The sequence below is a fragment of the Celeribacter sp. genome, from assembly GCF_048261515.1.
Classification (GTDB): domain Bacteria; phylum Pseudomonadota; class Alphaproteobacteria; order Rhodobacterales; family Rhodobacteraceae; genus Celeribacter.
The window spans coordinates 57,062-113,134 of the sequence record NZ_JBLXFZ010000007.1 but is presented as its reverse complement, the minus strand read 5'-3'; the positions used below and the strand labels follow the sequence as shown (position 1 = coordinate 113,134).

Genomic DNA, 56,073 nt, shown 5'->3' with positions numbered 1-56,073 from the left:
CCGAACGCACGGAAGAGGTGTCGAGCCAAGGCACGAGCGCCATCGCGAAGATCGCGCCAAACATCGCCAGCACGCCGAAGAACTTCGCATCAACGATACCGCCAGTGATGATGGACGCGAGCTGAACAGCCCAGACATCCGCGGTGAATGCGCGCAGGATCGCGTAGAACGGCAAGTAATACCATTCAGGCACAATGTGTGCGGGCGTCGCCAGCGGGTTCGCTTCGATGTAGTTATCGGGGTGGCCGAGATAGTTGGGCATGAAGCCCACCACAGCGAAGAAGAAGACAAGGACGACGCCGAGGGCGAAGAGATCCTTGATCACGAAATACGGCCAGAACGGCAGCGTGTCTTTCTCGGCTTCCGCTTTGGAGGTGCGGCGCACTTCAACACCAGTCGGGTTGTTGTTGCCCGTGGTATGGAAAGCCCAGATGTGAACAACCACAAGTGCGGCAATCACGAAGGGCAGCAGATAGTGCAGTGAGAAGAAGCGGTTCAGCGTGGCGTTGTCCACGGCGGGTCCGCCAAGAAGCCACGTCTGGATCGGTTCACCGATGAACGGGATCGCACCGAAGAGGCCCGTAATCACGGTCGCGCCCCAGAAGGACATCTGACCCCAAGGCAGCACGTAGCCAAGGAAGCCCGTTGCCATCATCAGCAGGTAGATCAGCATACCCACGATCCACGTCACTTCGCGCGGCGCCTTGTAGGAGCCGTAGTAGAGACCACGGAAGATATGCAGATAAACCGCAATGAAGAAGAGCGACGCACCATTGGCGTGCAGGTAGCGCAGCATGTGGCCACCGTTCACGTCACGCATGATGTGCTCGATGGACGCAAAGGCCAGATCAACGTTCGGCGTGTAGTGCATCACCAGAACGATGCCCGTCACAATTTGCAACACAAGGCAGAAAGCCAGAACAATGCCCCAGATCCACATCCAGTTCAGGTTCTTGGGTGTGGGGATCATCAGGGTGTCGTAAACAAGACCCACAACAGGCAGACGAGAGTGAAGCCACTTCCCGGCGCCGGATTTAGGCTCGTAGTGATCGTGCGGAATACCAGACATCAGTTCCTCCCTCAGCCCAAAACAATTTCATCGCCGTCAAAGGCGGCGACGGGAACCGGAAGGTTCTCGGGGGCCGGACCTTTGCGGATACGGCCTGCGGTATCGTAGTGCGAACCGTGGCAGGGGCAGAACCAGCCGCCGAAGTCACCAGCACCATCGCCCAGAGGCACACAGCCGAGGTGGGTACAAACGCCCATCATCACCAGCCATTCACCACTTTCGTCCATCGCGCGGTTCTCGTCCGAAGCCTCAACGGCATCGCCAAGATTTTCGTTACGCGCGATCTGGTCGGGCAGCGCGGAGAGGTCTACGGCGCGGGCCGCGTCGATCTCTTCTTGCGTCCGACGGCGGATGAACACCGGCTTGCCGAGCCATTTCACCGTGAGCTGCGTGCCGGTTTCGACACCGGACACATCAACGCGGATCGAGGACAGTGCCTGAACATCCGCAGAAGGGTTCATTTGATTGACCAGCGGCCAGACGGCGGCCCCTGCTGCGACCGCACCAGCGCCACCGGTGGCGTAGTAGAGGAAGTCGCGGCGAGTGCCTTCGTGTTCGTCTACGTGGGACACGAGCTTTTCTCCATTGTCTTCTGCCGAAATTCGGCCAATGCGTGACAGGCCGCAGTTTCCCGCAGCCCTTCGTCGGCGCTTTTAGCGAGGTGATTGCCTCACGTCCAGCATACAATAGGACGCAGGAGTGGGCGCGTTGTCGCAAGAGACAGGTTTTTAGGCATTTGGAGGGCAACTGCGGTCGAATTTGCTCCCGCCGCTCGCGGATGCCGTGAATTTCAGCGCAGCGACGTTTGACATGATTATGCGCACTTTGCGTCGGGAAAGATCACTGGCACATCCCCAGCGGACCATTGCGGATACTTGGTCATGATCGCCGCGAAACGATCTGATCCTGTGAAATCATCAAGCCAGCGCCGCACACCACCCCAGTCCTGCGCATCAAACCAAGCGCGGTCGGTGTTGGCAAACTGGCGCACAAAAGTCACCGTCGCCATATCTGCAAGAGTCGGACGATCACCGAAAAGCCAAGCGGACTCGCGCAGTTGATCATCCACGCTCCACAGAATACTGGCTGCCGCGCCGCGCTCATCGACGGGATTAGCTCCCTCATAGCGCGTATGATATTTGTAGCGGTCCAGCGCGGTTTTGAACGGACCTTCAATGGCCGCGATCCATTCCTCTCCCCTGTCGGGCATATCGCGCCACCCTTCAGGATCATGCCGCGCCAAAGCCCAGTCCATGATATCTCGGCTCTCGTCTACGACCTGATCCCCGTCCACCAAAACGGGAACGGTCCCTTTCGGCGAGGCCTCCAACATCTCCTGCGGCTTGTCGCGCAACAGGATTTCGCGAAGTTCGGCTTCAATCCCTGCACTCGCCAGAGCAAGGCGGGCGCGCATGGCGTAAGGGCACCGGCGGAAGGAATAGAGGACGGGTCGGGTCATAGGATCACGCGGTCAGTTGTGCGCCGTCGATGCCGAGGATGGCCGCCGTGACGATCTCCCCCTCGACCTGCGGCGCATCAAAACGCACTTCGGTGAATTGCTCAGTGCGCCCCATATGCGGGTTTTCCATCAGGATGTGATGCGTGCGCCCGACTTGCTCCGCCAGATGCGCCGCAACCCGCTTTTCACCCGCTTCGCGCAGACGGGCCGCGCGTTCCTTGATGATCTTGCCGTTCACCTGCGAAGGGATTCGCGCCGCGGGCGTCCCCTCGCGCTTCGAGTATGGGAAGACATGCAGCCACGTGAGGCCGCATTCCTCGACAAGGCGTAGCGAGTTCTCGAAATGCGCCTCTGTCTCGGTCGGAAAGCCCGCGATGATATCGGCGCCGAAGGTCATTTCGGGGCGCAGCTTTCGCGCTTCTTCGCAAAAACGGATCGCATCGTCGCGCAGATGCCGCCGCGCCATGCGCTTGAGAATCAGGTCGTCGCCATGCTGAAGCGACAGGTGCAAATGCGGCATCAGGCGCGGCTCGGTGGCAATCGCCTGCATTAGCATCTCGTCAGCCTCGATAGAATCAATCGAACTGATCCGCAGGCGCGGCAAATCAGGCACCAGTTTGAGAATGCGCATCACCAGATCGCCCAAACGCGGGGTTGCAGGCAGATCGGCACCCCACGAGGTCAGATCAACACCCGTGAGGACGACCTCGTTAAAGCCCTTGTCCACGAGACGCTTGATCTGCTCCACGACCACCCCCGCAGGCACGGAGCGCGAATTGCCTCGGCCATAGGGAATGATGCAGAAGGTGCAGCGGTGGTCGCAGCCATTCTGGACCTGCACATAGGCGCGGCTCCGTGTGCCAAATCCGTCGATCAGGTGGCCCGCCGTTTCCGTGACGCTCATAATGTCGTCGACTTGGACGCGCTCGGTCTGACCGATGAAATCGGGGCCCATGGCGTTCCATGTCTCGATCTGCATCTTCTCGGTGTTTCCGATGACAAGATCGACCTCACCCATGGCGGTAAAGGTATCGGGTTCCGTCTGCGCGGCGCAGCCTGTCACGATGATCTTTGCATCGGGGTTGTCGCGGCGCAGCTTGCGAATTTCCTGACGCGCCTTGCGCACCGCTTCCGCAGTCACAGCGCAAGTGTTGACCACGACCGCATTCTCGACGCCCGCTTTCGCCGCGAGGTCTTTCATCGCCTCGGTTTCATAGGCGTTGAGGCGACAGCCGAGCGTCGCGAATATCGGTGGGTTCGCCGACATCACCCTTGCCCCAGAAATCGGGCGTCGAACTCGCCCTTGAACACAAGCGCGGTCGGACCCGTCATCCAGACACCATCGTCACGCCAATCCAGCGTGAGCCAGCCGCCATCTACTTCCATCCGCACACAGCGGCCCGTCAAGCCGCGCTCGACCGCGGCCACAGCCGTGGCGCAGGCGCCTGACCCACAGGCCAGCGTGATTCCCGTGCCACGCTCCCAGACGCGCATACGAATCTCGTCGCGTCTACGCACCTGCGCAAACTCGACATTGGTGCGTTCGGGAAAGAGCGGGTCATGCTCGACACGCACACCGCGTCCCGCCACATCAACCGCTTCGGCATCCTCAACGAAGAAGACAGCATGAGGATTGCCCATACCGACCGCCACGGGATCGCCTTCAATCGGCAGATGGCTCACATCTACGTCCTGCGCGAGCGGAACGTCGCGCCAGTCCCGTTGGGGATGGCCCATGTTGACTGACACTTCGTCACCCGCGCGAACAGCTTCCAAAACACCGCGCTCGGTGCGAATGGTCACGCGATCCGCGCCGCTCTCGTCGAGCATCAACCGCGCGACACAGCGCGTGGCATTCCCACAGGCGCCCGCGCGCGATCCGTCGCTGTTCCAGAAATCGAGCGTGATATCGGCTCCGCTCTCCCCGTCGCGAATCTCCGCGAGCTGGTCAAAACCGACCCCGCGGTTACGGTCGCCAACGGTTTTGGCCAGTTCAGGCGTGACACGCGCCGCTTGCCCCCGTGAATCAAGGATCACGAAGTCATTGCCCAGCCCGTGCATTTTAACAAAGGGCAGGCCCGAAGGAGAAAAGCTCTGTTGCATGGCCGCGCATATAAACCTTGTTTGATGCTTTTCCAAGAAATTCTCTGATTAGTGCTTGACGCCCCCGACCTGCGATTGTAGTTCCCCGCTCACGATAAAAGTGGGCCGTTAGCTCAGTTGGTAGAGCAACTGACTTTTAATCAGTGGGTCGCAGGTTCGAATCCTGCACGGCTCACCACTTTCATCCCAAGACCAAGACAGACGGAAATCACCCTCGGGTGGCTTCCCTGTCTTGTCTTGAATTCAGGCTGACGCCATTCGGCTCGTCTCTTGCCCCGAAAACCCGCAAGGCGTATTCACGTCGCAAAGCAATTCCATGCGAGGACCAAGCGGTGGCAAACTTCCTTTACAAAAACGATCTTCCCGATGACCTGGATCTTGGTCCAGTTGTGGCGATCGATTGCGAAACAATGGGCCTCAACCCGCATCGCGACCGCCTGTGCCTGATCCAAATGTCGGGCGGCGATGGAAACGCGCATCTTGTGCAGGTGTCCAAAGGGCAAACCGAAGCCCCCAACCTGTGCCGCATGTTGGAAGATCCCAATGTTCTCAAGCTCTTCCACTTCGGGCGCTTCGACATTGCCGCAATGTATCACACCTTCGGCGCGCTCGCGCAGCCTGTCTATTGCACCAAGATCGCCTCGAAACTCGTGCGGACCTTCACCGATCGCCACGGGCTCAAGAACCTTCTCGACCAACTGCTGAAAACCGACATTTCCAAGTATCAGCAGATGAGCGACTGGGGGGCCGAAGAATTGACCGACGCCCAGCTAGACTACGCCGCCTCCGACGTCCTCTACCTGCACAAACTGCGCGAAAAGCTGGATACCATGCTGGAGCGCGAAGGGCGCGTCGAGATGGCGCAGGCCTGTTTCGACTTCCTGCCGATGCGCGCGAAACTCGATCTCGCAGGCTGGCCGGACACTGACATCTTTGCACATTGATCGAGGGGCCGAGCCTATGAGCCAGTCCGACCAGTTTCTCACCACCGCCCGCCGCGTCATCAACCGCGAAGCCGAGGCCCTGTCGCTCCTGTCTCAACACATCGGCGATGCTTTTGCCCAAGCGGCGCAGATGGTTCTCGACGCCAAGGGGCGCGTGATCGTCACGGGAATGGGGAAATCGGGACATATCGCGCGCAAGATTGCCGCGACCCTCGCATCCACAGGAACGCCCGCGCATTTTGTCCACCCTGCAGAAGCCTCCCATGGCGATCTCGGCATGATCGGACGCGATGATGTGGTGCTCGTTCTGTCAAACTCTGGCGAAACACCCGAACTGGCCGATCTGGTCGCTTTTACACGTCGATTCAAAATCCCAATGATCGGCGTGGCATCGAATCCCGAAAGCTCGCTCATCCGCGCTTGTGACGTGGGATTGATCCTGCCTGCGGTCGAAGAAGCCTGCGATCAGGGGGTTGTGCCGACCACATCAACCACGATGACGCTGGCACTCGGAGACGCATTGGCCATCGCGCTGATGGAACATCGCGCCTTCACTGCCGATAATTTCCGAATGCTGCATCCGGGCGGCAAGCTCGGCGCGCGCCTGACGAAAGTGCGTGATCTGATGAACGACGACATGCCACTGGTGTCCGAAGATCTACCGATGAAAGACACCATCAACGTTATCTCTGAAAAGGGATTCGGTGTCGTTGGCGTGACGGATAATGAAGCGCGTCTGGTCGGGATCATCACTGACGGTGACTTGCGCCGGAACATCGGTGACGTTCTTCGCAAAACCGCCCGCGAGGTCATGACCCGCGACCCGCTGACTATCTCACCTGATGCGCTTGCGGAAAAGGCCGTTGCGCGGATGGACGAACGCGCCATTACCTGTCTTTTTGTGCGGGATCCCGCCGAAAACGGGCGCCCCTGCGGAATTCTGAAAATTCAGGACTGTTTGCGCGCGGGCGTGGTGTAAAACACCGATATGGCGCGATCAGACACCACTCACTCGCGGTTCGTCGCCGCGGCAAAACTCGTCCTGCCCCTGCTCAGCCTCGGGCTTCTGGCGACGCTGTTTCTTTTTGCGCGCGGACAACCCTACGAAATGTCTATCCCCTTTGCGCGGGTCGACCTTGAAACCCTCGCGCGGGAAAAACGCCTTGATGGTCCTGCGTTTTCGACAGTGACCACGGATGGCGCCGAGATCTATCTCTCCGCCGATAAAGTCCGCCCCGATCTCTCCGATCCCGACGTTGTAAACTCCACCGCGATTTCAGGCAGCGTAAACCTGCCCGACGGTAGCGCATTGACCTTGGAAGCGACGCGCGCCGTGATTGACGGACCCTCGCGGATTGCCGAGCTTGCAGGAGACGTCCTGATGACCTCTAGCGCAGGCTACATTGTGAGCACCGACAGTATCGCCGCCATGCTGGACGTTTCGCGGATCGAGAGTTCAGGACAGGTGTCGGCCACTGGACCATTGGGCTCGCTTGATGCGGGACATATGGTCGTCTCAAAGGATCCCGAAACCGACACTTACCTTCTTGTTTTCAAAGACGGGGTTAAACTGGTATATCAACCAAAAGATTGAAAGCGTATTCTGTGTCCAAATTTCTGACCGCACCCTTACTCGCGTTCGCATTGATCGCAACCTCCCTTCCCGCAGTAGCGCAGGGGACGTCGATTGCGTTTGGCGGTTTGAGCCTTGATGGCAGCCTTCCCGTAGAGATCGGTGCCGACTCACTGCAAGTCGATCAGGCCACAGGAAAGGCCGTGTTTGAGGGCAATGTCGATATCGTTCAGGGACCCATGCGCCTCGTCGCCAACCGCGTCGAAGTGATCTATGCCGAAGACGGCGGCGAGATTGCGCAACTTCTGGCATCGGGTGACGTGACTTTGGCCAATGGTGACGAAGCGGTGGAAGCGCAAAATGCCGAATACGACCTCACCACGTCACAAGTGATTCTCACGGGAAATGTGCTTTTGACGCAAGCGGGCGGTATCATTTCGGGCGAACGCATGGTCGTTGACCTCGCCACGGGCACGGGCCGCGTTGATGGTCGGGTCCGCACGGTCCTTCAGCCTGGTAGCGAATGATGACCGAAGCAAGCGGGCTGCGCGTCCGGAACCTGCGCAAGGGATATCGCAAACGCACCGTGATTCGGGACGTGTCTTTGGATCTTGAGAAGGGTGAGGTTGTCGCGCTTCTCGGACCGAACGGCTCGGGTAAAACCACCTGTTTCTACTCAATTGCGGGGCTGGTGATGCCCGAAGCAGGCGAAGTGACGGTGGACGGACAGGATGTCACGCTTCTGCCCATGTATCGCCGTGCGAAAATGGGGATCGGTTACTTGCCGCAAGAGGCTTCCGTTTTCCGCGGCCTTTGCGTCGAGGACAACATCCTCGCCATCCTCGAGATCGCCGAATCCGACCCGCTTGTGCGCCGGGAGCGGCTGGAGGAGCTTCTCTCCGAGTTCTCTATCTCACACCTGCGCCGTGCTCCCGCCCTGTCGCTTTCGGGCGGCGAAAGGCGTCGCGTGGAGATCGCACGTTGCCTCGCGTCCGATCCGTCCTATGTGTTGCTTGACGAGCCTTTCGCGGGCGTCGACCCAATTGCCGTGGGCGAGATCAGGAGTCTTGTTCTTGACCTGAAGTCACGCGAAATCGGTGTCCTGATTACCGACCATAACGTGCAGGAAACATTGGGAATTATTGACCGCGCATACATTCTTCATGACGGTCAGGTTCTCAAATCGGGAACAACCGAGGAAATCGTAGCCGACCAAATGGTGCGTGACGTTTACCTCGGAGAAAATTTCCGCGTCTGATTGATCTAGGTCAGTTGACAAGTCGGGAGATTCTGGCACCAAATACATGTGATGCCTGAAGATCGTTCCTCGATCCGCGCTCGTGTCGGCCATACCTCGGTCGTCATCATGACAGCGCCAGATTGGCCCCACACAGCATTGTTTGGGATCGGCGGTCAGCGTTCGCATCAATCACCGCTAACCCACAAAGTCCGAGCAACCCGCGCGGGCGTAACCTCGCGCGTGTAAGCTCCCCTAAAGAAAAGGAGGTATCTATGAGATACCAAATCAGCGGCAAACAAATCGACATCGGCGACGCCCTTCAAACACATGTGAAGGCGGAACTGGGCGAGGTAATCTCCAAATACGCGGAGCGGCCAACTGACGCCAATGTTGTCTTCTCGAAAAGCGGAGCGGAATTTGTTTGTGAGGCGGTGGTCCACCTTTCTACAGGTCTCACCACACAGGCCCAAGCGCACGCGCACGAAATCTACGCCGCTTTCGACAAATGCGCCGAGAAAATGGAAAAACAACTGCGCCGCTACAAGCGACGCCTGAAAGATCATCACAAGCAACGCGCGGAGCCGGTTGAACTTCACGGCGCTTCCGCGTATATCCTCGCCGCGTCAGAGCACGATGAAGATCAGGAGCCCGAAGACCTGCAACCGATGATCATTGCCGAGATGGAGACAAAGATCCCCACGCTCTCGGTCGGTGAAGCGGTTATGCATATGGAACTGACAGGCGCTCCAGTCTTGGTGTTCAAGAATGAGGGCAAAGCCGGTATTAACGTGGTCTACCAGCGACCCGATGGAAACATCGGCTGGATTGACCCGAACAACGCAACTTGAGGATCCTACCCGCTCTGGCTGCGGGTCAGGGCGGGTAATCACTCCATGGAACTATCCAAGATACTGCATCCGCAGGCGGTTAAGGTCGTCGGCAAAATGACCTCGAAGAAGCGCCTGTTCCAAGATCTCGGCGAACTGGCGTCGGGCGTTTTCGGCTTGTCTCTCGACGATGCCGTAGATGCGCTGCAAGAGCGCGAGAGCCTTGGGCCGACAGGTGTCGGGCATGGCGTCGCGCTTCCGCATGCGCGAATCGACGGGCTGGACAGTGTGGTTGGTGTCTTCGTGCGCCTTGAAACCCCGATGGCATTCGACGCGGTCGACAGACAGCCGGTTGATCTCGTATTTGCACTGTTTGCGCCCGCAGATTCAGGCGTCGAGCATCTCAAGGCGCTGGCTCTGGTATCACGTACCATGCGCGACAGCGATATCTGCGCAAAACTGCGCGCCAACAGCGATCCTGCGACGCTGCACGCGATCCTTACGTCGGACGCCGCATCGAAAGCGGCCTGAACCACAGGTCAGGCGTAGGGCTTCAAACCGAAAATCATGTAATCCCGCTGGTAGGCCGCTTTGACGGCCTTCTCGACGTCGTTGTCGTAAATGTCGTTGAGCGCAAAGGGTTGGTCGGCGGAGAGAGATTCTGGCGCAGGGGCTTTCTTCACTCGGGCGGCTTCGGCAAGCCATGCGAGGTCGCGCACGAGCGTTTCCTCACGCAGCACCATGTCGGGCAGCGAGAATTCCGCGAAACCCTTGATCACCTCCGATTGCGAGGCCCAAGCCCCGTCAACGCGAATGGATGTCTGGCCGTTGAGGTTGCCCTTGATAAATCCTGCGAACCCTATGAACGCTGCTCTGTGCTGCGCCTTGCTATAGTTATCGGCGGTCACCTCTCCCGCAGGGATCGGCAGGCTGTAGGTGGTGCGCAGCGTTTCGCGAATTTCATTGTAGCACTCGGGACCAGTCGACAGGATATGGCGACAAAATGCGCGATGCAGCCGCACAACGGGATGCGAAATGACAGTGAAACTTCTGTGCTGCTTCGCATTGCGCTTCCAATTGCGTAGGCTTTTTTGAGTGAAGCCCGAGCGCAGATCCTCCACGCCAACGCCATCAAGCGCCGCCATCCACGCCTTGACCACCTTTGTCGGGCCCGACCGCACGGGTTGATAGAGCAGAGGAGCATCCGCCGCGGCGACATATGTCGGCACCGCAGGCCCGCGACGCGGCTCGAAATTCGGCGTGTTGGAGAGATTGAAGTGGTCCACCGAGGCAAGGTCGGCAACCATCTCGTCGTAATTGACAACCTTGTCCTTCAGGCTTGATGGATTCTGCACCTTGGTCTTGGTGTTTGTCTTGTTTCGCTCTTCGGTCACACCCAGATAGCGTGCCAGCCCGTTGACCACCTCGATGTCCTGAATGTCCTCATAATTGATGTAAAACGCCGTTTGTCCCGAGGTCTGGAGCCGCCGTTGCAGGTGGATCTGAAACGCCTTTACCTCGTCGAGCATTTCGGTGAACTCGGCCTTGTCAAACCGCACTTGCGCCGACCGCGCATCCTTGAGATCGCCCAAACGCCACTGTCCCGTTGCGCCAGCAATCTTTCGCGAAACGTAGCTTTCGAGCGGGTTGCGGGTGAGGATGATCTTAGCGCACGTCCTGTCCTTGAGAACGCGATCGAGAATGCGCGGGTCGTGATCGTGGAAAAACCTGAACCCCGCGAGACCGTCCGTCTCCGCGATCAGTTTGTCCAACAGGCCATTCGGATCACGCTCCCGATCGGCAATTGATACGCCGAGCAACTCGTTCTTTCGCGCTTTGCCGATGAATGCAGGGTTGAAGACCTCGCCCCAACATTTCAATCCAGGATAGGAATTGACGTTTTCCTCAAGGAAGTTCGACCCCGTGCGCATTTCAGCGAGAATAACGAAATAGTCGAAACTGTCGGACATACGCGGATCACTTCACTAGGTAGGGCCGCTTACTTTCGCGCGGCGCGGTTTCACTGTCGGTTCCCGTCGGGAAGTCACCAACAAGGTAAGGCGACATACCTTTGTTTTTAAGGTCTTGGAGGAACTTGGAAAACCCCGTCAAGTCGCGCATCTTTGGTGTTTCAGTCAATCTGCGCACATTGCGCGGCCCGATCTCGTCGATAATGGTCTGTAAAAACTCCATTCGGTTCTCGATGAAATCCGCCATGGTCCAGATACGGATCCGCGCCTTCACATGGCGTGATCGCAAGATTTCAAGGTGTTCGGCCTCGATTTTCTGCAATCGTGCCGCCTCTCGGCGCACCGTGACGAAATCGAGATTGGAGCGGAAAAGCGTCACCATCCACGCGCCCGAAATGACTGAAATCTGCGCATTCGGGTCGGTCGCAATGAGCCAACTGATGTCTTGGGTATCACGCGGCCCGTGCGAAAAGCACTGCCGCTCACCTCGCGTATTCCAGATCAGGGCGGTCAAGAAACCGAGCGCATCATAGTCACGAAGCGTGGGCGAATTCGATAGCGCCCCTGCATAGACTTTCTGACCCCCGACAAACTGCGCACCCTCAGGGGCATAGAGATGCCCATGCACCCGCGCGCCCACGGTTCTAGTGAGCCACTGGTCAAAATCTTCGAACAGATCGTCGAACCCTTCAAACACCGAATAGGGAGCACATGTCTTGCCACGTTCCTGCCCTTCGGCGGGCATACGGCTTTGCATATAGAGGCCCTCGCGACCATTGACGCGGCGGTCGACGGCTTTTGAGAACACACGGTCGATTTTGCCCGGATTAGGCTCTGCGCCCTTCATCGGGTTTTGACCATCGCCAAGGAACATATCGTAAAGCCGATCCGCCCGCGGCCAGATTTTGCGCGCAACGAAGCAATCCGAACGACGCAAGAGCTGGAGGTGGTCGTCGTAGAAAATATGCGGTTTGCCCTGATAGTCGAATTTCGACAGCGTCAGCGATCTGCTCTCAACGTCCGTCGAATAGAGCCGCACCAAGGTTTGATAATAGCTCTCGTCGGGAATCCAGACCTTCTTGAAATATGCGTCATAGGCTGCACGGCGCTTGTCCCTGAGGATCGCCGTAAGGGTTTGGCGCGACAGGCACCACCACTGCGATCCGAGATGTGGAACAAGGCCCTCGGGGATCTTCCGCTTGTATCCGATGGCGCGCTGAAAACTGACGTAGTTGTCGAACATGCGGCGCTGCGTCTTCCACGAGAAAGGGAAGCGCAGGGTGAACCGTTCCTGATCGAGACCACCGACGGTCCACGGCACATCCTCAATCGTGACGCTCTCGATGAAATTGGTGGTCGGACGCGCCGCGAGATAGGCTTTCAGATCTGACACGGGCCGAAGTGGCAGGCACGAACCCGATGCAAGGTAGACGTGCTGCACATTGGCGAAGCGGTCGAGCATCACTTCAGAAGCATCTTGTGACGCAGCGACAAGTGACCACGTGCCCCACTCGCAGGCATGACGCTTGCTGAACAGAACATTGTCGAGATCGGCGAGGCTTTCGACGAAGGGTTGGTAGTCGTTGCTCTTCACCCGTTTATCGACATGGATCACGACGGGGCAGCCGTTCTCGGCCCAATGCCGAGCAACCTGCTCCGCGCGATCAAGCGCTGTGTGAACCAACATGACAAACCCGACGGTCATGCCCAGTTCCCCTTCGACATCAGACCAAGGATCTCCAACTGTCGCCAGTTGATGTATCGCTCCGACCAGTTACACCACAGGTCAGGGTTCTCTTGGATGTTCTTGTGGTAGGCGGCGTATTCACGGCTGCTGGCGTAGTGCTGCCGTCGGGTAAGTTCTTCTTCCGCTTTCGGAACCAGCGTATTGAGAAATTTCGCATGCAGAAGGGCGCCAGACGCCATCTCACCACCGTCTGTGTCGTAAACCAGATTGAGCCCGCGCGGCAAAAGCATGTGCGTTGACTGCACGTAAGCATAGCGCTTGCTCCATTTGACCAAGGGAATCTTGTTCAAGGACGGCGAATGGTAAGGGTCGTCGGTGAAGAAGATTCGCGCCCGCGGCCCGCCCTGTATCCAGAGATTGTAATACTCGGGGTTCACCGAGTGCTTGTAGTTGCCACTATCAAACCACTCCGCGATCCCGATCGGGTTTTGCCCCTCCACATAAGGAACCGCGCGAATGTCGCCCTTGGGATACATGTCGATCAACATCGCAGAGAAGCTTTTGATCCCGGAATTGTCGAGCCAGTCAGTAAGAGCGGGAATTGGGCGGGTGTCGCAAAAGGGGTAAACGAAGAATTCGTCGGGATCGACGGTGAGCGTCCAATGACCATCGCAATACTTGCGTGAGATCCAGTTCATCCAGTCGACGCCAAAATTCGCAGCCTTGTAGCTCGCCGTTGTGTGCCAGAGCGACACATCCTCCTGTTCGGCCAAATATTCGCGTGAGCCATCGTCGCTGTCATTGTCGATGATCAGGAAGTGGCTAATGCCCAGATCCCTGTAATATTTGAAGAAATAGGGCAGCCGCACACGTTCGTTGCGCAGGGTGCTGACCAAGAGAACATCATCGCGTGCGATCTTTGACGTCGCATTTTTCACGCAGGTCAGGGATCGGCTTTTTCGGAATGACCGAGCCAACCGATACTGCCGTCGCACCCTAAACCGATAGTTTTCCCAAAGCCCCAAATCAGCCTCTAATGCTACTGGTGCGCGCGGCCCGCTCAGGCCGTCACACACGGTTTTGCCCAAAGGCGGGCGCTCACAAATTACCCGTTCGCACCGTAGTAGCTACTTTATGCACGCTACGTAAACAACGTCATTCAAAAATAGAAACAATACAACAAAAACCGCTACTTCCATGCGCCCGCAGTCATGAGACCATCGACCACCAACCCCTCCCATCCGCGATAGCGTTGTGAGGCATCGGTTTTGAAACAAGGATCGGCGACAATCCCCTCGTAATAGTCATCGTAATCCTTTGGTCGAGTGAAATGTTCGCCGCGCAGTTTTTCCTCGTTCGATTTTTGGACGACCTCGTCGAGAAACTTGGAATGGGCCAACACGCCCGTTGGGAGGTTCAAACGCGGCTCAAACCCTTCGTTGAGTTTCGTTGGAAGTGCGATGTGGGTCGAGCTGGCGTAGGCATACCGCCAATGCCATTTGATCAGCGGGGTCTTGTGCAAATGGGGCGACAATTCAGGCCGATCCTCAAAGAACACACGCTTGCGCACTCCGCCACGGATGGAGGTCAGGCGGAACTTGGCGACACGTGTGCGCGTGTAATTTCCCACATCATACCACGGCAGCGCATCGGTGAAGGGCTGTCCAGGTGAATAGGAAGTTTCGCTCAACCGACCTTCGGGATAGAGATCCAACATCGTGGCGGCGAAAAAAGGCACATCGCGCGCATCAAGCCACGCCGTCAGCTCTCGGAGCCCTCGCGTCTCCATATGCGGTATGATCAGTGCCTCATCGGCATCCAGCGTCAGGCACCACTTCCCATGCCCATGTTTCAACAATAGCCAGTTCATCCAGTCCATACCGAACCGCGACCGCCGATAGCTATGCGCGGAGGTCCAAAGCGAGACATCCGGCTGGTCCGCGAGGAATTCTGCCGTGCCGTCATCGCTGGCGTTATCGACAACATGGAAACGACCAACGCCAAGCGCGCGGTGGTGATCAAGGAAATAGGGGAGCCTGCGCGCCTCGTTACGCACTGTCGAGAACGCGTAGATCGGCGCATCAGGCGTCACCTGCGCCGTTGCTTCCTTGACGGGTCGAAGCTCACGCCGCTTTCGAAACGCCCGCACAAGCAACCGCCGCCGTCGAGCGCGCAAGTGCATGAGTTGAAGGATCGTCGGATTCTGTCTGACCACCGCACACCATGCCGAGTTAGGGTCTATTCCACCCTATTTCTCATAATGTCCGCTTTGATGCCAGCGCCATGCGTCCGCGATCATGTCTTTGAGGTTCGACCGCGTCGGGGTCCAACCCAGTTCAACAACCGCGCGCTCGGAGCCTGACACAAGCTTGGTGCAGTCTCCTGCCCGCCGTTCACCTTCGATAATCGGCACGTCCATATTTGTCACCGCACGCGAATGGTCGACAACCTCGCGCACAGAGAATCCTTGCCCCGTGCCTAGGTTGAACACACGGCTTCCCTTGCCATCCATCAACCATTTCAGGCCCAGAACATGCGCACCGACAAGGTCACAGACATGAACATAGTCGCGAATGCAGGTTCCGTCGGGCGTGTCGTAATCCGTGCCGAAGATCGTCAGCGCATCGCGTTTTCCAGAGATAGCATCGAGCATGAGCGGGATCAGGTGGGTTTCGGGTTGGTGGAACTCGCCAACCTCCGCTTCAGGATCACAGCCCGCCACGTTGAAGTAACGAAAGATCACGTGGTTCAGGCCAAAGGCCTGTTCGAAGTTGGCAAGGATCTCCTCAACCGCCTTCTTGGACGCGCCATAGGAGTTGATCGGCAGTTGCACGCTGTTTTCGTCAAGCACAACGTTGTCCTGATCTCCATAGGTTGCGCATGTGGAGGAAAAGACGAAGTTCATACACTTCGCCGCCACAGCCGCCTCAACCAGCGTGAGCGACCCGACCACATTGTTACGCCAGTATTTCGCAGGGTCCGTCATGCTCTCGCCGACCTGACTGAACGCAGCAAAATGCATGACCGCTATAGGCGCATACTTCGCGAAAACATCGTCGAGCCACGCCCGATCCGTGAGGTCGCCGCGCTCGAACGGGCCGAACTTGACGGCGTCCTCCCAACCAGTCGACAGATTGTCGAGCGTGACAGGCGCATAGCCCGCCGCGCGTAGTGCTTTGCACGCATGCGACCCAATGTATCCGGCGCCGCCAGTTACAAAAACAGTATCAGACATAGAAGACCTTACCTGTCGAAAACTTACTGTGCGGCAGAGCGCACAGCAGCAAGCTCGTCGAGATAGTCCTGCAATTCTTCGCGCAACTCAGGACGCGACAGACCGAAGGAAATCGTTGCCTGCAAGAAGCCCGCTTTAGAGCCGCAGTCGAAACGCTGACCTGCGAAACGATAGCCATAGACATTCCGTCCTTCGGAAATTTCGTCGGCGATAGCGTCAGTCAACTGGATCTCACCGCCGGCGCCTTCTTTCTTCTTGTTGAGGTTCTTCATCACCTCTGGAGCAAGAATGTAGCGACCGATCACAGCGAGATTGGAAGGCTCGGTACCTGCTGGCGGTTTTTCGACCATGCCAGTCACTTTGACCGACTCGTTCGTTTCCCCTTCGTAGTCCAATACGCCGTAAGAAGAGGCCTTTTCAGGCGGCACTTCCATCGCGGCGACCATCGAACCGCCACCAAGTTCCTCATAGGCCTCGACCATCTGTTGCAGGCAGGGCTTCTCGGCGGCAATCACATCATCGGGAAGGATCACGGCAAATGGCTCTTTCGGACCGAGCAAACGGCGCGCACACCAAACGGCGTGACCAAGGCCGAGCGCCTTGTGCTGGCGAATGTAGGCAATCGCGCCGCTGTCCATATAGGTGCGTTTGAGCGTTGCCATCAGGTCGTCTTTGCCCTTCTTGCGAAGCTCCTGCTCCAGAACTGGCGAGTGATCGAAGTAATCCTCAAGCGCACCTTTGCCCCGCGAGGTCACAAAGATAAACTCCTTGATCCCGGCCGCGCGCGCCTCGTCAATCGCGTATTGAATGAGCGGCTGGTCGACGAGAGTCATAATCTCCTTCGGCACTGATTTTGTCGCGGGGAGAAAACGCGTTCCCAGGCCGGCAACGGGGAAAATGGCCTTCGTAACTTTGCGGCTCATGATGTCTCCTTACATCTCGCTTAAAATTCCACCAAATACCTTTGGCGTCAAAACACCCTACACGCGGCTGCTCATACACTCATGACACCACGCATTGTTTCGCGCATTTTCCTGTGAATCTCGACCCAATAATTCAGTTTTGCGTAATTTTAGCACGAATTGCCCAGAAACGCAGCAGCTGGGCCGCGCGCAGTTCACGCAATACCAGCTTCGCTCAACATGGTCTCGATCCGCTCAACATCGGTGGGATTGTTCAATTCCCAGAATTGACGCCCATTCGCGCTAACCTCAACACAGCGGATCGGGTGCCCGTTTTCTAGGAAACGCAACTGCTCCAGCCCCTCCAGCTTCTCCAGCGGCCCCTCGGCCCACGTCGAGTATGCCGCAAGCGCCGCGCGGGTGTAGGCGTAGACACCAACGTGGTGGAACACAGGCGTACTGTCACCGTCGGCATAGGTGTCCGATGTGAAGGGGATCACTTCTTTCGAGAAGTAGAGCGCGCGGTTGTCGGCCCCAAATACGGCCGTTGTCCCGCCAACGCGGCCCGCCTTGCGATCAGTCAGAAATCCGTTGAGCGCGCGTCCGTCACACCGCAACACGGGCGTTGCCATCCCCGCCGACGGGTCAGCCACCAAAGCCGCAACCAGTTCTTCGACAAACCAGTGCGGGGTGAGCGGAGCGTCGCCTTGCAGATTGACCACGATATCGTATCCACCGCCCAGCACCTCATGCGCTTTTGCGCATCGCTCCGTGCCATTGCGACAGTCGGTAGAGGTCATCACCACCTCGGCACCGAATGCCTCGGCGGCGTTGCGGATGCGCGCGTCATCCGTCGCCACAACAACCCGATCAACCCCTTTCACAGAAGACGCAGCCTCCCAGCTTCGCTGGATGAGCGACTTCTTTTCCCCCGTTGCGCCCGTCAGTTCGACAAGCGGCTTACCTGGATAGCGAGTGGAGGCGTAGCGGGCAGGAATGACGACGAGACAGGACATTACGCTTCCTTCAGATCAACGCCATGCGCATAGGCGATAAAAAACGGATTGGCATAGTCGTCCTTGCCGTAGGTCAGCGGAGTATGGTCGTCGAAGCGGACAACGTCGCCGCCCGCCCCCAAGAGCACAGCATGGCCCGCCGCCGTATCCCATTCCATCGTTCGACCCACACGTGGATAGATGTCGGCTTCGCCAGTTGCCACAAGGCAGAATTTCAACGACGAGCCCGCCGACTTGGTATCGGCCGCCTTGTACTTGGCGAGATAATCCTCTGTCGACTGATCACGGTGGGACTTGGACGCGACAATCAACAGTGCGTCATTGTCGGGCGTTCTGACGGAAATCGGCTTCTGTTCACCTGCGCGCCCCTTGTCGAAGGGTGCGACCTCTTCAACGGAGCGCCCATCCGCGCCCGTGATGAAAAGACGACCCTTGGCTGGAGCGTAGACCACACCGCGCTGCGGAACGCCTTTTTCGACATAGGCAATATTCACCGTGAAATCGCCGCGCCGCTTGATGAATTCCTTCGTTCCGTCGAGAGGGTCGACAATGAGGAAAGTCTCGGCTTTGATTTCGTGCGATTTGGCCTGCTCCTCGGTTATCAGGGTTACATCGGGAAAGGCCTCACGCAAACCAGCGGAAATGATCTCATCTGCCGCTTCATCAGCGATTGTAACAGGGCTGTCATCCGCTTTGGACTTTACTTCGAAATCATCCGCTTCGTAGATTTCCATAATCTTGTCGCCAGCTTCCAATGCCAGCTTACGCATCAGCGGGACCAGTTTTTCGTAATCCAAGGGTCTCTCCGTTCGGGCACGCGCGCGCCCTTTCATTGATTGTATACCTGACACCCTTTATGATCCACGTATAGGAAATCGGCAAGCAAGCCGTTGGCCACCAAAACAGGTCGATTGGCCGCGATGGTCAACGCCATAGGAGGCGCGCGTGTTTCATTACTCCAAGCGACAAAACGGCTTCTCCGCAGCCCTCAACATATTGCGTCTGATTTTCCACAACACCGTGCGGCACGTTCGGAAATCCCACGGAAGCCCCTTGATCGGACTGATCGTCAACATGATGCAGGCCATCATTCTCGTGGTCGTGTTCACCTTCATGATGCAAATCCTCGGAATGCGTTCCTCTGCCGTTCGAGGGGATTTCGTATTGTTCATCATGACAGGAATCTTCCTGTTCCTGACTCATAACAAGGCTATGGGGGACGTAGCATCTGCCGAAACAGCCAGTTCACCGATGATGCAACACGCCCCGATGAATACGGCGATTTCGATCACCGCCGCGGCACTCGGATCGCTCTACATTCAGGTCCTTTCAGTCATCGTGATCTTGACCGTCTATTCGCTGGGCTGGGGGACCGTATCGTTTCAATACCTGCCAGGGGTGATCGGCATGTTGCTGCTGGCATGGTTTTCGGGTGCTGCCATCGGCACGGTACTCCTCGCCGCAAGACCATGGGCGCCTGAACCCGTCAAGGTGATCAAAACGCTCTACGCCCGCGCCAACATGTTCACGTCAGGCAAGATGTTTCTTGCCAATACAATGCCTGGATTCATGATCGCTTTTTTCGACTGGAATCCGCTGTTCCACACCATTGACCAGGCGCGGGGGTTCACTTTTGTGAACTATAATCCGCACTGGTCCTCGGTTCTCTATCCAGTGGTGTTCTCGCTGGTCTTTGTCACGATCGGATTGCTGGCCGAGTTCTTCACCCGCAGGCGCGTATCCGCCAGTTGGTCAGCGCGGTAGAGGTCAGGTCACGACCCGCAATGTCACATTAATCCTTCCCGCTCTCGGTAAAAGTGTGCTGGATCCGTGCTTCACGCGGTCGACGCCATGGAAAAGGCGCCGCGACGCTCCGCCCATCACCACCACATCTCCTGATGTAAGCCAGATGCTCTCCGTCCTGCCGCCGCGCGCCTCGTTTCCGACCCGAAACAATGCATCGTCCCCGAGAGAAATCGACACCACGGGCGCGGAGAAATCCACTTCGTCAATGTCCTGATGCATCCCCATACGGGCGCTCTCGCCATAGAAATTGATCAAACAGCATTCTGGCGTCCGCGCACAGCCCGACACCGTGTCCCACACGCGCGATACAAGCGGCGGCATTTCGGGCCACGGCATTCCATCGGGATGGGTCTCGCTATAACGGTAGCCATTGCGGTCCGAAATCCAGCCGAACCGCCCCGCTGATGTCATCCGCACCGACATTATTTTTCCCGATTGCGTGACTGGGGAAAAGAGAGGGGCCGCGCGTATGACGTGACGCAATTCCTCAACCATCCGCTCCTGCGCATCTCGGTCTAGGAGGCCCTTGAGAACCTGCATCCCCCGCAATTCCAAAGCCTTGTTCGCCGCAAACTCGGACATACTGCGCCTTTCCGCCTGTAAAGACTCCATTTTTCACGGTTTTCGCGCCCCCACACAACTTGCAGCGACCCGAACTGCTCCCTATATACGCTCCGAAGCAATGATCGGACCCCCGATCACATCAATTCAATGGGATTGACGACGGGCGCCGAAATGGGCCCTCCGTCACAACATCGCCAAGAGAGGATATATAGAGCATGGCTAAAGTCATCGGTATCGACCTCGGGACCACCAACTCCTGTGTGGCCATCATGGACGGTTCGCAGCCGCGCGTTATCGAAAACGCCGAAGGCGCGCGCACCACACCGTCTATTGTCGGCTTCACCGAGAGTGAGCGTCTTGTCGGTCAGGCTGCAAAACGTCAGGCAGTCACGAACCCCGAAAACACCGTCTTTGCAGTGAAGCGCCTCATCGGCCGTCGCATGGGCGACGCAGCCGTCGAGAAAGACAAGAAACTTGTTCCCTACGCGATTGTCGATGGCGGCAATGGTGATGCTTGGGTCGAGACGCGTGGCGAGAAATACTCCCCGTCGCAAATCTCCGCCTTCATTCTGGGCAAGATGAAAGAAACCGCCGAGTCCTACCTTGGCGAAGAAGTGACGCAAGCCGTCATCACGGTTCCCGCCTACTTCAACGACGCCCAGCGTCAGGCGACGAAAGACGCAGGTAAGATCGCGGGTCTTGAAGTTCTGCGGATCATCAACGAGCCGACTGCTGCGGCGCTGGCCTATGGCCTCGACAAAGACGAGACGAAAACCATCGCGGTTTACGACCTCGGCGGCGGTACTTTCGACGTGACCATCCTCGAGCTTGGTGACGGTGTGTTCGAAGTTCAGGCTACCAACGGTGACACGTTCCTCGGCGGTGAAGACTTCGACATGCGTATCGTCAACTACCTCGCTGACGAATTCAAAAAAGAGCACGGTGTCGATCTGTCGAAAGACAAGATGGCTCTCCAGCGCCTCAAAGAAGCTGCCGAGAAAGCCAAGATCGAACTGTCCTCCTCGACGCAAACCGAAATCAACCAGCCGTTCATCTCGATGGACCCGTCCTCGGGCACGCCGTTGCACCTCGTGGTCAAGCTGACCCGTGCAAAACTCGAAAGCCTTGTGTCGGATCTCATCAAGCGTTCCATGGATCCCTGTAAAGCTGCCCTGAAAGACGCTGGTCTCACGACCTCCGACATCGACGAAGTTGTTCTCGTTGGCGGCCAGACTCGTATGCCGAAAGTCATTGAAGAAGTGACCAAGTTCTTCGGCAAGGAGCCGCACAAAGGTGTGAACCCTGACGAAGTGGTCGCCATGGGTGCCGCTATTCAGGCAGGCGTTCTGCAAGGTGACGTGAAAGACGTGCTCCTGCTCGACGTGACGCCGCTGTCGCTCGGCATCGAGACGCTCGGTGGTGTATTCACCCGCCTGATCGACCGCAACACCACGATCCCGACCAAAAAGTCTCAGGTCTTCTCGACCGCTGAAGACAACCAGTCGGCCGTGACCCTGCGCGTGTTCCAAGGTGAGCGCGAAATGGCTGCTGACAACAAAATGCTCGGCCAATTCAACCTCGAAGGTATCCCGCCCGCACCGCGCGGCATGCCTCAGATTGAAGTGACCTTTGACATCAACGCCGACGGTATCGTTGAAGTTGGCGCCAAAGACAAAGGCACTGGCAAAGAGCAGAAGATCACGATTCAGGCGTCTGGCGGTTTGTCGGACGAGGATATCGAGCAAATGGTCAAGGATGCCGAGGCAAACGCCGAGGCCGACAAGAAACGCAAGGATCTTGTCGAAGCCAAGAACCAAGCCGAGAGCCTCATCCACTCGACCGAAAAGTCGATGGAAGAGCATGCCGATAAAGTCGACCCGACCACGATCGAAGCCATCGAACTCGCCATCGCGGCACTCAAAGACCAACTGGAAACCGAAGATCCGGAGAAAATCCGTTCGGGTATCCAGAACGTTACCGAAGCCGCTATGAAACTTGGCGAAGCGATCTACAAATCGGAGCAAAGCGCTGCTGATGGTGGCGATGCAGACGTTGACGCCGACGGTCCGTCCAGCGTGGATGACGACATTGTAGACGCCGATTTCGAAGATCTCGGCGACGACAAACGGTCGTAATCGCGAGTATTGAACGCGTTCGGCCGGCTCGTCGAAAATACGAGCCGGCCATCGCGTTTCAGGAGGATCTGATCCATGTCTAAACGCGATTACTACGAGGTTCTCGGTCTCTCCAAAGGGGCGGACGCAAGCGAGTTGAAGCGTGCCTATCGCAAGAAGGCGATGGAGTTTCACCCTGACCGCAACGCGGACAATCCTGAAGCAGAGGCCAGGTTCAAAGAGGTGAACGAGGCTTACGACACCCTAAAGGACCCCGACAAGAAAGCGGCTTATGACCGCTTTGGCCACGCGGCCTTCGAACAAGGCGGCATGGGCGGCGGGCGCCCCGGTGGTGGTATGCACGGTCAAGGTGATTTCGCCTCGGCTTTCTCGGATGTCTTCGACGATCTTTTCGGCGACTTCATGGGTGGCCAACAGCGTGGCGGTGGGCGCACCCGCGCTCAACGTGGCTCCGACCTTCGCTACAACATGCGGATTACGTTGGAAGAGGCCTATTCAGGCGCCCAGAAGACGATCACCGTGCCCACCTCCGTGAGCTGCGACAGTTGTAACGGCACAGGCTCCGCCAATGGCGCCGAACCGCAAACCTGTCCGTCATGCTCGGGCATGGGCAAGGTCCGTGCACAGCAAGGTTTCTTCACAGTCGAGCGTACCTGTCCCGCTTGTGGCGGTCTTGGCCAGACCATCAAAGACCCCTGCAAATCCTGTGGTGGCGCGGGGCGTGTCGAGAAAGAACGCTCGCTCGCGGTCAACATCCCCGCAGGTGTCGAAACAGGCACTCGCATCCGCCTTGCTGGCGAGGGTGAAGCAGGTCTGCGCGGCGGTCCAACGGGCGACCTCTACATCTTTATCGAGGTCAAACCGCACCAGATTTTCGAGCGTGACGGCGTCAACCTGCATTGTGTTGTTCCTGTCTCCATGACGACAGCCGCACTTGGTGGCGATATCGAGGTGCCAACCATTGATGGCGGGCGTTCGCGGGTAAAGATTCCCGCGGGGTCGCAATCAGGTCGCCAAATGCGCCTGCGGTCCAAAGGGATGCCGATGCTGCGCGGTTCGGGTCAGGGCGACATGCTGATCGAACTGGCCGTCGAAACGCCGGTCAATCTCACGGGCAAGCAGAAAGAACTGCTCAAAGAGTTCGAGAAACTCAGCGAGGACAACAGCCCCGAGAGCTCCTCCTTCTTTAGGAAGGTGAAAAGTTTCTGGGACGATATGACCAACTGAGTCATTCCTCGACATGCGGAAATTGTGAAAGGACGCGGGCCCGCTCGCGTCCTTTTCCTTTTGCTGCTACGCATTCACGAGGGTGCGCGAGCGATGCTAGGTTAATCGCCATTAACGCAATTTTCACCACTGGTCGGGCAGGCTCCCTACATGACCGCCAAACCCGAAATCTCATCCCCGTCCGCATTCCGCGAGATGCCGCAGTGGCTTTTCGACCTTGATGACGCCCGTCCAGTGGCGATGCCTGCACGCCCCCCGAGTGTTATCCGCCATCACGAGGAATCCCTGCGCGCGCGGTTCGCCTCAGGCGGCTCATCGGCGTTGACCGACCGCGACCTGCTCGAACTCGTCCTACTACGCGCGCTTCCACGAGGCGATGTGGCGCTACTTTCGGAACGGTTGATTGCCGCCTTCGGCGACTACAATCGTGTGCTATCCGCTCCCGTCGCACGCCTGCTCAAAATTGAGGGTATGGACAGTCGTCTCGCGCAGGATCTCAAAATCATTGAAGCCAGCGCCCATCGTCTCGCTCGAACCCGCATAATGAAGCGACCTGTGATCTCAAGCTGGAACGCGGTTCTCGACTACTGCCACACGACGATGGCGAACGGTGAAACCGAGCAGTTTCGCATCCTCTACCTTGACCGGAAAAACATTCTCATCGCGGATGAGGAGCAGGCCCGCGGCACCGTGGACCACGTGCCCGTCTACCCGCGCGAAGTCGTCAAACGTGCTCTAGAACTCAACGCATCGGCGCTCATTCTGGTGCACAATCATCCCTCTGGCGACCCGACACCTTCCGAGGCCGATGTCACCATGACGAATCAAATCAGGGACGCTGCGGAGGTGCTCGGCATCCAGTTGTTTGACCACCTGATCATCGGGAAATCGCGAGAAACGAGTTTCCGCGCGGAGGGCTATCTCTGATCGCGTACCCAAACCTCGACACGTCGATTAAGTGCGCGACCCCATGCCGTATCGTCGCAAGCCAGCGGCATTGCCTCGCCCAACCCGTGCGTCGTCAAAGTCACGCGCTCACGCTCGAAACTTTCCCCAACCGCGCCTAGAACCGCTCGCAGCACAGCATCCGCCCGCCGCTTGGAGAGCCTTGCGTTGACTGGCGCACTACCGTCCCTATCCGAGAAACCAACGAAAGACAGGGCTTTCCCGTCGAACAATCCAGCTTCGAGGAACTCCGCCAACTTGCGTGTATTTGATCGCGATTGCGCATCCAGCCTTGTTGAGCCGCCCTCGAACCGAAATCCGAGCGTCATGCGTTCCGCGCCCTGAAGCACCTCGGTCGCGGCCTGCAATTCGGCCAAACCAATCTCGTCACCCGCCTGGGAGATGGCGTTTGCGAAACGACGGCCCTGCAAGCGGAAAGGCACCCGCTCCACGGATTGATCAACGAAGTCGGTGCGCGCGATCGCATCCTGCGCCGTCTCGGACAGAAGATAACCAAGGAATTCGCGGCCGAGTTTCGGCAAGCGTCGCGCAGGGGTGTAGACAAAGATCGGACGGACCAGAGGATAGTCCTCCGTTTTGATATCAATACTATCAGCGGAGGCAGCAAACCCGCAATCACCACTCAACCCAACGGGATCGACATCGCCTCCCGCAGAAATAAGCGCGAGACCAATCGCATAAGGATCCGCCTCAACGGCAGCCACGACGCCGTCCACAGTGGGATAGGTCAATGCACTTTCGGACAGAGTGTCACCGACCAAATCGGTCTCGGGCGTGGCCGCGTCCTCGACACGCAAATGCAACGAAATTGGCGCATCCGCGCCGCCAACCTCGGACCAGTTCCCGATTTCGCCAGAGAAGACCGCCGCGATCTGATCCAGCGACAAGCTACGCACAGTATTGGCTGGGTTCACAACGGGCGACAGCGCATCAAGGGCGGCAACACGCGCGCGTATCGGATCCCTGAAGTTACCAACACCCGCCTCCTTCGCCTCATCCACCTCGTCGCCAGCGGCCTCGCGCAAAGTGAGCGCGACATCGGCGCGCTCGGCGGTGAGGTCGGCAAATGCGGCACTATCAGAGGATTCGATTAACACAAACTCCCCAACAACCGCGCCAGACGAGGCTTCTGCCAAAACCAAACGGGTGTCCTCGCCACCGCTTCTCTCCACGGTGTATCCCTCTTGGTCTGCAAATGCGGACACCAATGGCCTTAGAAGTCCATTGAGCGCCCAAGGATCGCCAGAGAAACGGAGAGTCGCGACGAAATTTTGTAGATCAGGACAAGCGGGCCCCTCGCAATTGACCCCCGACGCATCCACGGTAAGCACCCCGAACTCCGTTTCAACGCGATAGAACTCGCCATCGAAACTGCGGAACATCCCTTGGATTTTGACCGACCCGTCACGGGACGTAAGAGCAATGTCTTGTGCATGCACAGGCGTGGGGCCAGCTAAAACCACCCAGAGCGCCAAAACGCCGACCGCAATTCTCTTGATCATCTCTCTCGCCCCGCAAGTCCCGACCCGCAGATCAGTTTTGCGCGAGTGTCAGGTCTTCGAGAGGGTTTTTCAACTGGATAAATCCGTCACCCGAACCGCATTCTGGCATAGCGATCGACACAGGAATCGTGCGCGACGTGTGGCTACCGTCGGAATAGACCAATTGCGCGGCGATATCGTGACTGCACGTGCTCGCGGTAATGGCCGCCTCGATCATGATCTGCGGCTCTTGCGCCCACATTTGTGGCTGAACACGGTAGGAATAGACCTGCGAATGAATAAGATCGCCACCCTCGCCATCGCCTAACTCGATGAAGAAGCTCTCTGAAATAGCGCCGCGTTTGGAAGACTGGCTCTCCGACCAGATGTGACCGGGTTCGCCAAAGGTGGCGCCATTCTCGAATATGTGAAGGTTTAGCGGAAGATCACCACTCCAAATGAGTGCAACACGCCCAAAAGGTTGATGTCGATGTGACGCGCATGATGTGCCGTCGGGCCCGGCCACGCTATTGATCCGGTCGCATGTCGCATTGTGGGGAATATGCACCTCGTCTGTCAGGCTCGGCGTGGGTGGGGCGACGGGCGAGGCCAGCGCAAGGTGGAGCGGATCAGAGACAGGGCTCAGAGCTTCCGTGAGGCCCGCAATCAACACGGCGGGCGGCTGTGGCACAGAAGGTGTCGAAGGCAGTGTGAGCGCCTGACTGTGGACCGTTCTCGGGTCAATAAACGCCGCTTCCGCCGAGCTATGCTGCATGAAATGCCCGATAGCGACTGCAAAAGAGACGGCAATAACACCCGTAGCGATCTTGTCTTTCTGGAGCATATTCTGCCTCCAAAACACTATTACCAACACTTCTAACTAGTCGGAAAGTTGGTGAATCTTGCGGCAAAAGCATGTCGGAAAAATGTCTGTTTCCCATAGCGAAACACCCCGCCAAAAGGACGGGGTGTTCTAAGATTCTACAATGGACAGAGTCGTTACACCGCGCCGTGGCAGTGCTTGAACTTCTTACCCGACCCACAGGGACAGGGATCGTTGCGTCCTGGATTGCCCCAGGTTGACGGGTCCGATTCGTCAAACCCTTCAATCGCATTGGGAAATTCCCCGTTACCCTCGTCGGCAGTCAAAGGCGCACGGCGCTTGGGCTGGAGCTGCTTGATCATGGCCTCGCGCTCCTCATCCGTCATCGGGCGAACGCGTGCGAGTTTCGATGTTACTTCACCGCGCAGGCTGTCGAGCATGGTCTCGAAAAGCTGGAAGCTCTCGTTTTTGTACTCGTTGAGCGGATCACGCTGCGCATAGCCGCGGAAACCAATGACAGAGCGCAGGTGCTCCAGCGTCAAAAGATGCTCACGCCATTTCGTGTCGATGATATTGAGCAGGAACTGTTTCTCGATCTGGCTGAATTGCTCGGCACCGAAGGCCTCAACCTTTTGCTTCATTAGAGCGTCAGACGCCTCGATCAAACGATCGGTAATGGCATCGTCATCGACACCCTCTTCCTCGGCCCAATCCTTCACGGGAAGGTCCATGTTCAAGTTCTCGACCACCGAGGCATAGAGACCGTCCATATCCCATTGATCGGGGTAGGACTTCGGCGGGATCGCGGCTTCGACGAGGTCTTCGATCACCTCATGACGCATGTCGGTGACGATCTCACCTACGTCTTCGCTCTCCATGATGTCGCGGCGCTGGCTGAAGACAACCTTACGCTGGTCGTTCATCACGTCGTCGAATTTAAGAAGCTGTTTGCGAATGTCGAAGTTGCGACCCTCGACTTTCGCCTGCGCCCGCTCCAACGACTTGTTCACCCACGGGTGCACAATTGCCTCGCCTTCGTTCATGCCCAGCGAGCCTAGAACTTTCTCAAGGCGCTCGGACCCGAAAATCCGCATTAGGTCATCTTCGAGCGACAGGAAGAACAGCGAACGTCCAGGATCGCCCTGACGTCCAGAACGGCCACGCAGCTGGTTGTCGATGCGTCGGCTTTCGTGACGCTCGGTCGCCAAGACGTAGAGGCCGCCCGCGTCGATTACCTTCTGCTTCTCACCAGCGTGTTCCGCCTCAATTTTCTCGCGCAAGACATCAGGATCAGCCTCGGGATCATCCGCAAGCGCCTCCATCACTTTCATATCGACGTTACCGCCGAGCTGAATATCGGTGCCGCGACCCGCCATGTTCGTCGCAATCGTCACCGCGCCGAGTTTCCCCGCATCGGCAACAATCTGCGCCTCTTGCTCGTGATGGCGCGCGTTGAGAACCTTGTGGTCGATGCCCTCGGATTTCAGCAAGTCGGACAACTGTTCGGATTTCTCAATCGACGTGGTGCCGACGAGGACAGGCTGACCCTTTTCGTTTGCCTTGCGAATGGATTTCACTACGGCGTCGAGCTTTTCGGCCTCGGTCCGATACACTCGGTCGTGTTCGTCAATCCGCTGGATCGGACGGTTGGTCGGCACTTCGACGACGCCGAGTTTGTAGATTTCCATAAACTCTTCAGCTTCGGTCAACGCCGTACCAGTCATGCCCGACAGTTTGTCATAGAGGCGGAAGTAGTTTTGGTAGGTAACAGAGGCCAGCGTGACGTTTTCGGGCTGAATGGTCACACCCTCTTTCGCCTCAATCGCTTGATGCAGCCCTTCGGACAGGCGGCGGCCGGACATCATGCGACCGGTAAATTCGTCGATCAGCATAACCTCGCCACTACGCACGATGTAGTGAACACCGTTTTGGAAGAGCTTGTGCGCGCGCAGACCCTGATTGACGTGATGTACAATCGTGGTGCTTTCGGGATCGTAGAGCGACTGACCTTCAGGCAGAAGCCCCGCGACCTGAAGTCGATTTTCGAGGAACTCGTTCCCCTCCTCGGTAAAAGTCACCTGACGGTTTTTTTCGTTGAGGTTGTAGTGTTCCTCGGTCAGCTCAGGAATGAGCTTGTCGATGGTCAGATACAGTTCGGAGCGATCATCAGACGGGCCCGAAATAATCAGCGGCGTGCGTGCCTCGTCGATCAGGATCGAATCCACCTCATCGACGATTGCGAAATTGTGACCGCGTTGGAAGATGCGGCTCATTTCTGTGGCGGAGTTGTCGCGCAGGTAGTCAAAACCAAGCTCGCTATTCGTGGCGTAGGTCACATCGCTCGCATAGGCCGCGCGTTTGAGATCTTCGGGCTGGCCGCTGTAGATCGCGCCGCAGGTCATGCCCAGTGCGGCAAAGACCTTACCCATCCATTCGGAATCGCGTTTGGCGAGGTATTCGTTCACCGTAACGACGTGGACACCCTTACCAGTCAAGGCGTTAAGATAGGACGGGAAGGTCGCCACCAGCGTTTTACCCTCACCCGTTTTCATCTCGGCGATATTGCCCTGATGGAGGAAGATGCCACCCATGAGCTGTGTATCGAAGGCGCGCAGGCCGAGCGCTCGACGTGCTGCCTCACGACAGTTGGCGAAGGCTTCAGGCAAGAGCGAGTCGAGACTTTCACCGCCCTCCGCGCGCTTTTTGAATTCTTCTGTCTTGGCAATCAGGCCGGCGTCGTCAAGTTTTTCAAACTCCGGCTCCAATGCATTGATCTTTTCCACGATCGGGCGGGTTGCCTTGATCTTGCGGTCATTTGGCGTACCAAAAACCTTTTTCGCGATTGTACCGATGCCCAGCATATTTTCTCCGCTCGATGTGTCTTGACCAGAACGTGTAAGAGGAGGGATTGCCCCTATGCCTGCGACCCCATAGAAATGTCGCGAAGGCTCCTCTTCCAAGACCTAAAGCGATGTAAGGGGCCATATACATACTGTCAATGTTGCGGCCCTGATCGGTGCGTAACAGGAAGGAAAAATACCATGTTTCTCCGTAAAAGCCTTTTCGCGGCCACAGTGGCCACTGCATTTGCCCTGACCAGCGGTGTGCAAGCGCAGGACACAGATGCCGAAGCGATGCCCGCCGCAACTGCCGAGACCGTCGTGGCGACCGTGAACGGACAAGACATCACCCTTGGCGCCGTGATCGCCGCGCGCCGCACGCTTCCCGCCGAGTATCAACAACTCGAAGCGGAAGTTCTTTTCCGCGGGATTGTTGACCGTCTGGTGCAGCAGGAAGCCCTGAGCCAGAAGGTCGATGAGCCGAACACAGCTCTCAAATACCAGATGGAAAACGACCAACGTGCGTTGCTCGCGGGTGAGGCGCTGATGGCGGGCGTTGAGGAGACCGTCACGGAAGAGGATATTCAAGCTGCCTACGACGAGGCCTTTGCCGATTTCGAACCGAGCCGCGAATACCGCGCAGCGCATATTCTCGTCGAAACCGAAGATGAGGCTCTGGCACTGATCACCGAGCTTGAGGAAGGCGCCGATTTCGCCGACCTCGCACGCGAAAAGTCGACTGGACCCTCCGGACCCAATGGCGGTGATTTGGGTTGGTTCGGCAAAGGCATGATGGTTGCCCCATTCGAGGAAGCCGTCGTCGCGATGGAGCCTGGCACTGTTTCCGAACCCGTGCAGACCCAGTTTGGCTGGCATGTGATCAAGCTTGTCGAATCCCGCCTGCAAGAAGTGCCTGCACTCGATGAAGTGCGTGAGCAAATCGAAGATCAGGTTCGCAACGCCGCGACCGAAGAAGTCGTCAACGACGTTATGTCCGCGTCCGAAGTCACCCTCGTGGAGACCATCGACGTGACCTCCGTGTTTGACGACGCATTGCTCGACAACTGATTTCCGTGCCTGACAGGAACCACAGCCATGGCCAAGATTGACTCCGTTTCGCCCCTCGCCCCAAAGGGCGGTTTCCCCGACCTGCCTGCTATTGATGGTGTTCGCTTTGCTGCGCTTGAAGCGGGTGTGCGATACTCGGGGCGTGTGGATGTCATGTTGGCCGAGCTTTGCGAAGGCACGACCATCGCGGGCGTCTTCACCCGCTCCTCTACGCGATCTGCGGCTGTTCTGGATTGTCAGGAAAAGATCTCACAAGACCTGTCAGGCAAGGCCGCCATTCTCGTGAACTCGGGGAACTCCAACGCCTTCACAGGCAAGAGCGGTTTTGACTCGGTCTCTAAGATCACTCAAGCGGTGGCGGACGAGTTGGAGATCGATGTGAATCGCGTCTTCACCGCCTCCACTGGCGTGATTGGTGAGCCCATCAAATGGGAGCGGATCACCGCTAAAGTCCCTGATCTGAAAGCCGCACTCACACCCGACGCCATGGAGATGGCGGCGCGTGCGATCATGACCACGGACACCTTCCCCAAAGGCTCCACCACAACGATTGACCTTGACGGGACCACGATCAAAATCGCCGGTTTCGCCAAAGGGTCCGGCATGATTGCTCCTGATATGGCAACCATGCTCTCCTATATCTTCACGGACGCCGCGATTTCTCGCGATGTGCTGCAACAATGCCTCTGGCTCGACAACGCGAGGACCTTCAACTGCGTGACCGTTGATGGCGACACCTCCACCTCCGATACTGTGTTGGTTGCCGCGACGAGCAAGGCCGATATGGCCCCGATCACAGATTTCGCCGATCCGCGTGTGCGCCCCTTCCGCGACGCGCTGCATGCCGTCATGAAAGACCTCGCAATCCAGATCGCACGAGATGGTGAAGGTGCAACCAAACTGATTGAAGTGCAGGTAACTGGTGCCAATGCGGACGGTCCTGCGCATCGCGTGGCGATGGCTATTGCCAATTCGCCACTGGTAAAAACTGCCGTGGCAGGCGAAGATCCAAACTGGGGCCGTGTCGTTATGGCGGTCGGAAAATCCGGTGAACGCGCCGAACGTGACCGGCTCACGATCTGGTTCGGGGATATTCTTGTCGCCGAAAATGGCTGGGTCGCCCCGTCCTATACGGAGGAGGCCGGAGCCGCTTATATGAAGAATGATGAGATCGTCATTCGCGTGGACTTGGGGCTGGATAACGGCACAGCAACTGTCTGGTCCTGTGATCTCACCCACGGCTACATCTCCATCAATGCGGATTACCGGTCCTGATATGACGCTGAAAACTGTTCTCGTCTCCGCTGTGGCACTCATCGACACTGATGGGCGGGTGCTTTTGGCACAACGCCCTGAGGGTAAATCCATGGCGGGACTATGGGAGTTTCCAGGCGGCAAGATCGAGGCAGGAGAGACACCCGAGGCCGCCTTGGTCCGTGAATTGCACGAAGAGCTTGGGATCGAGACGTGGGATTCCTGCCTTGCTCCCCTGACCTTCGCCTCGCACAGCTACGATACATTTCACTTGCTGATGCCGCTCTTTGCCTGTCGGAAATGGAACGGTGTCCCACAGGGGCGCGAGGGTCAGAAACTGGCTTGGGCGCGTGCCTCCGAATTGCGGAATTTCGAGATGCCGCCCGCCGATATTCCACTGATTCCAATCCTTCGGGATTGGCTCTAGCAGGCAATCCTTAGCGGAATCCCTTAAGATGACGTTGCGTAAACCTTAATGAAACGCACAAGATTTTGGCAGATTTTCTCCATTTGCGCAACATTTGGAAATGATTTCTCCCACCGTTTAGGTATCATCAACGAAGCAATCGGGGAGGAGAAATTAAATGCTCAAGTCAATTACCGTAGGCAACTACGTGTCCGTTCAAGGCTATTTCGTTCGCGAGTCTACGAATGGACGGATCGTCGTGCGCGTTGGAAACCGCACCTACGAAGGCAAACCAGTCTCTGCGCTGTAGTAGACCTGCCTAACACGGCGCAATATCCGCACAGACAAAGAAAAAGGGTGGCCGCATAACACGGCCACCCTTTCTGTTTCTGAATAAGTCCAAAATCACTCGAGATTTCGTGCGACCTCTTCGCGCTCGAAAATCTCGATAACGTCATTGGGACGAATATCGTCGTAGTTCTCGAATGCCATACCGCATTCCTGACCCGACTGGACGTCTTTGACCTCATCTTTGAAGCGCTTGAGCGTTTTGAGCGTGCCCTCGTGGATGACCACATCGTCGCGCAGGAGGCGCACACCAGCGGAGCGGCGGGCAACGCCTTCGGTGACGATACAACCAGCAACCTTGCCAACGCCCGACACTTTGAAGACTTCCTTGATCTGCGCGTACCCGATGAAGTTCTCGCGAATTTCGGCGGAGAGCAGACCAGATGCGGCTGCTTTCACGTCATCAACGAGATCGTAGATGATCGAGTAGTAACGGATCTCCACGCCCTTCTGGTTGGCAGCGTTCCGTGCAGGCGCATTGGCACGCACGTTAAAGCCGATGACAGGCGCGCCAGAAGCTTCGGCCAGTCCGATATCGCTCTCCGTGATCGCGCCAACACCGTAGTGCAGCACGCGCACGCGAACCTCGTCGTTGCCAATTTTCTCCATGGCTTGCACGATCGCCTCGGCAGAACCCTGCACGTCAGCTTTCACAAGGATGGGGAGCTCGGCGACATTTTCGTCGGCCTTGGCTTTCGCCATCAACTGATCGAGCGTAGTCGCAGCGCCAGCGGCGGCACGTTTGTCTTTCGCGGCCTGCGTACGATATTCGGAAATTTCGCGTGCCTGCGCTTCGGTCTCGACAACGTTGAGAACATCACCGGCTTCGGGAGTGCCGTTGAGGCCGAGAACTTCGACGGGAACGGACGGACCCGCCTCCTCGACGCGATCACCCTTGTCATTGACCAGCGCACGAACCTTACCCCACTGCTCACCCACAACGAAGATATCGCCGCGCTTGAGTGTGCCCTTCTGAACAAGCACCGTGGCAACAGGACCGCGACCAACATCAAGTTGGGCTTCGATCACGGCACCTTCGGCGGCGCGGTTCGGGTTGGCTTTCAGTTCGAGGATTTCGGCCTGAAGCGCGATGGATTCGAGCAATTCACCAAGCCCTTTTCCCGTCTTCGCAGAAACTTCAACGTCCTGAACATCGCCAGACATGGCCTCGACGATCACTTCATGTTGCAGAAGCTCGGTGCGGACCTTGGTGGGGTCGGCATCGGGTTTGTCGCACTTGTTGATCGCCACGATCATTGGTACGCCAGCCGCTTTCGCGTGATTGATCGCCTCGATGGTCTGCGGCATGACGGAGTCGTCTGCTGCCACCACGAGGATAACAATGTCGGTCACCTGAGCACCGCGAGCACGCATGGAAGTGAAGGCGGCGTGACCTGGTGTATCGAGGAAGGACAGAACCGCACCGGATTCGGTTTTTACCTGATAGGCGCCGATGTGCTGCGTGATCCCACCAGCTTCGGCAGAGGTCACATTCGCATTACGGATCGCATCAAGCAAAGACGTCTTACCGTGGTCAACGTGACCCATGATAGTGATCACCGGAGGACGCGGTTTAAGGTCTTCGTCCTTATCCTCGATCTGAGTGATCACATCCTCAACGTCAGCATCGGACACGCGTACGATCTTGTGGCCGAACTCTTCGATGATGAGTTCCGCTGTGTCGGCGTCGATAGATTGGTTCTGCGTAACCATCATGCCCATTTTCATGAGCGACTTAACAACGTCAGCAACGCGCTCGGCCATACGGTTGGCCAGTTCGGACACCACAATGGTCTCGGGCACTTTGACGTCGCGCACGATCTTTTCGCGCGGCTCGTTGTTGCCCATTGCCTTTTGACGCATACGTTCTTGCTTGCGCTTCATCGCGGCCATGGAACGTTGACGTCCACCATCGCGACCCGAAAGCGCCTGATTGACGGTCAGCTTGCCAGAGCGACGGCTATCGCCACCACCTTTGCCACGTCCGTTGCGATCTTCTTCGCGCTCGCGGTTGCGCGGCGTCGGCGCACCACCACCACGGTTCGGGCGGTCGGCTTGTTTCTGGATCGCAGCTTGGGCGGCTGCTGGATCATCGGCAGGTTTCGCGGGCGCTGCCGGTTTGGGCGCAGCTTCGCGCTTGCGGGCTTCTTCCGCTTCTTTCTTCGCGCGCAACTCTTCTTCTTCACGCGCTTTGACCGCGGCTTCGCGCTCGGCGGCCTCGCGGGCTTTCTGTTCTGCTTCCTCGCGGCGGCGCTCACGTTCGGCTTCGCGTGCCTTTTCCTCGGCTGCGCGACGCGCGGCGTCTTCGGCTTCCTTGGCTTTGGCAGCCTGAAGCGCCTTCATCCGACGCTCCATTTCGGAATCGGAAATGCCAGCAGGGCGTTTCGCGGGATCGCCAAAAGACGGTTTGCCAGACGTCTTGGACGCAGCAGGCTTCGCCGCGCCGGGTTTGGGAACCACGACGCGCTTTCTCTTGGTCTCCACCACGACATTCTTGGTACGTCCGTGGGAGAAGCTCTGCTTCACTGATCCAGGACCGCCGCGAAGGCCAAGGGGTTTTTTACCGTCTGTATCGCTCATTTCGTCGTCTTACCCTTTCCAGCGGAGCCCTCTCCGCCGTCTGTCTCGCGCACGCCCTTAAGACGTTCAGCATCCTCTACAACACGTTGCGAGAGTCCGCCACCTGCGAGCGCGCCATGTATCACACTTTCGCGGCCAAATGCCAAACCCAATTCGGAACTGGTCAGATGGCCGAACCATCGACCACCCTCCGGAGTCCAGAGTTTGCCCTTGCCGCGCTCCGAGCCGTCGGAGGCCTGTAGGAGCACACGCGCGCGCCCATCAGCCAACCAGCTCTTCACCTTCTCAAAACCACATACCGCGCCGCCCGCCTTGCGTGCCAAAGACACCAGATGGACAACACGTTTCGCCAAACCCGCCTCAATGAGATCAACAAGATCATCGGGCAGGTTCACATCCTGACGTGCCACTTTACCGAAGAGTCGCTTCTTAACGGCTTCCTCTAGTGTAGCACGATCTGCGGCGACCCAAATGCCCCGACCTGGCAATTTTTCAGCCAGATCGGGGACAAGAAGCCCGTCGGGACTGACAACAAAACGGATAAGGCCGTGACGCGGCTGCGTCTCGCGCGACACAATACAGCGTCGCTCGCCATCATCCTTCATCGTCTTATGTCCACCACGGCTCATTGGGCCACCTCACTTCAAAAAGGCCAATCAGGCCTCTTCGCCTTCCGTAACGTCACCCTCGTCCTCATCCGTTTCGAGATCGGCAGGATCAACCCAGCCAAGCTGGATACGAGCGGTCATCACGAGATTCTGTGCGTCTTCCAGCGACACGTCGAAGGGTTCGAGAACGCCATCGTCCTTCACCCGCTCACCGTTGACAGTGGTCCAACCACCAGCCAACTCCCAGTCAGCGCAGGTCGCAAAATCTTCGAGCGACTTCACGCCATCCTTAGCCAGTGCCTCTAGCATTTGGGGCGTCAGACCATCGAATTCAACCAGACTGTCGGTCACACCCAATTCACGGGCGGTCTCAAGTGCCTTGCGGTTGGCGGCTTCAAGAACGTCACGAGCACGCGCTTGCAGCTCGTTCGCGGTTCCCTCATCCACACCGTCGATGACAAGAAGCTCGTCCACTTCGACGTAGGCCACTTCCTCAAGGTTTGTGAACCCTTCAGACACCAGCAACTGTGCGAAGAACTCGTCGAGATCGAGATTGTCCATGAACAGCTTGGTGCGCTCTGCAAACTCGGCCTGACGACGCTCCGACTCTTCGGCTTCCGTGAGGATGTCGATGTCGAGGTTCGTCAGTTGCGACGCGAGGCGCACGTTCTGACCACGGCGACCGATGGCGAGCGAAAGCTGCTCGTCGGGTACAACCACTTCGATCTTGCCCGCATCCTCGTCGAGAACCACTTTCGTGACCTCGGCAGGTTGCAGCGCATTCACGAGGAAGGTCGGCTGGTCGTCATTCCACGGAATGATGTCGATCTTTTCGCCTTGAAGCTCGTTAACCACAGCCTGAACGCGCGAACCGCGCATACCGACACAGGCCCCGACGGGGTCGATGGATCCATCATAGGAAATCACGGCAATCTTCGCGCGCGAACCAGGATCACGGGCAACGGCCTTGATCTCGATGATGCCGTCGTAGATCTCAGGCACTTCCATCTTGAACAGCTCAGCCATGAACTCGGGAGCGGTGCGCGACAGGAAGACCTGCGGGCCACGCGCCTCGCGGCGCACGTCCTTGATGAAACAACGAATGCGGTCGTTCGGGCGATAGGTTTCGCGGCCGATTTTCTCGTTGCGGCGCAGGATACCTTCGCCACGACCGATATCGACGATCACGTTGCCATATTCCTCGCGCTTCACAACACCGTTGATGATGGTGCCCGCACGATCCTTGAATTCTTCGTACTGACGATCACGCTCGGCTTCGCGCACCTTCTGCAAGATCACCTGCTTTGCGGATTGCGCGGCAATACGGCCAAGCTCCACAGGCGGAATCTCGTCCGTGATCTCGTCGCCAACGGACGGATCAGCCATATACTGCTTGGCCTGTTCGACGGTCAGTTCGGCTTGGTAGTTCTCAAGCTCTTCGTCCTCGACCACGGTACGGACGCGCGTGAACGTCGCTTTACCCGTCTTGCGGTCAATGGAAACACGGATGTCCATCTCGGAGCCATAGCGCGACTTGGCGGCACGAGCCAGGCTCTCCTCCATCGCTTCGACAACGACCGACGGATCGATCATTTTCTCGCGGGCCACGGCCTCGGCGGTTTGCAGCAGCTCAAGCTGGTTAGCAGAGGTGATTGCCATTCCTCAGTCCTCTCTTAATCCTTCTGGGAACCGTCTTCGGTTTGAATTTCGTCAAAAGCATTCTCGTCAATTGCACCAGCATCTTTGCGCTGACGCAGCATTTCGCGGATCAACTCGTCGGTCAGGACCAGTTTGGCATCCGAAAGCCAATCGTAGTTGAGGCCAATCGTGACCTCTTCGCCGTTATTGTCGAACGTGAGGAGGATTTCCTCGCCCTCCACACCCGACAGGACCCCTTTGAACCGACGGCGACCGTCGATCAGCTCGGTGGTCTCGATCTTTGCTTCATACCCTTCGAACTGTTCAAAATCCTTCAAGCGGGTCAATGGGCGGTCAATACCGGGGCTCGACACTTCGAGCGCATATTCGTCCTCGATCGGATCTTCGACATCGAGCACCGCGGACACAGCCGTTGAGATCTCGGCACATTCATCGACGTCAATCCCGCCATCGGGGCGCTGCGCCATAATCTGCAATGTCTTCGACTTGGTCGAGGCCATCAGGCGAACGCGCACGAGCTCAAACCCCATGCCTTCGACAACGGGAGCGATGATTTCCGCCATACGGCGGTCAATCGAGGTCTTGGCGATAAGATCCGACATGTCGGTAAGGGCCTCTCATCCACGACTTGGGTTTCAAACACCCATTGGATGCACCTTGCGTGATGGCACAAAAAAACGGGCGCGCGGCCCGTAGATGTTTCCGGTGGAGCTTCGGTTGAACACCGACGCGCCGCTGTTGAGCGGTTCTATACGCCGCTGACAGCGAGTCTGCAAGCACTATCGCATTGCGCGCGCTAAAGCGTCCATCACCTGCACAAGCGCCTGCGTAATACTGGGCTCGGAAAGCGCATGTCCCGCCTGCCCGATCATATGCAGCTGCGCGGCGGGCCATGCCTCTTTCAGCCGATACGCAGTGAGAGGCGGACAAATCATATCGAACCGCCCCTGAACAATGGTGCCCGGCACGGTCGCAAGTCGATCCGCGTTCGACAACAGTTGCCCGTCCTCCTCGAAGAAACAGCCGTTGGCAAAGTAATGATTTTCCAGCCGCGCGAAGGTGCGGGCATAGGACAGGGGCGGCTCCCCCGCCTTGCCATTAGACCCGATAGCCGCGAGTGCATTCTCCCAAATAGCCCAATGGCGCCCGAACCTTTCCTCCTGACCAATGTCACCCGAAAACAGCCGCCTGTTGTATGCAGCAATCGCGTCATCGCGTTCGCTTACAGGCAAAACAGAGACAAATTCAGCCCAAAGGTCGGGCCAGAACTTCGCAGCGCCCCCGCCATAGAACCAGTCCAACTCCTCCTGCGTGCCGAGGAACACGCCTCGCAGGACGAGATGGCGCACTCGGTCGGGGTGGGTTTCAGCATAGGCCACGCCCAGCGTCGCCCCCCAGCTTCCGCCAAAAACGACCCAATCGTCATATCCGAAATGCTGCCGTAACCGCTCGATGTCTTCGACCAGATGCCACGTTGTGTTGTTTTCCACGCTCGCCGTGGGGCGTGAGCGCCCGCACCCACGCTGATCGAACAGGATCACACGATAGACGCTCGGATCGAAAAACCGTCGCATAAAGGGACTGCATCCCCCTCCTGGCCCGCCATGAAGCACGACGACGGGAACCCCGTTAGGGTTTCCGACCTCTTCGACATAAATCTCATGCCCGTCGCCGACCGAAAACATGAAGTGGTCATTCGGCACGATTTGGGGGTAGAGGTAGGCATATGCGCTCTTTTGGCCTGAGACCTTGTCCATGAACGTCCTATATAGAGTGCTTGATAGCGAAGTTGGCGTAAGGGATTGCGTCGAGTTGATCATGAAGGAGAGCATCATGCAAACCCAACCGTCCACGATTGATCCAGATGAAGTGGCCAAATTCGAGGCCATGGCTGCGGAATGGTGGGATCCGAACGGTAAGTTCAAGCCGCTCCACATGCTCAACCCATGTCGTCTGGACTACATCACCGCGCAGATCGCCGCCGAATTCGGCCGCGATTTGAGTGATGATGCGCCATTTTCGGGTCTAAAACTGCTCGACATCGGATGCGGCGGCGGGTTGCTGTCCGAGCCTATGGCACGCCTTGGCGCCACGGTCGTAGGCGCCGACGCTGCGGAACGGAATCTCCCTGTTGCGCGGCTCCATGCAGAACAGTCAGGGCTGGAAATCGACTACCGACATACAACCGCGGAGGACATTGCCGCTTCGTGCGAACGCTTTGACGTGGTGCTGAACATGGAAGTGGTGGAACACGTTGCCGATCCACAAGCCTATCTCAACGCCTGCTCCGCGCTACTTAAACGTGGCGGCGTCATGATTTGCTCCACAATCAACCGAAATCCGAAGTCCTATATGATGGCGATTTTCGGTGCAGAGGTAGTGATGCGCTGGCTCCCCAAAGGCACACATGAATGGAACAAGTTCATCACACCAGACGAACTCTTCGGGCTCATTGAAAAAGCTGAGCTAACGCCCGTGGACCGCAAAGGTTTCGTCTTCAACCCCGTGCTTTGGAAGTGGTCGCTGTCCGACCGCGACCTGTCGGTGAACTACGTCACAACATCAACGAAGCCTGCCTAAGTCGGCCGCATTGGGCGCAAGCGTCCCCTAGCCCTGATCTTCAAGCATAAGGCGCATTTCCCGCAACACGGGCAGTGCGCTACGCACGCGGTCATGACCTATGGCGGCCACAACATCCGACAGGATAGGCGCGATTGCGGAAAGCGCCGCATCGCGCGCCGCTGTGCCCGACGGCGAGATCGAGACGAACTTGCGCCGTGCATCGTCCCAATCGGGGCGGACGTGGATATGCCCCGCCCATTCGAGTTTGCTCAAAGTGTTGGTCATAGCGCCGCGCGTCACATGAAAAGCACGGGCAAGCTGGGCTGGCGATTTCTCCTCACCGACGCGCGCGAGATGGTTAAGCACAGAGAAATGGCTGATCTCCATACCCTTTGGCAAAGCCTTGGTCAGACGATTTCGCGCCAACTGGTCGGCCATGAAAATCTCGGAAAAGAGCGCGACTGCCAGTGAATCATTGGTTTCATTGCCAGTCATTAGTCCGCTCCATAAGCCCTGTCGTGTTTGAGTGACGGGATGCGGGCACGTGCACGTGTAACCTCGGCGACATCGAAATCGACAAAACCGACACCAACATCTCCCCCTCCGTCGAAAACTACATCGCCCCAAGGACTTACTGCAAGGGAGTGGCCATAGGTGCGGCGCTTTGGCCCGCCTTTTTCGCGATGGTGTCCCGTTTGTGCAGCAGCGAAGACATAAGCACCGTTCTCAATTGCGCGCGCCCGCAGGAGTGGCTCCCAATGCGCCTCGCCCGTAGCTGCGGAAAAGGCCGAGGGAACGCTCAAAACATCCGCTCCGCTCTGTGCGAGATGGCGGTAGAGGTAAGGAAAGCGGAGGTCGTAACAAATGGTTAGGCCCATAACCGCGAAGGGCGTCTTTGCCGTCACCGCCCTGTTACCCGGCGCGTAACCAGATGATTCGCGATAGCTTTCCGTCTCACTCACGTTGACATCAAACATGTGCATCTTGTCGTAGCGCGCGAGGATATCGCCCGTGTTCGAGATTAGAAACGAGCGGTTCACAAATCGCGGATCAACCCCGTCACCCTTAAGAGCAAGCGAGCCGATTGAAACCCAAATGTTAAGGTTACGAGCCGTTTCCTGTATTGCTGAAAGCGTCCTGTCCTGCCCCTCAGCTTCCAAAACCGCATGCTGGTGCGCACGGTTGGTGGAGACGCAATTGGTCACTTCAGGCGTGAAAGCAATATCCGCCCCGCCCTCCGCAGCCTGCGCAAGCATGTCGAGAACAACGCCACAATTCTCTATCGGATCGTCGGAAGAATTAAGGGTCAGGAGCGCCGCTTTGGGCATGGTTTAACCCGCCAATAGCGGATCAAGTTTCCCAGCCCGCTCCAGAGCGTGCAACTCGTCGCACCCGCCGACATGGGTTTCACCAATGAAAATCTGCGGCACGGTATGGCGACCGTTTGCCCGCTGCATCATTTCGGCACGACGCGATGGATCTCGCATGACGTCGATATTTTTGTAAGAAACACCCTTCGAGTCCAAAAGGCGCTTCGCAGCGACGCAGAACGGGCAGATCGGGGTGGTATAGAGGGTGACGGGTTGCATTGCATATTCCTTCATTAAGTCACGAGGAATATAGGCATTCACCCCCGTCTGGCAACGCGGGCCAGAGTAACGACGTTCACCTTTGTGGCACCGGCATCAAGACAGGCTCGCGCGCAGGCATCAAGCGTAGCCCCCGTCGTCAATACATCATCGACCAGCAACACATCACGTCCCGCAATCTGGCCTCCGTATTTTCGATGGGGCGAGATGGCGTTTTCGAGAATCTCCTGCCGTTGCTGGGCATTATAGCCATCGAGGCATTTCGTCATTTTCTTACGTTGCAAAGCGTTCGGGTCCCAATCCAGCCCCCGCTGTTTTGCGATTTCTTCGGCGAGGAGCGCGGACTGATTGTATTGACGCCGCATCTGTCGGAACCAGTGGAGTGGCACAGGCACAACAAACGTGGAGGGTGACACCAGATCATCAATCCGTTCTGACATCCAGCGCGCAACGTGTTTCGCGTACTCCGTTCGGTCGCCATACTTGAGCCCCAACACGATGTAGCGCGCATTCCCGCCATAGACTAAAGCCGCGCGCCCGCGATCCCAGGCATGCGGTGTCGCAAGACAATCATCACAGAGATCACCATCTCGCGCGTCACCCATGAGCGGGCGGCCGCATTTGTCACAGGGATGATCAATGATGAACTCTGTCCGCTGCCAACAGTCAGGGCACAAGCACCCCTCCTCCTCGACCATTTCCTCACAGGACAGGCAATGAACAGGAAAGATAAGGTCGACGAGACTTTGCAATTTCATAGCCGTTTCCTAAAGTGCGCCGAACTCAGTCGGGGATACCAAATGTCGTCTCAGAAACCTCTCGTCGATCGTCGAAAGCTCGCCATGAATAGAGCGCGCGCAATGCGGCGCGACGGCGACTTCTTTCTGCATCAAGAAGCACGGGACGAGATCAATGATCGCCTGAGTATCGTAAACAAATCGTTCGCACGCCCCGCGCTGGTCACGGGACTTCCTGATCTTTGGCAAAAGTGGTTTCCTGATTGGACCGTGGTCGCCGATGACGACGTGCTTGCCCTTACGGAAGGCGCACATGATCTCGTCGTTCATGCGATGTCGCTGCACTGGGCCAATGACCCTGTTGGCCAACTCATCCAGTGCAATCGCGCACTAGAACCTGACGGACTGATGCTTGCGGTGTTCATGGGCGACCAATCCCTACACGAATTGCGCGCAGCACTGGCGGAAGCGGAAATATCGCTGCACGGCGGATTGTCGCCACGGGTGCTGCCAATGGGTGAAATTCGCGACCTCGGCGCGCTCCTTCAACGGGCGTCATTTGCATTGCCTGTGGCGGACAAATCGACCCTAAAGCTAAGCTATGAGAGCCTTTTCAGACTTTCCGCCGACCTGCGCGACCATGGAGAAGGTTTGGCGCTAAGCGAGGTCGCCGAAGCACGCATCAATCGACCTCTCTTCGAAAGGGCGGAAACGATTTACAGGGAGTCTTTTGGCGAGGAGGACCGTTTGGTAGCAACATTCGATTTCATTTGCCTCACGGGTTGGGCGCCTGATGAAAGCCAGCCGAAGCCACTCATGCCTGGCTCGGCGAAAGCGCGACTAGCCGACGCACTCGGGACAAAAGAGTTCAAACTACCGCAAAAAGCAGGCAATGATCCTTGACGCTTTCGTGCTTCGATCTAAGCCTAGCACAAGCATCAAATTCGGAAGGAACCCAACGGGATGATGAAACCAACGCGCCTCGATATGACGGCGGCTGACGCCGAGCGTCCAACACATGCGGACGCCAATCATCCACGGATTCCCAAAGAAAAAGTTGGTGTTCTGATCGCCAATCTGGGAACGCCCGACGCAACAGATTACTGGTCAATGCGTCGATATCTCGGTGAATTTCTCTCCGATCAACGGGTCATCGACTACCCGCGTTGGAAGTGGCAACCGATCCTGCAAGCGATTGTCCTCACTGTCCGCCCTTTCAAATCGGGTGCGGCCTATCGGACCATCTGGAACAATGAGCAGGACGAAAGCCCCCTCATGACCATCACAAAGGATCAGGTCTCCGCGATCTCCGCTGCTTTAGCGTCGAAATTCGGAGACAGTGTGATGGTGGATTACTGTATGCGCTACGGCAATCCGTCAACGCGGTCAAAGGTCGAGGCGCTCGCCGCGCAGGGCTGCACCAAGATCCTGTTCTTCCCTCTTTATCCTCAATATGCAGGCGCGACGACAGCCACCGCCAACGATGCATTTTTCCGCGCCTTAATGGATGAAAACTGGCAACCCGCAGCGCGAACCGTGCCGCCCTACTTCGACGAGCCGAAATATATCGACGCCTTGGCCGCTTCGATCGAGCGCTCCTATTCCGCTGCGGATAAAACGCCCGACATTCTGATTTGCTCCTACCACGGATTGCCCGAGCGGTATCTCAAGGAGGGCGGAGACCCCTATCACTGCCAATGCCACAAAACCACGCGCCTCCTCAAAGAGCGTCTGGGCTGGGCCGACGATAAGATCATGACGACCTTCCAGTCGAAGTTCGGGCCTGAGGATTGGCTCCAACCTTACACTGTTGAGGAAGTTGCACGTCAGGCTGAAGTTGGGAACAAGAGCATTGCGGTTTGCGCGCCTGCCTTCTCCGCCGACTGCATCGAAACGCTTGAAGAGATCAACGAAGAGATCAAAGAGAGTTTTGAAGAAGCGGGGGGAGAAGACTTCCTCTACGTCCCCTGCCTGAACGATGACCCCATGCACATCGAGGCATTGGTCGACGTGATCGAACAAAACCTCGCGGGCTGGCTCTAACCGACACGATTTATGAAAACGAAAAAGGGCGGCCAATTTGGCCGCCCTGTCATTTCTTACGTGTCTGATCCAACTCAGATCAGTAGAACCTGCGTGCCAACTTTGGCGAGCGCAAAGAGTTCCGCGATGTGTTCGTTGTAAAGACCAATGCAGCCGTTCGACGATTTACGCCCGATCTTCCGCGTGTCGTGCGTGCCGTGAATACGGTAATACTGCCAGCTCAGGTAAAGAGCATGTGTGCCCATCGGATTGTTGGGACCAGGGCCGACAAAATCAGGCCATTCGGGATTACGCTTTTTCATCGACGGTGTAGGCGCCCATGTTGGCCCCTCAACCTTGCGAATCACTTTGGTCCGCCCGAGGCGTGTGAGGTCTTCGCTCAGCGGCACCGAGGTGGGGTAGAGTTTGTAAATCGACTCATCCTCACTCCAGAAGTGCAAAGCCCGCGACGTCGTGTCGACCAAAATCGCGCCATTGCGCAGCGAGTCAAAGTAAGGATGCCAATCCAAAGACCGGAAACTAGAGATGTTGCGGCGTACGACTTCGGAAATATCGCGCTCAATTTCCGTCGTACCCTCTGTTTGTGCGAGTGCGGGCGTGGCTAAACCCGCCATACCAGCCGCGAGAAAGGTGCGGCGCTTAATTCCGCTATTTGATTTTTCTGACATTTTCCCAAACCCGAGCGATTACAATTGTTCCCTTCTGTGTATATGGCGGGATTGCCGCAGTCGCAAATCAAACAATCGTGGCCACTTTTAATCACGCGAAGGACATTTGATCCGAAGCGGAAAAAGCGGTAATTGCGCAGGAGCAACCAATTGGAGTGTCTAAAATGACGCGATTTCTCGCCATTCTTCTTGTCGGCCTGATGGGTTTGACCGCTTGTGCACCCACATCCGGACCCGAACAACTCGGTGCGGACGGGAAACCCCTGCCACGCGTCTATCGGATTTCACCGCGCGATGAGGCGAAAATCCAGTATCGGATGCTCGACTCGGTCAACTCTCTTCGCGCCGCAGCTGGCCGCGCACCAGTTCAGCTAAACGCGAACCTGAATGCCGCCGCCGCGACCCACGCACGCGACATGCATGTCCAGAACCGTCCTTGGCACTTTGGCTCTGACGGGTCATCGCCCATGGATCGCGTCGCACGCGCGGGTTATCGCGGGTTGATGCTGGGTGAGACAATCTCGGAAACCTACGAATCCGAACTGGAAACCTTGAGCGCATGGATGGAGCAACCAGACACGCGTGACATCATCCTCGACGAACGAGCCACGGATCTCGGATTTGCATGGTATCAGGAATCGACAGGAAAGCTCTGGTGGACACTGATCCTTGGCGGCAGTCAGGGAACTCCCGTGCTCACGAATTGAGCGCGATCAAGGGTAGATATCGATCTGCGTGCCTAAGGGCACCATCATGAATATCTCTTCCATGTGACGATCCTTGACCGCGATACAGCCCGCGGTCCAGTCCTTGCCCTTGAACCAGTTTTTCCGCGCACGCCCGTGGATAAAGATATCACCGCCAGGGCGCTTTCCATGCGCCTCGGCGTAAGTGATATCTGCCTCGTTCGGGTAAGATATTCCGATGGATAGGTGATAGCTCGAATTCGGGTTGCGACGGTCAATCACGTAGCTACCCTCGGGCGTCTTTCCGTCACCCTCAAACCGTTTCGGTCCCTCGGGAGCAGAGCCGAGCCCCACTTTGTATTCCTTCACCACCTCGGTCCCGCTCAAAAGATAAAGACGGCGGCGCTCCTTATAGAGAACCAAACGCGTGATTTCTGGCCCTGTATAGGGCTTCAACTCACGCGCGAAGGTGGGTGCCGCTATCCCAGCGGCCAGTCCGAAAAGAAAAATCCGGCGTTTCATGCTCATGCCTCTTTTTGTTCCCTGATCGATACACCTAATTTCGGCAATCGGGAAGCTGTGCTGATGTCAATTTCTTGAAAACCGCGCGACCAGTTCAACATGAGTAGACCATCGGAACTGATCAATCACATCCACCCAATCCAGCGTGAAACCTGCATCAATCAACGTTTTCGCGTCCCGTGCGAAGGTAATTGGATTGCACGACACGAAGGCAATTCTGGAAAGGTCGCTGCGTGTGATCTCGTCGACTTGCGCAACCGCCCCCGCGCGAGGAGGATCAAGCACAACGGCGTCAAATTTGCACAATTCGTCGGGCATCAACGGACGGCGGAACAAATCGCGTGTCTCAACACTCACAGTTCGCAAGTTCGAGGCATGTCGCCATCCCGCCTCAAGGGCCGCCAGCATATCCGCCTCACCCTCGACCGCATGGACCGTCGCACTTTCGGCGAGTGGTAGCGTGAAGGTCCCGCATCCCGCGAACAAATCGGCGATGTTGGCCGCATCCCCGACAGCTTCGCGCACGGCGTCCAGTAGGCAGGCTTCCCCAAAGGAGGTTGCCTGTAGAAACGCGCCTGCGGGCGTTTCGACTTTTGCCGCGCCAAACTGTTGCACCGCTGGGCCTCGTGCCGCAATCCGCTCGCCGTTCCAGTCGAGGCGGACAAGATCCGAATCCTGCGCAATGCGCCCCAATTCTTCGCGCATCGACAGATCAACGTCACGCGCACCTGTCACCGCTATACTCAAACCGCCAAGAACCTCTGTCACCGTCAGAGTGATTTCGCCGCGACGACTGGCCCCGAGCCGCGTCAATTCATGGTAAGTGTCGAACTCCGCCATGATCTTGGGCGTCATCAAACGGCATTCTGGCGTATTGAACAGAGTGTCACTCGCACGCCCGTGCAGGCCGACGATGGTCGACTTCTTGGTACGTTTTCCGTGAAAGACCGCACGCCTGCGTGACTGAGGTGGTGTCGTAAGGACCTTCCTCGCAGAGATTTCTATGTCCTGATGGGACAGGGAAATTTCGACAAACTCGCGCTTCCACGTCGCGACGAAATCGTCGGATGCGTGCTGCAAACCACATCCACCACAACTCTTGTAGTGGGCACAAGGTGGCGAAACACGATGCTCGGACGGCTCGAGGATTCGCGGCTGCACAATGCGATCGCCAGAAAGATCGCCCTCGACCACCTCACCAGGCAGGGCGTTCGGGACGTAGATCGGCCCCTCCGCAATCCCGTCGCCTCGGTGCCCAAGCCGCTCAACCGTGACCTTAACCATCTTTGCCCCCTTGTTCGATGAAAGTGACGAGCGCCTCTTTGTCGGGTGTGAAACCGTGCTTTATCCAGTGGTCTTCAGCATCTCGCAATGCCTTCCCCAGCGCGGGACCGCTTGCCAAATGCATCAGATCAGCGGCCTTAAGCGGAAACACCTGCGCAGCGGCGGCCGAAAGCGTTTCAACCATGTTGGGCGCAGGATGCGTCTCGAAAGTGGCGGCACGCAGGTAGCCAACGGCAATAGCGGTCTCCGCACCATGTCGATAGGCAATCTCGTCCAATGTCGCTTCTGACCCAATGTGATCCCGCCGACGCGCAACTTCCGCCTCCACCCGTTTGGGCAATCGCAACGTGGAAACCGCATCGCCGTCACACAGCGCCGCCAAACGGGTCAACGGATCAACGGGCGCATCAAGCGCCGAAAGCGTGAACAGTGTTTTTGTCCCCGCCCCCGAAAGAAGTGCCGTCAATACGCCACTCTGTTCCATTGCACCAAGGGCCGTTTCAGGAGCGGATGCGGAGAGCAATTTCATAATCTCGGCGCCAACACGCTCACGGGACAGCGTCCCAAGCGAGCCGACCGCCGCCGCACAGGCCGCCAAACCTTCGGCGTCCAGCCCTTTCGCGTCATCCCCGTACCACGCATGGAAACGGAAGAAGCGCAAAACGCGCAGATAATCTTCCGCAATGCGCTCTTCGGGTTTTCCGATAAAGAGCACGCGACGTGCTACAAGATCGGGCAACCCGCCAACAGGATCAATGACCTCACCGTTCGAGTCGCAGTAAAGAGCGTTCATGGTAAAGTCGCGGCGGTTGGCGTCGTCTTCTACGCGGTCGGAAAAGGCGACCACGGCGCGGCGTCCATCGGTCTCAATGTCTTTTCGAAATGTTGTAATTTCGAACGCATCTTTACCAACAACCCAAGTCAAAGTGCCGTGATCAATCCCTGTGGGCACACATTTGATTCCCGCCACCTTTGCAAGCGCTAGCATTTCGTCGGGCCGCGCGGATGTGGACATGTCGATGTCTGTCGCGCCCTCACCCAGAAGGGCATTCCGAACGCAGCCGCCCACGAAGTAGATCTGATGCCCCGCATCCGCGAAGATCCTCATGATCCGCTGGGCATTCTCGGATAGTAGCCAATCTGCGGTGATTTTCGTCATTGCGCCACCCGTTCCGCCAGACCGCGCAAGACCCGCGCGGTTGCGCCCCAAATATAATAGGGACCGAATGGAACCGTGAAATAGGCACGATCCGCGCCGCGCCAACGGCGTTTCTCTATGCGAAAGTTCGACGGGTTCAGGACAAAATCCGCTGGAACTTCGAAGTATTCTGCCACTTCGCCAGCCTCTGGCTGTGGTGCGAAGTCACGCGTAACCCAGCCCAAAACAGGCGTCATCGCATAGCTGCTGACGGTTTCATGGTGGGGAAGCTGCCCGATCACATCAACAGACGCAGGAGGCAATCCGATCTCTTCGTTTGCTTCACGCAGAGCAGCATCGACGACATCGCGATCACAAGGGTCCATTCGCCCGCCTGGAAATGCAACCTGACCTGGATGATGCTTTAGGTGTGAGGCCCGCTTGGTCAGGATAATATGGGCACCGCTCGGACGGTCGATAAAAGCAACAAGAACTCCAGCGTCGCGTAGCTCGCCACGCGACTGACTTCGCAAATCTGCGTTCAGATCATAGTCGGACGACGGAGTTCCCCCCGCCGCCACTGCGTGTTCGATTAGAGCACGCTCAATTCTCGGGGCCATCGGTCGATCCATCATTGGTCGCCTCGAATCCGAGGCTCGACGGATCGAGGACATAATGCGCTCCGCAGAACTGACAATCCGCCGTGACCGTGCCGTCATCTTTCGTCATCCGCCCGATGTCCTTGGCGGAATAAATCGAAAGGCTCTGGCGCACACGGTCTTCGGAACAGCCACACCCAAAACGGACAGGCTGCGTGTCAAAGACGCGCGGGGTCTCTTCGTGGAAAAGGCGCACGAGGAGATCGGTCGGCGGAAGACTTGGGCCGATCAATTCCAGATCCTCCACGGAATCGAGCAAGATATTTGCCCGCGACCAGTTTTCCTCATCCTCGCCATCAAGCAAATCGTTCGCCGACAACAGCGCCTCGCGCTCCTGCGGAGAATTCGACGCGGCATGGGGAGAAGCCTTGGGCATTTTTTGCAGCATAACGCCGCCAGCACGCCAAGATTCTTCGCCTCCAGCCAAAGTGGATTTACCAACCGACAACTCGAACCGTGTCGGAAGTTGTTCCGATTGAGCAAAATAGACTTCGGCGCATTTGGTGATCGTGGTTTCGGACAGCGGCGTGATGCCCTGATACGGCGTTGTGCCTTTGCCCTGATCCATCATGATCGCGAAATACCCGTCACCAATGATCTCGGAGAGCGACATGCCGTCGGCGACACGATCCCGATCAAAGGACGCGTAGGCACGAATCCGTGCGGGCGCGCCTTCTTTTTCGGGTGCCATGAAGTCCGTGGCGATCAATCGAACGCCCCCGTTGCCGCGCACCTGAAGCGAGAGCTTCCAGCGCAACTTGATCGTTTGCCCGATCAATGCCGTCAGGAGCGCAACTTCTGCGACCAGCGCTTCGACAGCGCTCGGATAGTCGTGTTGCGACAGGATGCTATTGAGAACCCCGTCAAGCCGTGCGACCCGGCCGCGGATGTCCGATGCATCAAGTTGAAATGGGAGAACAGTGTCGTCCCATGCGATTTTATCACCAATCATTTAGGCATTCCCTGCGTGTTCGGGTTGGCATACCTTTTTCGAAACAGTGTCACAAGATCGGCTGAGCGAGGACAGGATGCGACGATACGGTAGCGCCAAGAAGTCTGATATGAAATACACGCACCGACCAGGGGTGTATGCGGTCCTTCCAAGAAATGGTCAGCTACTGGTCACGTTTCAAGGCGGCATCCACAATGAGTTCCAACTTCCTGGCGGCGGAGTAGATCAAGGCGAGTCCCTGATCGGAGCCCTACATCGCGAGGTGATTGAGGAAACGGGCTGGCGTATCGGAACCCCATTCAAACTTGGCATGTTCCGCCGCTTTGTGTTCATGCCTGAATACGACATATGGGCCGAAAAGATATGTCACATCTACGCCGCGCGACCCATTCGCAGACTTTGTGCGCCCATCGAAGTGGATCATGAAGCCGTCTGGATGCCCCCTGAGCGTGCGCAGCTGTTACTGGCGAATGAGGGTGATCGGTCCTTCGTCGCACGGTTCTTGGGGGACGAATTCTAGAAGTAGCCCAGACACATCATCCCCGAAATCGCGGTCGTCCGCGAAAGTTGTCAAATCCCAGAGAAGCGTATCGAGAAAGGCGTTTCCACGCTGCTCGCCCAGTTTTCCCGCGAGAGCCATCAACCCTTGCTCACCGAGCATTTCACCGCGCGCGTTTTCGCATTCCGTGACGCCATCAGAATAGAACAGAACGCGGTCCCCTGCGTTCAGTGGAACTGTGACTTCCTCATATTGGGCATCGGGCAGCAATCCTATTGGCAGGCCCCCATTGCCAACAAACTCCACATGCCCGTCAATGCGCTGGACCAACGGGTGCGGATGGCCACATTGGGTCATGACCATTTGACCCGATTTCAGGTCGATGTGACCGAGCGCCATTGTGAAATAGAGGTCCGTTTCCATTTCCTGTAGCATCACAGTGTTGAGTTTGGCCGCCACGCGTGCCGGACTTCTCGGAATCGGCGCGCCCGTCTCGTCGAATTCGATGGCAAGATTCTGATCTGGCGACGCGCCGCTAAGATATGCGGCCAGTCGCGCGGTCATAAGAGCGGAAGCAACGCCGTGCCCCGACACGTCCAGACTGAATACACCGACGGTATCGGCATTGATCGGATAGAAACCCACAAGATCGCCACCAACGTGGCCGCTCGGCTTGAGCATGAGTGAGACGCTAGCCGATGGAAACTCACGGTGCCGCTCGCGTATCAGGGATTGTTGGAGGCGCCGCGCCTCGACCAGATCCCTGTCCAGCGATTCGTAGAGGTCCGAGATCTGTTGAAGCGTCTCTGACACGAGGCGATTTTTCTCGGTCAGCTCCCGCTCCATGCGTAAAATTCGTTCACCCGCACGGATTCGCGCAAGAAGCTCGTCCCCCGACACGGGTTTCGTCAGGAAATCATCCGCGCCAACATCCAGCCCTTCGGCGATATCCGCCTTTTCAGATTTAGAGGTGAGCAGGATGAAGTATCCATAATGTTGCCGCTCCATGGTCCTGAAGTGCCGAAGGAAATCCAGCCCCGTCACCTCAGGCATCATCCAATCGGAAATGACAAGATCAACATCCTCATGCGCGCAAACCTCGATAGCTTCGCGTCCGCTTGCGGCCTTGAGCACACGATATCCCCAGCGTTGCAAATGAGAGCCGAGAATCTTCCTCTGTGCCGCTGAATCATCGACCACCAGCACACGGTCAACCACGCCGCGCTCTGGCGCCGCAACAGTGTCAGGCGAATTGGTCTGAGCGAGCGACAAATAGGTTTCCTTTGATCCGTTTCACCGCAGTTTACGGACATGGGTTTAATGGCGGCTTAAATCTAAAACTGTCTGCAAATGGCCTGTTCGAGAAATCGGTTGGAAAGGTTTGGCCTCCATAGTTTCGGTCCATGGAGGCGCTAATGATTGATTGGGCATGTGTTCGAACGCTTATGAACGAAATTGGCGAAGAGGATTTCGACGATGTGATTCCTCTTTTCCTGCAGGAGATGGACGCCACCGTTGCCAAACTGGCCGCATCGAAAGATAGAGGCACGCTCGCCGAGACCCTCCACTTCCTGAAAGGAGCGTCCCTCAACCTTGGGTTTGGCATATTCTCGGGCATGTGCGTTGCTGGCGAAGCGGCGTGCAAAAACGGTTCCAGCGAACAAGTAGATACCGACGCGCTTGCCGACGCCTACGCGCGCAGCAGGCAACAGTTTCTCGACGGGCTCGCAAATGGAGTTCCCGCCTGATCTGATTTCCGACAGCCGCTAGAGAACAAATTCCGCGAGCGATTCATCGTTGGTGATGTCGCGATAAGGGAAGCCCGCCTCTTCCATCTTGGAAAACAACACGTCGAAATGCGCAGGGTCATTCGTTTCGATACCAATCAGCACCGAGCCGAAGTTCCGCGCCGATTTCTTGAGATACTCGAAACGGGAAATATCATCATTCGGTCCGAGTAAATCGAGGAAATCACGCAATGCACCTGGTCGTTGCGGAAGCCTGAGGATGAAATACTTCTTCAGACCAAGATAGCGCTGCGCGCGTTCCTTAACCTCGGGAAGCCGCTCGAAGTCAAAGTTACCCCCCGACGTGACACAGAGGACGCGCTTTCCTTTGATGTCTTCCGCAATGTCCTTCAATGCATCGACTGTCAGTGCGCCAGCGGGCTCAAGGACGATGCCTTCGACATTGAGCATGTCCACCATCGTCGTACAGATACGATCTTCGGGCGCTGCCAAGACATGATCGCGCGGAACTGCGGAGAGTGTTTCGAACGGCATCGCACCAATCCGCGCCACCGCCGCGCCATCGACGAAACTGTCGACAGAGTCCAAGGTCACTGGAGACCCAGCATCGAGTGCAGCAGCGAGCGACATGCCGCCCATTGGCTCTACAAGGAAGACCTCCGTTTGCGGCCAAACGCTGTCGATATATTGGATCACACCAGAGGACAGCCCGCCGCCACCGACAGGCAGAAGAAGGACATCTGGCGGCATGGTCATCTGTCGAGTGAACTCGACAGCCGTGGTGGCTTGCCCCTCGATCACATCCGCGTCGTCGAACGGCGCAAGAAAATGGCCTCCCTCCGCCGCGCAATATTCCTGAGCGGACGCCAGAGTGTCATCGAAATAGTCACCCGTCAGACGGATTTCGATCATGTCTCCGCCGAATGTGCGGGTCTTGGCAATCTTCTGCTGCGGGGTCGTGACGGGCATGAACACGACACCCCGCACACCAAATTCGCGGCAGGCATATGCCATCCCCTGCGCGTGGTTGCCTGCCGAAGCGCAGACGAAGAGGTTGATATCAGGCGACTGGGCGCGCGCACGATGCATGGCATTCCACGCGCCACGGATCTTGTATGAACGCACAGGCGTGAGATCCTCGCGCTTGAGCCAGATATCGGCACCGAACTTCGCTGACAGGTGATCATTGCGCGCGCAGGGCGTGGGTTCGAACAACTGCCGCACCAATGTTTCGGCATGTTCGGCACGTTGGTTGAAATCGGTCACAGCTCGGCACCTTCTGTTTCATGATAGATTGTCGTGAGCAGGCTCACACCCACCATCAACATCACCCAGCCCGAAACCAAAGTGTAGATCACCCCGATCAGGCCCGTCCCCAAAAGGATCGCGGGCAACGGGATGATTACGCTGATCAATGTGAAGACAACAGCCACACCCCATATGTCCGAAGCCAACGGCTTGGTGCGCTTCCATGCCAGACGTAATGACGCCGAATTGCCCACGGCTACAGCAGGAAGAACGGGCGACACGCGGAAGAAGGCGTAGGAAAGCACGACGCTAAGCGCGAGTTGCCACACAGAAACGGCCACCACTTGCGACAGCATGGCATAGAAGGGTGACAGGACCGCCAAGGCGACGGAAAACACCAGACTAAGCACAAACACAATCAGGATGCTCCAGCCGAGATACGCAAGGATCGGCTTAACACGAAACGCTGGCACCACCGTCCGCGGAGCCTCGCCCAAAAGGACAAAACGGTGCCATGCCACAGCGACCCAAAGGCTCACCACTGCCATCGAAATAGCGGTCGTAAAGGCACCAAACACCTCGTCGGGCGTTGCGGTCATTGTCATAAATTTTTCTGGGTCGATTGGTCCGACAATGATTTGCAGGGCAATCAGGCCGATCCAGAGCAACCCCGAAATTGCCAGGGCGGAATCAAGATTATTCAAAACACTTCCAAACGCTCGTTTGACCAGCTCAAAGCCACCCATATCACCGTCTCCTTATTCGCTTTCGACAAGACTTAGGGGTTTTTGTCGCATTCAGAAAGCATTCCCGCGCAAAACCTTGCTCTTGCCGCTAAAAACCGATAATCGCCCGTCCGATATCCGCGAAAAGGAGCACGCCCATGTCCGCGCCGAAAAAAGTCGTCCTTGCCTACTCTGGTGGCCTCGATACGTCCATCATCCTGAAATGGCTACAGACCGAATACGGCTGCGAGGTTGTGACCTTTACTGCCGACCTCGGTCAGGGTGAAGAACTCGAACCCGCCCGTTCTAAAGCCGAGATGCTCGGGATCAAACCTGAAAACATCTACATCGAAGACGTGCGCGAAGAGTTCGTGCGCGACTTCGTTTTCCCGATGTTCCGCGCCAATGCGGTTTACGAGGGTCAATACCTCCTCGGCACATCCATCGCACGCCCGCTCATCTCCAAACGTCTTGTCGAGATCGCGGAAGAAACTGGTGCCGATGCCGTCGCCCACGGCGCGACAGGTAAAGGCAACGACCAAGTGCGGTTCGAGCTTTCGGCCTACGCACTCAACCCCGACATCAAGGTGATTGCACCGTGGCGCGAATGGGATTTGTCCTCGCGCACCAAACTGCTTGATTTCGCAGAGAAAAACCAAATTCCTATCGCAAAAGATAAACGCGGCGAGGCGCCCTTCTCCGTGGACGCCAACCTCCTGCACACCTCATCCGAAGGCAAAGTGCTCGAAGATCCCGCGCAGCAGGCTCCCGATTACGTGCTCCAGCGCACTGTGCCCGTCGAGCAGGCTCCGAATGAACCCGAATACATCGAAGTCACCTTCGAAAAGGGTGACGCGGTTGCGATCAATGGCGAGGCCATGTCGCCCGCAACCATCCTCACCAAGCTCAACGAATTGGGCGGAAAACACGGGATCGGCGTTCTTGATCTTGTGGAAAACCGCTTCGTCGGCATGAAGTCGCGCGGCATCTATGAAACGCCCGGCGGCACGGTTCTTCTGGAAGCCCACCGCGGGATTGAACAGATCACGCTCGATAGCGGCGCGGGCCATCTCAAAGACAGCCTGATGCCCCGTTACGCCGAACTTATCTACAACGGTTTCTGGTTCTCGCCCGAGCGCGAAATGCTGCAAGCAGCGATCGACAAGAGCCAAGAACATGTGTCGGGCACTGTGCGTTTGCGCCTCTATAAAGGCTCCGCGACG

General features: G+C 57.3%; 57 protein-coding genes, 1 tRNA gene and 1 pseudogene (2 of these 59 only partly in view). 23 read left to right on the top strand and 36 right to left on the bottom strand.

Translation table 11 applies throughout. The annotated features are described in order from the left end of the window. The 5 genes from petB to dapF form a co-directional block, all read right to left on the bottom strand. A protein-coding gene (petB, locus tag ACN0SC_RS13295) for a cytochrome b (RefSeq protein WP_417250164.1) crosses the window boundary here: on the bottom strand, positions 1–1,069 show its 5' portion. The gene continues 257 nt to the left of window position 1, outside the view; only the first 1,069 of its 1,326 coding nucleotides appear in the window; the start codon lies at positions 1,067–1,069; the stop codon falls past the left edge of the window. Between the two features lie 11 nt (positions 1,070–1,080). Next, entirely contained in the window at positions 1,081–1,641 is a 561-nt protein-coding gene (gene petA / locus ACN0SC_RS13290) for a ubiquinol-cytochrome c reductase iron-sulfur subunit (protein WP_417250163.1), read from the bottom strand. 242 nt (positions 1,642–1,883) lie between these two features. After that, the gene (locus ACN0SC_RS13285; protein WP_417250162.1) at positions 1,884–2,528 is read right to left on the bottom strand and encodes a glutathione S-transferase; all 645 of its coding nucleotides are present in this window, start codon (positions 2,526–2,528) and stop codon (positions 1,884–1,886) included. A 4-nt stretch (positions 2,529–2,532) separates the two neighbouring features. Next, entirely contained in the window at positions 2,533–3,795 is a 1,263-nt protein-coding gene (gene mtaB, locus ACN0SC_RS13280; protein WP_417250161.1) for a tRNA (N(6)-L-threonylcarbamoyladenosine(37)-C(2))-methylthiotransferase MtaB, read from the bottom strand. Further along, positions 3,795–4,631, bottom strand: coding sequence for a diaminopimelate epimerase (dapF, locus tag ACN0SC_RS13275; RefSeq protein WP_417250160.1), 837 nt, complete (start codon positions 4,629–4,631; stop codon positions 3,795–3,797). The genes mtaB and dapF overlap by 1 nt, the downstream gene beginning before the upstream one ends. A gap of 102 nt (positions 4,632–4,733) precedes the next feature. Between dapF and ACN0SC_RS13270 the strand changes: the two genes are divergently transcribed. From ACN0SC_RS13270 to ACN0SC_RS13235, 8 genes are all read left to right on the top strand, one after another. After that, positions 4,734–4,809, top strand: a tRNA-Lys gene (locus tag ACN0SC_RS13270). 154 nt (positions 4,810–4,963) lie between these two features. Continuing rightward, a complete protein-coding gene (locus ACN0SC_RS13265; protein ID WP_417250159.1) occupies positions 4,964–5,575 on the top strand; it encodes a ribonuclease D in 612 nt (203 codons plus the stop codon). 16 nt (positions 5,576–5,591) lie between these two features. Then, positions 5,592–6,554 (top strand): KpsF/GutQ family sugar-phosphate isomerase, encoded by a 963-nt coding sequence (locus tag ACN0SC_RS13260; protein WP_417250158.1) that lies wholly within the window; start codon positions 5,592–5,594, stop codon positions 6,552–6,554. Between the two features lie 9 nt (positions 6,555–6,563). Then, positions 6,564–7,169 carry a hypothetical protein gene (locus tag ACN0SC_RS13255; RefSeq protein WP_417250157.1) on the top strand — a complete coding sequence of 202 codons (606 nt, stop codon included), beginning with the start codon at positions 6,564–6,566 and terminating at the stop codon, positions 7,167–7,169. A gap of 11 nt (positions 7,170–7,180) precedes the next feature. Beyond that, complete coding sequence (gene lptA, locus ACN0SC_RS13250; RefSeq protein WP_417250156.1) at positions 7,181–7,675, top strand: lipopolysaccharide transport periplasmic protein LptA; 495 nt, start codon at positions 7,181–7,183, stop codon at positions 7,673–7,675. Further along, positions 7,675–8,406: an LPS export ABC transporter ATP-binding protein gene (gene lptB / locus ACN0SC_RS13245; RefSeq protein WP_417250155.1), complete on the top strand. Its 732-nt coding sequence runs from the start codon at positions 7,675–7,677 to the stop codon at positions 8,404–8,406. Before lptA ends, lptB begins: the two co-directional genes overlap by 1 nt. A gap of 254 nt (positions 8,407–8,660) precedes the next feature. Then, on the top strand, positions 8,661–9,236 hold the full coding sequence (hpf, locus tag ACN0SC_RS13240; protein ID WP_417250154.1) for a ribosome hibernation-promoting factor, HPF/YfiA family: 576 nt from the start codon (positions 8,661–8,663) through the stop codon (positions 9,234–9,236). Between the two features lie 45 nt (positions 9,237–9,281). Next, positions 9,282–9,746, top strand: coding sequence for a PTS sugar transporter subunit IIA (locus ACN0SC_RS13235; protein ID WP_417250153.1), 465 nt, complete (start codon positions 9,282–9,284; stop codon positions 9,744–9,746). An 8-nt stretch (positions 9,747–9,754) separates the two neighbouring features. Here ACN0SC_RS13235 and ACN0SC_RS13230 read toward each other — a convergent pair whose 3' ends face one another. The 8 genes from ACN0SC_RS13230 to cysQ all read right to left on the bottom strand — a co-directional run bounded on the left by ACN0SC_RS13230 (position 9,755) and on the right by cysQ (position 18,822). Next, positions 9,755–11,185 (bottom strand): nodulation protein NodH, encoded by a 1,431-nt coding sequence (locus ACN0SC_RS13230; protein WP_417250152.1) that lies wholly within the window; start codon positions 11,183–11,185, stop codon positions 9,755–9,757. A 7-nt stretch (positions 11,186–11,192) separates the two neighbouring features. Beyond that, positions 11,193–12,890, bottom strand: coding sequence for a beta-1,6-N-acetylglucosaminyltransferase (locus ACN0SC_RS13225; protein ID WP_417250151.1), 1,698 nt, complete (start codon positions 12,888–12,890; stop codon positions 11,193–11,195). Then, positions 12,887–13,897, bottom strand: a complete 1,011-nt coding sequence (locus ACN0SC_RS13220; RefSeq protein WP_417250293.1) for a glycosyltransferase family 2 protein — start codon at positions 13,895–13,897, stop codon at positions 12,887–12,889. The genes ACN0SC_RS13225 and ACN0SC_RS13220 overlap by 4 nt, the downstream gene beginning before the upstream one ends. 164 nt (positions 13,898–14,061) lie before the next feature. Beyond that, on the bottom strand, positions 14,062–15,054 hold the full coding sequence (locus ACN0SC_RS13215; RefSeq protein ID WP_417250150.1) for a glycosyltransferase family 2 protein: 993 nt from the start codon (positions 15,052–15,054) through the stop codon (positions 14,062–14,064). A gap of 66 nt (positions 15,055–15,120) precedes the next feature. Beyond that, positions 15,121–16,107 (bottom strand): UDP-glucose 4-epimerase GalE, encoded by a 987-nt coding sequence (gene galE, locus ACN0SC_RS13210; protein ID WP_417250149.1) that lies wholly within the window; start codon positions 16,105–16,107, stop codon positions 15,121–15,123. Positions 16,108–16,130: 23 nt separating this feature from the next. Further along, positions 16,131–17,030: a UTP--glucose-1-phosphate uridylyltransferase gene (locus ACN0SC_RS13205; protein WP_417250148.1), complete on the bottom strand. Its 900-nt coding sequence runs from the start codon at positions 17,028–17,030 to the stop codon at positions 16,131–16,133. A gap of 194 nt (positions 17,031–17,224) precedes the next feature. Then, on the bottom strand, positions 17,225–18,025 hold the full coding sequence (kdsB, locus tag ACN0SC_RS13200; protein ID WP_417250147.1) for a 3-deoxy-manno-octulosonate cytidylyltransferase: 801 nt from the start codon (positions 18,023–18,025) through the stop codon (positions 17,225–17,227). Further along, complete coding sequence (cysQ, locus tag ACN0SC_RS13195) at positions 18,025–18,822, bottom strand: 3'(2'),5'-bisphosphate nucleotidase CysQ (protein WP_417250146.1); 798 nt, start codon at positions 18,820–18,822, stop codon at positions 18,025–18,027. The genes kdsB and cysQ overlap by 1 nt, the downstream gene beginning before the upstream one ends. A 148-nt stretch (positions 18,823–18,970) precedes the next feature. On the opposite strand from cysQ, the gene ACN0SC_RS13190 reads away from it, so the two are divergent. Beyond that, complete coding sequence (locus ACN0SC_RS13190) at positions 18,971–19,789, top strand: ABC transporter permease (RefSeq protein ID WP_417250145.1); 819 nt, start codon at positions 18,971–18,973, stop codon at positions 19,787–19,789. 3 nt (positions 19,790–19,792) lie between these two features. Here the strand turns inward: ACN0SC_RS13190 and ACN0SC_RS13185 are convergent, their stop codons facing one another. After that, positions 19,793–20,413, bottom strand: coding sequence for an alpha-ketoglutarate-dependent dioxygenase AlkB family protein (locus ACN0SC_RS13185; RefSeq protein WP_417250144.1), 621 nt, complete (start codon positions 20,411–20,413; stop codon positions 19,793–19,795). Positions 20,414–20,610: 197 nt separating this feature from the next. On the opposite strand from ACN0SC_RS13185, the gene dnaK reads away from it, so the two are divergent. The 3 genes from dnaK to radC all read left to right on the top strand — a co-directional run bounded on the left by dnaK (position 20,611) and on the right by radC (position 24,684). After that, on the top strand, positions 20,611–22,530 hold the full coding sequence (gene dnaK / locus ACN0SC_RS13180; RefSeq protein ID WP_417250143.1) for a molecular chaperone DnaK: 1,920 nt from the start codon (positions 20,611–20,613) through the stop codon (positions 22,528–22,530). Positions 22,531–22,605: 75 nt separating this feature from the next. Then, positions 22,606–23,757: a molecular chaperone DnaJ gene (gene dnaJ, locus ACN0SC_RS13175; RefSeq protein WP_417250142.1), complete on the top strand. Its 1,152-nt coding sequence runs from the start codon at positions 22,606–22,608 to the stop codon at positions 23,755–23,757. 168 nt (positions 23,758–23,925) lie between these two features. Continuing rightward, positions 23,926–24,684, top strand: a complete 759-nt coding sequence (gene radC / locus ACN0SC_RS13170) for a RadC family protein (protein ID WP_417250292.1) — start codon at positions 23,926–23,928, stop codon at positions 24,682–24,684. Here the strand turns inward: radC and ACN0SC_RS13165 are convergent. The 3 genes from ACN0SC_RS13165 to secA form a co-directional block, all read right to left on the bottom strand. Further along, a complete protein-coding gene (locus tag ACN0SC_RS13165) occupies positions 24,675–26,225 on the bottom strand; it encodes a phosphate ABC transporter substrate-binding/OmpA family protein (protein WP_417250141.1) in 1,551 nt (516 codons plus the stop codon). The genes radC and ACN0SC_RS13165 overlap by 10 nt on opposite strands. A 31-nt stretch (positions 26,226–26,256) precedes the next feature. Further along, the gene (locus ACN0SC_RS13160) at positions 26,257–27,048 is read right to left on the bottom strand and encodes a hypothetical protein (RefSeq protein ID WP_417250140.1); all 792 of its coding nucleotides are present in this window, start codon (positions 27,046–27,048) and stop codon (positions 26,257–26,259) included. A gap of 155 nt (positions 27,049–27,203) precedes the next feature. Beyond that, complete coding sequence (gene secA / locus ACN0SC_RS13155) at positions 27,204–29,888, bottom strand: preprotein translocase subunit SecA (RefSeq protein ID WP_417250139.1); 2,685 nt, start codon at positions 29,886–29,888, stop codon at positions 27,204–27,206. A 180-nt stretch (positions 29,889–30,068) separates the two neighbouring features. Between secA and ACN0SC_RS13150 the strand changes: the two genes are divergently transcribed. The 4 genes from ACN0SC_RS13150 to ACN0SC_RS13135 all read left to right on the top strand — a co-directional run bounded on the left by ACN0SC_RS13150 (position 30,069) and on the right by ACN0SC_RS13135 (position 32,905). Next, the gene (locus ACN0SC_RS13150; RefSeq protein ID WP_417250138.1) at positions 30,069–30,935 is read left to right on the top strand and encodes a peptidylprolyl isomerase; all 867 of its coding nucleotides are present in this window, start codon (positions 30,069–30,071) and stop codon (positions 30,933–30,935) included. A gap of 27 nt (positions 30,936–30,962) precedes the next feature. Next, on the top strand, positions 30,963–32,210 hold the full coding sequence (gene argJ, locus ACN0SC_RS13145) for a bifunctional glutamate N-acetyltransferase/amino-acid acetyltransferase ArgJ (RefSeq protein WP_417250137.1): 1,248 nt from the start codon (positions 30,963–30,965) through the stop codon (positions 32,208–32,210). A gap of 7 nt (positions 32,211–32,217) precedes the next feature. Continuing rightward, positions 32,218–32,616, top strand: a complete 399-nt coding sequence (gene mutT / locus ACN0SC_RS13140) for an 8-oxo-dGTP diphosphatase MutT (protein WP_417250291.1) — start codon at positions 32,218–32,220, stop codon at positions 32,614–32,616. 157 nt (positions 32,617–32,773) lie between these two features. Next, a complete protein-coding gene (locus ACN0SC_RS13135; RefSeq protein ID WP_417250136.1) occupies positions 32,774–32,905 on the top strand; it encodes a hypothetical protein in 132 nt (43 codons plus the stop codon). A 95-nt stretch (positions 32,906–33,000) separates the two neighbouring features. Here ACN0SC_RS13135 and infB read toward each other — a convergent pair whose 3' ends face one another. From infB to pip, 5 genes are all read right to left on the bottom strand, one after another. Continuing rightward, the gene (gene infB / locus ACN0SC_RS13130) at positions 33,001–35,523 is read right to left on the bottom strand and encodes a translation initiation factor IF-2 (RefSeq protein ID WP_417250135.1); all 2,523 of its coding nucleotides are present in this window, start codon (positions 35,521–35,523) and stop codon (positions 33,001–33,003) included. Then, a complete protein-coding gene (locus ACN0SC_RS13125; protein WP_417250134.1) occupies positions 35,520–36,152 on the bottom strand; it encodes an RNA-binding protein in 633 nt (210 codons plus the stop codon). The genes infB and ACN0SC_RS13125 overlap by 4 nt, the downstream gene beginning before the upstream one ends. A 27-nt stretch (positions 36,153–36,179) precedes the next feature. Then, positions 36,180–37,790, bottom strand: a complete 1,611-nt coding sequence (nusA, locus tag ACN0SC_RS13120) for a transcription termination factor NusA (RefSeq protein ID WP_417250133.1) — start codon at positions 37,788–37,790, stop codon at positions 36,180–36,182. A 14-nt stretch (positions 37,791–37,804) separates the two neighbouring features. Continuing rightward, a complete protein-coding gene (rimP, locus tag ACN0SC_RS13115; protein ID WP_417250132.1) occupies positions 37,805–38,392 on the bottom strand; it encodes a ribosome maturation factor RimP in 588 nt (195 codons plus the stop codon). A gap of 177 nt (positions 38,393–38,569) precedes the next feature. Continuing rightward, a complete protein-coding gene (gene pip / locus ACN0SC_RS13110) occupies positions 38,570–39,547 on the bottom strand; it encodes a prolyl aminopeptidase (protein ID WP_417250131.1) in 978 nt (325 codons plus the stop codon). Between the two features lie 76 nt (positions 39,548–39,623). Here pip and ubiG point away from each other — a divergent pair, with 76 nt between their 5' ends. Then, on the top strand, positions 39,624–40,370 hold the full coding sequence (gene ubiG, locus ACN0SC_RS13105; protein WP_417250130.1) for a bifunctional 2-polyprenyl-6-hydroxyphenol methylase/3-demethylubiquinol 3-O-methyltransferase UbiG: 747 nt from the start codon (positions 39,624–39,626) through the stop codon (positions 40,368–40,370). 27 nt (positions 40,371–40,397) lie between these two features. On the opposite strand, the gene ACN0SC_RS13100 is transcribed toward ubiG, so the two are convergent. The 5 genes and pseudogenes from ACN0SC_RS13100 to ACN0SC_RS13080 all read right to left on the bottom strand — a co-directional run. Next, the gene (locus tag ACN0SC_RS13100) at positions 40,398–40,847 is read right to left on the bottom strand and encodes a MarR family winged helix-turn-helix transcriptional regulator (protein ID WP_417250129.1); all 450 of its coding nucleotides are present in this window, start codon (positions 40,845–40,847) and stop codon (positions 40,398–40,400) included. Continuing rightward, positions 40,847–41,680: a carbon-nitrogen hydrolase family protein gene (locus tag ACN0SC_RS13095; RefSeq protein ID WP_417250128.1), complete on the bottom strand. Its 834-nt coding sequence runs from the start codon at positions 41,678–41,680 to the stop codon at positions 40,847–40,849. The genes ACN0SC_RS13100 and ACN0SC_RS13095 overlap by 1 nt, the downstream gene beginning before the upstream one ends. Before the next feature lie 3 nt (positions 41,681–41,683). Next, on the bottom strand, positions 41,684–41,941 hold the full coding sequence (grxC, locus tag ACN0SC_RS13090; protein WP_417250127.1) for a glutaredoxin 3: 258 nt from the start codon (positions 41,939–41,941) through the stop codon (positions 41,684–41,686). Positions 41,942–41,979: 38 nt separating this feature from the next. After that, positions 41,980–42,546, bottom strand: a complete 567-nt coding sequence (locus ACN0SC_RS13085; RefSeq protein WP_417250290.1) for a ComF family protein — start codon at positions 42,544–42,546, stop codon at positions 41,980–41,982. 18 nt (positions 42,547–42,564) lie between these two features. Continuing rightward, positions 42,565–42,639 (bottom strand): annotated as a pseudogene (locus ACN0SC_RS13080) (ComF family protein); the annotation flags it as partial. A 102-nt stretch (positions 42,640–42,741) separates the two neighbouring features. Between ACN0SC_RS13080 and ACN0SC_RS13075 the strand changes: the two are divergent. After that, a complete protein-coding gene (locus ACN0SC_RS13075) occupies positions 42,742–43,581 on the top strand; it encodes a methyltransferase domain-containing protein (RefSeq protein ID WP_417250126.1) in 840 nt (279 codons plus the stop codon). Positions 43,582–43,641: 60 nt separating this feature from the next. Beyond that, positions 43,642–44,721, top strand: coding sequence for a ferrochelatase (gene hemH, locus ACN0SC_RS13070; protein ID WP_417250125.1), 1,080 nt, complete (start codon positions 43,642–43,644; stop codon positions 44,719–44,721). Positions 44,722–44,795: 74 nt separating this feature from the next. Here the strand turns inward: hemH and ACN0SC_RS13065 are convergent, their stop codons facing one another. Next, positions 44,796–45,389, bottom strand: coding sequence for a L,D-transpeptidase (locus ACN0SC_RS13065; protein ID WP_417250124.1), 594 nt, complete (start codon positions 45,387–45,389; stop codon positions 44,796–44,798). A gap of 164 nt (positions 45,390–45,553) precedes the next feature. Here ACN0SC_RS13065 and ACN0SC_RS13060 point away from each other — a divergent pair, with 164 nt between their 5' ends. Beyond that, positions 45,554–46,096 carry a CAP domain-containing protein gene (locus ACN0SC_RS13060; protein ID WP_417250123.1) on the top strand — a complete coding sequence of 181 codons (543 nt, stop codon included), beginning with the start codon at positions 45,554–45,556 and terminating at the stop codon, positions 46,094–46,096. A gap of 6 nt (positions 46,097–46,102) precedes the next feature. On the opposite strand, the gene ACN0SC_RS13055 is transcribed toward ACN0SC_RS13060, so the two are convergent. From ACN0SC_RS13055 to ACN0SC_RS13035, 5 genes are all read right to left on the bottom strand, one after another. Then, the gene (locus tag ACN0SC_RS13055) at positions 46,103–46,597 is read right to left on the bottom strand and encodes a L,D-transpeptidase family protein (RefSeq protein ID WP_417250122.1); all 495 of its coding nucleotides are present in this window, start codon (positions 46,595–46,597) and stop codon (positions 46,103–46,105) included. A gap of 66 nt (positions 46,598–46,663) precedes the next feature. After that, a complete protein-coding gene (locus ACN0SC_RS13050; RefSeq protein WP_417250121.1) occupies positions 46,664–47,881 on the bottom strand; it encodes a class I SAM-dependent RNA methyltransferase in 1,218 nt (405 codons plus the stop codon). Next, positions 47,874–49,040: a CCA tRNA nucleotidyltransferase gene (locus ACN0SC_RS13045; protein WP_417250120.1), complete on the bottom strand. Its 1,167-nt coding sequence runs from the start codon at positions 49,038–49,040 to the stop codon at positions 47,874–47,876. The genes ACN0SC_RS13050 and ACN0SC_RS13045 overlap by 8 nt, the downstream gene beginning before the upstream one ends. Further along, positions 49,037–49,639, bottom strand: coding sequence for a CoA pyrophosphatase (locus tag ACN0SC_RS13040; RefSeq protein ID WP_417250119.1), 603 nt, complete (start codon positions 49,637–49,639; stop codon positions 49,037–49,039). The genes ACN0SC_RS13045 and ACN0SC_RS13040 overlap by 4 nt, the downstream gene beginning before the upstream one ends. Beyond that, positions 49,623–50,630: an Hsp33 family molecular chaperone HslO gene (locus ACN0SC_RS13035; protein ID WP_417250118.1), complete on the bottom strand. Its 1,008-nt coding sequence runs from the start codon at positions 50,628–50,630 to the stop codon at positions 49,623–49,625. Before ACN0SC_RS13035 ends, ACN0SC_RS13040 begins: the two co-directional genes overlap by 17 nt. Positions 50,631–50,739: 109 nt before the next feature. On the opposite strand from ACN0SC_RS13035, the gene ACN0SC_RS13030 reads away from it, so the two are divergent. Further along, the gene (locus ACN0SC_RS13030; RefSeq protein WP_417250117.1) at positions 50,740–51,150 is read left to right on the top strand and encodes an NUDIX hydrolase; all 411 of its coding nucleotides are present in this window, start codon (positions 50,740–50,742) and stop codon (positions 51,148–51,150) included. On the opposite strand, the gene ACN0SC_RS13025 is transcribed toward ACN0SC_RS13030, so the two are convergent. Further along, a complete protein-coding gene (locus ACN0SC_RS13025; RefSeq protein WP_417250116.1) occupies positions 51,091–52,401 on the bottom strand; it encodes a PP2C family protein-serine/threonine phosphatase in 1,311 nt (436 codons plus the stop codon). The two genes, ACN0SC_RS13030 and ACN0SC_RS13025, sit on opposite strands and share 60 nt — an antisense overlap. 143 nt (positions 52,402–52,544) lie before the next feature. Between ACN0SC_RS13025 and ACN0SC_RS13020 the strand changes: the two genes are divergently transcribed. Next, the gene (locus ACN0SC_RS13020) at positions 52,545–52,877 is read left to right on the top strand and encodes an Hpt domain-containing protein (RefSeq protein WP_417250115.1); all 333 of its coding nucleotides are present in this window, start codon (positions 52,545–52,547) and stop codon (positions 52,875–52,877) included. An 18-nt stretch (positions 52,878–52,895) separates the two neighbouring features. Here the strand turns inward: ACN0SC_RS13020 and ilvA are convergent, their stop codons facing one another. Continuing rightward, positions 52,896–54,143: a threonine ammonia-lyase IlvA gene (gene ilvA, locus ACN0SC_RS13015; RefSeq protein WP_417250114.1), complete on the bottom strand. Its 1,248-nt coding sequence runs from the start codon at positions 54,141–54,143 to the stop codon at positions 52,896–52,898. Continuing rightward, positions 54,140–54,871 (bottom strand): hypothetical protein, encoded by a 732-nt coding sequence (locus ACN0SC_RS13010; protein WP_417250113.1) that lies wholly within the window; start codon positions 54,869–54,871, stop codon positions 54,140–54,142. The genes ilvA and ACN0SC_RS13010 overlap by 4 nt, the downstream gene beginning before the upstream one ends. A gap of 137 nt (positions 54,872–55,008) precedes the next feature. Between ACN0SC_RS13010 and ACN0SC_RS13005 the strand changes: the two genes are divergently transcribed. Next, positions 55,009–56,073, top strand: partial view of an argininosuccinate synthase gene (locus ACN0SC_RS13005; protein WP_417250112.1) — the 5' portion only. 159 nt of this gene lie beyond the right edge of the window; the window shows 1,065 of its 1,224 coding nt (coding positions 1–1,065); its start codon is at positions 55,009–55,011; the stop codon falls past the right edge of the window.

Coding starts and splice junctions, on each gene's coding strand:
- ACN0SC_RS13285 (WP_417250162.1), bottom strand. CDS start 2,528: ATGACCCGACCCGTCCTCTATTCCTTCCGCCGGTGCCCTTACGCCATG.
- mtaB (WP_417250161.1), bottom strand. CDS start 3,795: ATGTCGGCGAACCCACCGATATTCGCGACGCTCGGCTGTCGCCTCAAC.
- dapF (WP_417250160.1), bottom strand. CDS start 4,631: ATGCAACAGAGCTTTTCTCCTTCGGGCCTGCCCTTTGTTAAAATGCAC.
- ACN0SC_RS13260 (WP_417250158.1), top strand. CDS start 5,592: ATGAGCCAGTCCGACCAGTTTCTCACCACCGCCCGCCGCGTCATCAAC.
- ACN0SC_RS13255 (WP_417250157.1), top strand. CDS start 6,564: ATGGCGCGATCAGACACCACTCACTCGCGGTTCGTCGCCGCGGCAAAA.
- lptB (WP_417250155.1), top strand. CDS start 7,675: ATGACCGAAGCAAGCGGGCTGCGCGTCCGGAACCTGCGCAAGGGATAT.
- hpf (WP_417250154.1), top strand. CDS start 8,661: ATGAGATACCAAATCAGCGGCAAACAAATCGACATCGGCGACGCCCTT.
- ACN0SC_RS13235 (WP_417250153.1), top strand. CDS start 9,282: ATGGAACTATCCAAGATACTGCATCCGCAGGCGGTTAAGGTCGTCGGC.
- ACN0SC_RS13230 (WP_417250152.1), bottom strand. CDS start 11,185: ATGTCCGACAGTTTCGACTATTTCGTTATTCTCGCTGAAATGCGCACG.
- ACN0SC_RS13225 (WP_417250151.1), bottom strand. CDS start 12,890: ATGACCGTCGGGTTTGTCATGTTGGTTCACACAGCGCTTGATCGCGCG.
- ACN0SC_RS13215 (WP_417250150.1), bottom strand. CDS start 15,054: ATGCACTTGCGCGCTCGACGGCGGCGGTTGCTTGTGCGGGCGTTTCGA.
- galE (WP_417250149.1), bottom strand. CDS start 16,107: ATGTCTGATACTGTTTTTGTAACTGGCGGCGCCGGATACATTGGGTCG.
- ACN0SC_RS13205 (WP_417250148.1), bottom strand. CDS start 17,030: ATGAGCCGCAAAGTTACGAAGGCCATTTTCCCCGTTGCCGGCCTGGGA.
- kdsB (WP_417250147.1), bottom strand. CDS start 18,025: ATGTCCTGTCTCGTCGTCATTCCTGCCCGCTACGCCTCCACTCGCTAT.
- ACN0SC_RS13185 (WP_417250144.1), bottom strand. CDS start 20,413: ATGTCCGAGTTTGCGGCGAACAAGGCTTTGGAATTGCGGGGGATGCAG.
- dnaK (WP_417250143.1), top strand. CDS start 20,611: ATGGCTAAAGTCATCGGTATCGACCTCGGGACCACCAACTCCTGTGTG.
- dnaJ (WP_417250142.1), top strand. CDS start 22,606: ATGTCTAAACGCGATTACTACGAGGTTCTCGGTCTCTCCAAAGGGGCG.
- ACN0SC_RS13165 (WP_417250141.1), bottom strand. CDS start 26,225: ATGATCAAGAGAATTGCGGTCGGCGTTTTGGCGCTCTGGGTGGTTTTA.
- ACN0SC_RS13160 (WP_417250140.1), bottom strand. CDS start 27,048: ATGCTCCAGAAAGACAAGATCGCTACGGGTGTTATTGCCGTCTCTTTT.
- secA (WP_417250139.1), bottom strand. CDS start 29,888: ATGCTGGGCATCGGTACAATCGCGAAAAAGGTTTTTGGTACGCCAAAT.
- ACN0SC_RS13150 (WP_417250138.1), top strand. CDS start 30,069: ATGTTTCTCCGTAAAAGCCTTTTCGCGGCCACAGTGGCCACTGCATTT.
- argJ (WP_417250137.1), top strand. CDS start 30,963: ATGGCCAAGATTGACTCCGTTTCGCCCCTCGCCCCAAAGGGCGGTTTC.
- ACN0SC_RS13135 (WP_417250136.1), top strand. CDS start 32,774: ATGCTCAAGTCAATTACCGTAGGCAACTACGTGTCCGTTCAAGGCTAT.
- infB (WP_417250135.1), bottom strand. CDS start 35,523: ATGAGCGATACAGACGGTAAAAAACCCCTTGGCCTTCGCGGCGGTCCT.
- ACN0SC_RS13125 (WP_417250134.1), bottom strand. CDS start 36,152: ATGAGCCGTGGTGGACATAAGACGATGAAGGATGATGGCGAGCGACGC.
- nusA (WP_417250133.1), bottom strand. CDS start 37,790: ATGGCAATCACCTCTGCTAACCAGCTTGAGCTGCTGCAAACCGCCGAG.
- rimP (WP_417250132.1), bottom strand. CDS start 38,392: ATGTCGGATCTTATCGCCAAGACCTCGATTGACCGCCGTATGGCGGAA.
- pip (WP_417250131.1), bottom strand. CDS start 39,547: ATGGACAAGGTCTCAGGCCAAAAGAGCGCATATGCCTACCTCTACCCC.
- ubiG (WP_417250130.1), top strand. CDS start 39,624: ATGCAAACCCAACCGTCCACGATTGATCCAGATGAAGTGGCCAAATTC.
- ACN0SC_RS13100 (WP_417250129.1), bottom strand. CDS start 40,847: ATGACTGGCAATGAAACCAATGATTCACTGGCAGTCGCGCTCTTTTCC.
- ACN0SC_RS13095 (WP_417250128.1), bottom strand. CDS start 41,680: ATGCCCAAAGCGGCGCTCCTGACCCTTAATTCTTCCGACGATCCGATA.
- grxC (WP_417250127.1), bottom strand. CDS start 41,941: ATGCAACCCGTCACCCTCTATACCACCCCGATCTGCCCGTTCTGCGTC.
- ACN0SC_RS13085 (WP_417250290.1), bottom strand. CDS start 42,546: ATGGGTGACGCGCGAGATGGTGATCTCTGTGATGATTGTCTTGCGACA.
- ACN0SC_RS13075 (WP_417250126.1), top strand. CDS start 42,742: ATGTCGTCTCAGAAACCTCTCGTCGATCGTCGAAAGCTCGCCATGAAT.
- hemH (WP_417250125.1), top strand. CDS start 43,642: ATGATGAAACCAACGCGCCTCGATATGACGGCGGCTGACGCCGAGCGT.
- ACN0SC_RS13065 (WP_417250124.1), bottom strand. CDS start 45,389: ATGTCAGAAAAATCAAATAGCGGAATTAAGCGCCGCACCTTTCTCGCG.
- ACN0SC_RS13060 (WP_417250123.1), top strand. CDS start 45,554: ATGACGCGATTTCTCGCCATTCTTCTTGTCGGCCTGATGGGTTTGACC.
- ACN0SC_RS13055 (WP_417250122.1), bottom strand. CDS start 46,597: ATGAAACGCCGGATTTTTCTTTTCGGACTGGCCGCTGGGATAGCGGCA.
- ACN0SC_RS13050 (WP_417250121.1), bottom strand. CDS start 47,881: ATGGTTAAGGTCACGGTTGAGCGGCTTGGGCACCGAGGCGACGGGATT.
- ACN0SC_RS13045 (WP_417250120.1), bottom strand. CDS start 49,040: ATGACGAAAATCACCGCAGATTGGCTACTATCCGAGAATGCCCAGCGG.
- ACN0SC_RS13040 (WP_417250119.1), bottom strand. CDS start 49,639: ATGGCCCCGAGAATTGAGCGTGCTCTAATCGAACACGCAGTGGCGGCG.
- ACN0SC_RS13035 (WP_417250118.1), bottom strand. CDS start 50,630: ATGATTGGTGATAAAATCGCATGGGACGACACTGTTCTCCCATTTCAA.
- ACN0SC_RS13030 (WP_417250117.1), top strand. CDS start 50,740: ATGAAATACACGCACCGACCAGGGGTGTATGCGGTCCTTCCAAGAAAT.
- ACN0SC_RS13020 (WP_417250115.1), top strand. CDS start 52,545: ATGATTGATTGGGCATGTGTTCGAACGCTTATGAACGAAATTGGCGAA.
- ACN0SC_RS13010 (WP_417250113.1), bottom strand. CDS start 54,871: ATGGGTGGCTTTGAGCTGGTCAAACGAGCGTTTGGAAGTGTTTTGAAT.